Raw genomic sequence first — 56,084 nt, 5'->3', positions numbered from 1 at the left:
GCGGGGGAAGCCAGGATGATGCTGCCGAGCAGGAAACCGGCGAGCTTCTGCCCGGTGGCCATGCCGGGCAGGTGCGGTGTGGTGCGACGGGCCAGGACTGCGACCGTCTCGACGACAACGGGGACGGTCAGCCACAGCCACAGCACCCAGGCGACGACCGTCATGGCGGACATCAGGCCGGTGCCGTCATCGTCGTGGAAGGCCAGCACGTCCTGCCAGGAACCGATGTCCGGTGCGGAGGTGGGCAGGGTGCCGATGTTCAGCAGCAGGACGGGGACGCCCGCGACGAGCAGGGCGAGGACGACGAGCGCGAACAGGCCGCGGGCCAGGGCCCTGGGCCACGATGTCGCGCGGCTCTTCGTGCGGGGCATCGCGGGTCAGCCTCCAGGAGCGTGCAGCAGGGTGGCGCTGCCGTGGCCGGTGAAGGTCCACGAACGCACGCCGAACAGGGACAGGACATAGGGGCGGAATGTGGTCTGGGCCGTGACGTTGAGACTCTGCCCGTCCTCGGACGTGGTCACGGTGCCCTCGGCCTGCTGGGCGTCGAGGTAACCCTGGGCGGCCGCGGCGGCCGCGTCCGGGTCGATGACGATGGCCTCGCCCGTGATTGCTTCCCCAGGGTCGATGCGCTGGGCACCGGTGCGGGCTGCGGACTGCGCGACGTAGAAGGCATCCGAGCGGGAGTTGAGCGCCATCCCCAGGTCGACGACCATGCCGATGACGAGGAGCCCGATCAGGATGACGCCCGCGTAGAACAGTTCCAGGCCGCCCCGGTCACCGCGCAGCGCTGTACGCCGCACTCTCAACCACGCAGAGACACGTGCCTTCATACGCCCTCATCTCCGCGGCCTTGCCTGCCGGCTTCCGCGATGCGCGCCGCAGGGGCGCGCTGACTGCGGACCGACCAGGTGTCGACCGGCGCGGACTGGGTGCTGGTCAACGTCTTGGACCCACCGATCCCCGGGATGGCGAGCTCGCTGAGCGGAGCGGTGCACGACACGGTCGCAAAGACCTGACCGAACTCGCCGACCCCCGCGCTCAGCGCGCTGGTGTCCACGCTCACGCTGATCTGCGCACAACGGATACCGGAATTGGCCAGACTCGTCTGCGCGGCCTGCTGGGCCTGCGCCTGACCGCTACCGGGGTCCTTGGCCACGGACGCCTCACGGGCAGCAGCACGCGCAGCATCGTTCGCGGCTCCCTCGGCGAGGGCCACCCGGCCGACGCCGATCATCAGCCCGAACAGCATGAGGATCACCGGCACGATGATGACCGTGGTCAGCGCCGCGCCACCGTGGTCCCCCCAGGCGCGGTAGCGTCCTCGTGCCAGAGAGCCCAGGTACCTCCACGCGGCGGTCATGGCCGGAACTTCTCGACAGGCGCCTGCACGGACTGGGAGACGTGGACCCGCCACCCCGGAACCAGCATGATCACATCCCCTTCTACGCGGACGCTCGCCGTGTCCGCTCCCGCGCTCACGTGGATCTGCGCATTGCTCAGGGAACCGCCCATGTCGGCGAGGAACGCGCGGCCGGCCCGCTGTCCCGCGCCCCCCGGAGCGTCGTACAGGCGCTGTGCATCCAGTGCCTGCTGGGCCGCGTGGTGGGCAACGGAACGCCCGTGGAACCAGATGCCGCCCTGGATGAGGGTGAACAGCATCAGGAACGCCAACGGCATGATCATCGACAGTTCCAGCGACAGCGACCCGCGGTCGCTGCGTAGGAGGGCAGCGAGGCGGGAGCGCCAGTGGAGACGGGGGCGGTGAGTCATCGTCAGAAGCCGAGAATCTGGGCAGCCTTCTCAGTGATCTTGGTGGTGGCGGCGGTGTACACCAGACCAACCAGGGTGGCGCCACCCACCAGGACCAGTGCCCATTCCAGGGCGCCGCCGGTGTCGTCGGAGCGGATCAGGCGGATGCGCCAGCGCAGCGCGTCCACGGTACGGGTCAGGCGGTTGTTCAGGAACTGCACGGAGAGCCTCCAAGAGGGTGCGACGAGGAAAGAGTTGGGTCGGTTCAGAAGTTCATAACGCGGATCAGCTGCGGGGCGACGAGGAACAGCGCCATCAGGAAGACGATCGCGAGCGCGGGCAGCCTCATGTTCTCGGTGGCCTCGCCGGCCGCCTTCTTCCGCTCGGCGAACAGGGACTCGCGGGTGCGGACCGCCTGGGCCCGCAACTGGTCGTAGACGGCCGCCTGTTCCTCGCCGGCCAGGCCGAGGGAGGCGCCGATCCGGGCCAGGGCAGGCACCCCGAGCTCGCCGCCGAGCCGGGTGAGGGCATCCCACGGGCTGATCCCGGACAGCGCCGCGTGCTCGACGGCGTCCCGCACGCGGACGGCGGCCGGCCCGTCGCCGGACTTCAGAGCGCGGTCCAGGGCCTCGGGGGCGCCAGCATCGGAGTTGCGGGCCAAAGCGACCCGCTCCAGCAATGAGGCGGTGTAGTAGCTGTACTCCAGGCGCCGCTCCTGCGCCTTGCTCCGGTAGTCCTTGAGCCGTTGCAGCGCGAGGAAGACGGCGAAACCGAGGCCGAGCGCGATCGGGAGGATGAACGGCAGCGACATGCCGCCGAGCGTGAGCAGGAAGACCAGCCACTGCGCGCCGACGAACCCGATCAGCGCATACAGCACGCACTGCCCGAGCAGATGCGCCGGGGTAATCTCCAGGACGGCCAGATCCTGGACGGGCAGCCGGTCGGCGACCGTGGTGGTCGACACCAGCTTGTGGCCCATGCGATCCGTCCACCCCGCGCCGGTGCCGCCAACTTGAGCTCCGGCGGCCTGCGTGCGGCCCAGGACCACATCCAGCGGAATGCGCTTGGGCATGAAGGCGCGCACTGCGAGCGCGCCGGTCAGGGCGATCAGGGCGCCGAGCAGCATGCCGGGCAGTGACAGAGTCATGACTGCACCTCCATCGCGGCGCGTTCCGTGGCCGTGCGCAGGGTGCGCGGTTCGGGCTTCATCGCCGCGACCTTGCGCATCCACCACAGCAGCAGCACGAACAGGGCCCCCATCCCCAGCAGGGCCAGCTGCCCCAGCGCGTTCGCCAGCGGCGCCCAGTAGGCGCCGTTGAGCAGGACGAAGCCGACGACCGCGAGCACGAACAGCGAGACCTTCCGCGTTTCGGCGCGAGCATCGGCACGACGGGCATCAATGTCTTCCACCTCGGCGGCCTGCCGGCGTACCAGCGCGGCCTGTGCGGCGAGCGCGTCGGAGAGGCCTGCGCCGCGTGAGATCACGTGGTCCATGAACAGCTGGGCGATGTCGTCGCCGATCCTCGAGTCGAGGTCGTCGGCGAACAGCCGGTAGGCCTGGCGGGCCGGCATCCCGGACGCCAGGCGCTGGCACAGGACACCGACCGGCCGGCGCAGCAGCGCGGGGACGTTGGTCAGCGACACGATCGCCGTCTCCAGGCTCTTGCCGCCGCTGCGCACGCTGGCCAGCTGGCCCAGCCATTCGGCGAGCGCTTCCAGGCGGGCCACCTCCAGGCGCTCGGAGCCGCCGGGGTAGAGCACGAACGGCAGCCCGGCGATGGCGGCCGCGGCGAGCAGCGCCTGCACCGGCCACCCAGTGATCACCCACATGATGACGCCCACGACGGCCGCCGCGATGAGCAGGAGCCGGTAGTTGTCCCGCCACACCGCAGGCAGCTCGGCCACCGCCTGGCGGGCCTTGTCCGCGAGCGTCGGTTTGCCGCGCCGCCGCGATGCGGACGGTGTCCAGCCGCGCCACCAGGCCACCAGTCCGACGATCCCCAGGGCCACCAGCAGGCCCGCGACCATGCCGAGCGCGGACAGGTACGAACTGCTCACGACGCCACCTGCCCTGCACCGATCAGCGTCAGCGGCGCCCAGGTCCCACGCGGGCGCTGAGCCCGCCAGGTCGCCGGAAAACCGTTGCGGGCCAGCTTCTTGGCCCGGCGCGTGTTCATCGCCGACGTCGTCGGCACCGCGCGCTCCTCACCGATCTCCTCGTTCGGCTGGAACAGATGATTCAGGGAAACACCGCCCCGCTCGCTGATCCCTGCCGTCTCCCACACGTGGGTGACGAACCGGTGCTCACTGCCGCCGACGTCGGTCTCGTCGATCCGGTCCACGTACACGATCAGGTCAATGGCGGCCGCCATGAGCCGGTAGGCGGCACTGTCGTTCAGTCCGGCCTCGGTGAGGGGCACCATGATCCGGTCGACCACGACTTCCGGGTCTTTGGCGTGCAGCGTGCACATCGATCCGGCGCCGCCCATCATCATCGCCTTGAACATCGCCACCGCTTCGGTGCCGCGGACCTCGCCGACCATCACGCGGCTGGCGCGGTAGCGCATCGAGGTCTCCACCAGGGCGCCGAGTGTGACTTCACCCGACGCGTCCTTCTCGCCGTTGCCCTCACGGGAGCGGAACGCGATGGTGTGCGCGTGCTCGCCGTACTCGTCGTAGTTCAGGCGCAGTTCCGGCTCGCCCTCCAGCGTCGCGATCCGTTCCTTGGCGGGCACCTCACGCCCCAGGGCACGCATCAGCGTGGTCTTTCCCGTCGCCATGTCGCCCGCGATGACGATCGATAGGCCTGCCCGCACCGCCGCCTTCAAGAACGCCTGCAGCAGCGTGTCGATGGCCCCCCACTTCACCAGGTCGTCCAGGGTGGCCTTCTCCAGCAGGTGCCGCCGGATCGAGATCACGAGGTTCGGCTCGGTCAGCAGGGTCGCCGCGACCCGGGACCCGTCGGGCAGATCGAATTCGACCTTGCCCGTGGCGTAGGAGAGCAGCCGCTCGCCGTGCCCGGACATGGCGGCCATCTGGTTGACCCACTCCAGGGCCTGCTCGTCGGAGGCGAACGGCGACCGCAGCCGCTGCCGGCCCTGGCCCTGGACGTCGATGAACATCCACGGGCCGTCGATCAGGACGTCCTCCACGCCGGGGCGCTCCAGTACCTGCTGGAGGCTGCCGGCCAGGAAGAACCGGTTGAACAACTCACCGCGCAGCACCGTGATCTGCTCACCGGTCAGCGGGGTGTGCTCGATGGACCACTCCTGGGCCCACTCGGCCACCCGCACCCTGATCTGCGTGCGGACGACCTGCTCCAACGCGGACGCATCCAGCGTCTCGCCCTTGGCCCGCCGTTCCTTCTTGATGGTGTCGACGTCATCAGCCACCTTCTGCCGCAGCGCGCTGATCGTCTCCTGGGGCACTGGCAGCACACCGGCCAGGGACGCGGCCGCACTCACATCAGCCGGCCCCGCCGCCGTGGTCTGCGAGGGGACAGGGTTGTTCGGCCGGGCCGGCTGGCCGGCCGGGTCCTGCTGGCGGCTGCCGTGAGAGTCGGCCAGCAGACTGCCGAGAAGCGTGGCGCCCGGCGACGTGCCGTTGACCGGGTGTCCGTTCCTTACTCGGCGATCAGCCATGGTGCCTCTCCCGCTGTGCGAACTGCTGAACCATCCGTGCTGCCGGCGCAGCTGGTGCGGGCGGAGGGGGTGCTGGAGCCGGTGGCGGTGCGGGGGCAGGAGGGGGCGGCGGCGCAGCCGAAGCCGGGGCGGCGGGCATGGCGCGCATCTGCAGGTGCAGACGACGCTGCTCGGCGTGCTGACGCAGCGGGTCAAGGACCTGACCGGCCGCCCGGATCAGGCGCGAGCCGCGCCCCAGGGCGCGGGGCATCCGGCCGCCGTGGCCGATCCACGTGGCGGAGGCCTCGTCCCACGGAAGTTGCCCCATGACCGGTGTCTCCAGATTGCGCTGCACTTCATCAACCCGGAACTCCGAGCCCAGCAGCAGCAAGCCGAGCGAGCGGGTGCCCGACCCGTGGTGCGTCAGATCGGTATGCAACGCCTGGACTACCGGGTCCGCCAACGCGAGCGAGGCTTCGGTCGCGCGCGTTACCAGCAGGACGACGTCCGCCTCCCGCAGAATCAGGGCGGGGGAGAGGACCGGGTGCAGACGACCGCCCTCCAGGACAACGCGTCCCGCGTCGACGATCACGTCCCACCGCTTCTGCGGGTTCGCATCGGCCCGGCGCAGCACGTGGAGCAGCGGAGGCCAGGTCGAGGTCAGCGATGCCGCCTGCCGCGGGTCCAGCAGGCCGGGCAGCGCGATCCGGTTGTCCGTGTCGTCCATCGGCCAGTACTGCTGGGCGACGGCCGGACCGAAGTCCACGTCCTCTCCGGCGCGAGCCAGGTCGGCCTGCGGCAGCCGGTGCAGCCCGATGTGGCGGTCCAGGCGCTCGCGGCCCGGCCCGCGCGGTACATCGCGCAATAGTCCATGGCGCAAGCTACCGCCGGCCAGGTCGAGTTCAGCCAGCAGGACCGGACGTCGGCTGCCTAGGGCCATCGCCGCGGCCGACGTCGTCACTCCGTCCGACTTCGCCGACACCAACGCAATCAGGGGCATCAGTTACCCCCGTCGGCCAGCGGCTGGCGCACCAGAGTCAGACGCTTGGCCGCCGCCATCGCCGAGAGCCGGGGCCCGTCGGCAGGGGCGACGTTCAGATTGACGAGGAACGTGCCGGTCGCATCCACCCGGCCGACACTGTCCACGGTCGCTTCGACCTGCTCCGGATCCGTCGACTGCACGCTTTTCCCGTCGGGTGTGCCAGCGCTCGAGCCGTCGTCGCCCTGCGGTGAGTCGAGGATTACGGCCAGGACCTTGTCTCCCTTGGCCAGACTGCTATTGCCGGGCGCGAACCCCTTCTTCACCTCGACTCCGACCAACTGCTGGTCAGCACCCAGGCCGCCGCCGCGGCGCAGCTGAGACTGGGTCAGCAGCGAGCCCCGGCGCAGATCCACCGCGGCACGCTGTCCCACCACCGAAGAGCGCTGCGAGGACAGGATTGGCGACAAACCCGGATCTTCGGCGAACGACACCGACTTCACATCCCCGTCAGTAATGGTCTGCCCGGCCTGCACGTCCTTGGCGACGGCGAGCACGTTCACCCGGTCGCCGGCGCGGGCCACCACTACTGCGCCGATCATGGCGCCGAGAAGTGTCACCAGCGCCAGCGAGACGCCCACCGACCACTTCCGGCGTGAGTGGGGTTTCCTCGTACCACGGCTCGGCTCCAGGTCCGGCTGCCGCTGGTCCGGCATCGGCGGCAGGTACGAGGTAGGCGTTGACGTTTCCATCCCAGTCGGGCCCTTCGATCGCGCAGAACTTACTGATTGACGGCCTGCGACTCGACGATGGTTAGTGCCACCTGCGAGTCACGGACCTCGGTCAACTGACCGGTCTCGCCGCCGCCTCCGGCCACCTGCCAGTCGACGGCCCACGTCGCCGTCGCCGTCACCTTGAACGTGCCGCCCGCCGCCGAGTCGGACGCTTCCTTGTAGACGTGGCCGCAGTCGGGCGAGGCCTTCATGCCGTACGACTTCTGGTACACCGAGCCAGGCCCGATGCACGTCACGGTCGTGCCGTCACCCATCGACCACACGATCCGGCTGACCTTTGCCGTCGCGGTCACCGTCACACCGGCCGCCGTTGCCGAAGCCGTGTTCGGCCCGAAGGTGGTCGGCGACTGGTCTACCGCCATCCACACCGGCATCCCGACCAGGCCCTTGCCGTCCGGCCTCGGATTGATGTCAATGTCCGGGCCGTCGAGCTTCATCGAGTCGACGGCCTGTTGGGCCAATTGCGCTGGGTCCACGCCCGCTTGTGGGGCGTCGGCGGACCACACCATTCTCTTCACGGTGTTCAGCGACTTGTCGAAGTGGCAGGTTTGCTCGTAGACGGCACCGTCGCCGGGTTTGTGGCCCTCCCAGTCCATGCTGTCTGCAGGCGGCTGCGGGTCGGCCTTCTTATAGGTGCAAGTCCAACGGCTCTTCTTGCCCCCGCCGCCGGTGGATTTTGTACCCGTCGCAGAGGCGCCGCCAGCCTGCTTTCCTGGCGAGTCGACCTCGACACGGCAGAAGCGTGAGTTGGAGTTGCATGCCGCTCCCGCGTCCACTGCGGGGCCGTCGGCATACGCATAGCCGGTGACACCGCTGAGGAACGCGGTCATGGCAGAGACGGCCGCAACGGTGCGGCGGCTCAGCATTGGGTGTCCTGCGGCTCGTCCCGGATGACGCGCCATCCTTCGGGCCACTTCTCAACGGTTCCCTTAATCACGTACGTCGTGAGCCTGTTGGACGGCACCGGGAGTGGCTTGCGTGACGTGGCGTTCCGCGCCTTCCAATGAGAGATGTCCAGACAGCTGGAGACCACTACATGTGGAATCTTGCGGTTAAGGTCCGTCGTCGTCGCCCGTGTGTTCTGTGGCGTGACACTGCCGGTGTAGATGACGCCGTTCATGTGCATCTGCTTGATGTCGCCCTCGGCCTGGGCGAGGGCGGCCGATGCGGCGTACTTCTCCAGCGGCTTGGCGGTTCCTTTCGGGTCTGCGTAAATCTTCACCGTCTCGCGCCAGTACGCGTCGTACGTGGCAACGGCGTCCTTCTTGGCCTGTTCCGTGGGGTCGAGCGGAGCGGGCGACGCGCTGCTGCGAGTGGGGTTCGGCGATGGCTTGGTCTCAGTGTCCTTGCCGTCGTCCGAACTGCAAGCGGCCAGGGCAAGGATGGAGCAGCCCGCGAGCGCCGTGCCGATAAGTCGATTCCGACTGCGAAGCCGGATATTGCCGGGCCTTGTGGTTGGCGTCATTGGGCCTCCCCGTTCTCCTTGACCGCTGTATCCGTGGCTTGTCGCGTATAGCGCTGAGTGATGGTGCAGCCGGTGTACACGAGATGTATGGGCCCCCTGCGCATATGCCACCGTACGCAAACTTTGCTCAACAGCACAGCCAGTAATGGCACTTCACGAAGCCGTGACCGTGTAAATACAGTCCAAAGGGACACATCGGCCGATTCGCTATGGGGTGTCTCCGGGTTTAGTCAGTTCTTCAGGTCGCCCGTATAGATGATGCTGTCGGCATGCGGGTTGACGACTTTGAAGCTGACCGGGCGCTTAATCCGTTTCCCGAAGGTGGCGCTGTGCGCGCATGCCTTGCTTTCACGTGAACTCCCGCATGGGGTACTGCTTCGGGCAGTGTTCGCGGTCGCTGAGCCAGGCGAGATGGCGGGTATGCGCGCGCAGCGCGATCAGCTCGGTCACCAGGGGCGATGGCAAGGACATGGCATCCACGGCGGGAGAGCAGGCATGCCTGCCCCACGGCGCTGGGACGGCTGGCTCGGGGCGGTGGAAGAGGTGCGCAGCGTCTCAAGCACGGGTGTCTACGGTGGGGTTGAGGAAGGCGTCGGTGGGGGTGGTGTCGCCGGACAGTGGGGTCATGACTGGCGCGAAGGGTCCTTTGGCCTGCAGGAGCTGCAGGGTGGTGGCACCGGCGGTGAGCTGGCCGACGCGGGGGTCGGCGGCCGCGAGGGCGCGCAGGTCCTGGATCCGGTTTGCCAGGACGCGGTCGGAGGCGCCGGCCAGGACGATGAGCAGGCGCGGGTAGGCGGGGTAGTGGTCGCGCCAGGCCTCGCGGGTGCTGCGGTGTCCGCGGAACCCGCTGGTGTTGGGGGTGTAGGTCTGGTAGCGGGCGTAGGCGGCGAGCTTGGCGGCGAGGCGGGTGGTCTGCATGGTGGCCCGGTCAACCTCGATGAAGAAGCTGAGCATGCGCCGCCGCCCGTTTTCGGTGGTGTGGGTGTAGCGCAGGACGGCGTCCGGGATCATGAACGCGTCGTCGGCGCCGCGGGATTCGCCGTCGCGGATCCGGTGGGCGATTTCGGGCTCCCAGTCCAGGGGGGAGCATTCGTGGCCGAGGCGGCGTGCCCAGTCGACGAACGCGACGCCGCTGTCGACGACGGTGAGGGTGTGGTCCTGCAGCTGGGAGGCTGCGGTCTGCGGGGTGATGCGGTAGCCGCGGTGGGTGATGGTCGGGTCGTGGGCGACGGCATCGGCGCCACGCGCGGTGACGTACCACAGCAGCTCGGACCGCCCGCGTCGTGTGCTGCGCCGAGTGATGGCGTCGACCAGGCCGTCGGCGCGCATCAGCTTGAGCTGCTGGCGCAGGTAGACGGGCCGCTGTGCGTGGGGGGTGAACAGGCGGTGGAGCTGGCCGGTGGAGACCAGCCGGTGCTGGTAGAGGACGGGCAGCAGGTGTTGCCCGAGGCGGGACAGACCACGCGTGGGGCGGGGGAGGGGAATGCTTTCGGTGGAGGCGGTCAGGGTCATCAGGCGACCTCGCTCTCGTTGTCGGTCCAGCAGGCGTCGTCGGATTCAGCGGCCGTGTCCTCGGCCTCGTGTTCGGGAGCGGGGAACAGTGGGTTGCGGGTGAGTTCGTCGAGGATCCGGTCGTTGAGGCCTGGCTTCTTCCCGTCATGGCTGCCGTCGAGGGCGAGCAGAATCTCGCGTAGGGTGCGGCGCTGCTGCGTGGTGTCCATGGCCGCTTCCAGTTCGCCGAGGCGCTCGGGGTGGTGGTAGTCGGCGAAGACTTCATGCACGGGCACGCCTGCGACCTGGAAGGTGGCAGTGGGCGAGCCCTTGAGAGTGGCGCGGACGGCATAGTGCCATTTCGGCTGGTTCATCAGCGTTTCCGCGTCTGCGCCCGGGAGGCGTTTGGAGAGGAACGCGGCTTCGTCGGTGTCGGCGGCCGCTGCCGTGAGCAGGGACTGGTTCTGCATCAGGGCCAGGCGGGTCTCTTCGGAGAGCCTCATCGCCATCTGGGTCATCCCCATCAGCCGCACCTCGTACTTGCGCAGCTGCTCGAGGATCGCGGCGATGTAGCCGCGGGCGGCCCCGTCGATGGCCTTGAGCTCGTCGGCGAACGCGAACATCGTGGCCAGCAGAGTGGGGTCGACGCCTTCGCGGGAGTGTCCGGCCCTGAACAGGTCGAACATCAGCAGACTGGTGATGATCTGGTCCCCGCTGCCCGTGCCGGAACAGCGCAGCAGCACGATCTGACGCTGATCCATCGCCCGGCGCACGTCGTAGGTGGAGCGCGGCTGTCCGAGGAAGGCGCGCAAGGAGGTGGAGGTGGCGAGCTGCTCGATGGTCTGGGTGACCACTGGCACCGCGCTGCCTTCGTACTGGGGGAAGGTGGTGCGCCACCACTGCCGCATCGGCAGCGGCATCTGGGAGAGCACTCTGTCGCGCCATTCCTCGTCGGTGAGCAGGCGGGTGATCGTGAACAGGGTGGGCTGCAGGTCGGGGCGGCCCTGGCGGCACATGCGGTAGGCGAGATGCGCCAGGACCTCGACGGCGTGCGACAGGATGCCCTTGGCGCGCGGAGCGCCATCACCCCAGCCCTGGGCTGCGGACAGGCCCGCGACCACAGCACCGATGACGTCCTGCACGTCTTCAGGCGCGCGGTCTTCCATCGACAGGGGGTTCCATGCACCGATCTTTGCGGCGGGCTTCTTGACACTCAAATCGATCAGATGTACGCGCCCGATCACCCTGGGATGCGTCAGATACGGCAGGGCCCGCTTGATCGCCTGGCCGTGGGGGTCGAGGAACCAGATGCCGAGCCCGCCGTAGGCGAGGGCGATGGCCTGCAGCAACGCCAACTCGCTCTTTCCGAAGCCGGATTTGCCGAACGAGGCACCGAACAGGACCTCTGCCTGCGGCAGGCAGGCGAGCCGGGTCCGCCCATCCGCCTCGGTGACCAGCCCCAGCGGAACCATGCCGGGCTGCCCGGTCCAGGTCGGCAACGCACGCGGAGCCGGCGCGAGCATCCCGCCGGTGCGCACCACGTTCTGTGCCGTGCAGTGAATGTTCGCCGGCCGAAGCAGCGCGGCGAGTTCGTCGCTGGTGAGCCACTGCCGGCGAGCGGGCGCGAACTCACCGCTCGCATAGCGGCGGTCGAAGGAGCGCCGCCGCCACCACACACTGCTGTAAGGGCGCCAGCCGGTGCGGCGCGGACCGACCGGCCGCCACCAGTTCTCCCCGCCCCAGGCATCCATCACGGCCATCACCTGGTGCAGTCGGGCCTGCGCCCGTGCCGGGTGCGTACCAGTGACCCGGACCAGGATCTGCACGGCGAACACCTGGGCATCCGCACCGGGCAAGAACTTGCCCACTCCGTCAGCCAGATCCGTCTGCCGGGGCAACGGCTTGAAGGTGTTCTTGGAGGCGGTGAGGGGTTTACCTCCATTAAGGCCCTCGATCAGCGTCGACATCACCGGCCCGCCACGCCTGCCCGCCCCGAGTGACTCTCCATATGCGGACGGGCCGCGCTGCTCGGCCTTGCGGACCAGGCGCCGCCTCCAGGCGGCCACCCGCCGGCTCGCCACCGGCACCACGTCCACGACCAGCTCGGCCTGCTCTCCGCGCTCGGCGTCGATCTGTGCGACGGCGTGGGCGAGGATCTGCAGCGGGTCCGGATCCGATGCGGCCGGGGTCAGGCGCTTGTGATCCGGGCGCGCCAGGACCAGCTCAGCTCGTGCCACATACCGGGCCGGGCCCGGGGCCGCTGCCTGTGAAGTGGCGGGCGGTTCCTCCTGTGCCCCGTGCTTGGTCAACGACACCGGTCGGGCCGCTTCGGGCCTCGGGAGCGGGGGAGCGTCGGGAAAGGTGATGTGCTTGGCCGGTGCCTGGCGGCGAGGGCTTGGGGTTCGGACCTGGACACCGGGCAGGGACGGCAGCCGCATCAGCGCGGCCGACGTCGCCGGCCCCTCCAAACGCAGGGACAGCTGCCCGTGCTCATTGCTGCCGTGCCGCAGCCGCATCCCCTGAGCCCGCCGCGGGGTCCACTCGGTGGTCTGCGAGGCGCGCGTGAGCCGGGCTGCGTGCGGAGCCATGTCGGAGGACGACGGCTCGAAACTCTGCGACGGCACCAGCTCGACGACCGCCCGCTTCTGCAGGAGACGTCGTGCCCGTCGCCGCCACCGCAACGACCCCGCCCCGGCCACCAGCACACCGAGGACACCAGCCCAGCCTGCCCACCAGACAATCTCCTCCAGCAGCGGGCTCCAGGCGAACACGTCAACGGGAACGACGGAGGACAGTACGGAGGCGACGATGTCGAACATCAGCAGCCGCCCTGCGAGAGGCGAAACCACGGTGTACGCCACCGCTCCTGCCTAGTGCGGGGGATGAACACCCGGCGTGCGGCAGCGCGCCACACCTGTCGCGCGCCCAGGCCGCCGAGCCCCATCACCAGCAGCGGAACCCACGGCCAGCCGCGGTGCTCGGCCGCTGCCTGCGCCGCCGAACCTCCTATGAATGGCAGGTTGTTGAGGTCGCCGCCCCACCACCAGCCGCGGACGCAGCCCAGGGCGAAGACGATGCCTGCAAGCCAGCCACAGCCCTCCACCAGCACGCCCACAACTGCATCTCGCGGAGAGGAGACGTTACTTGTGGTCTTCACCGGCACTCCCGTCAGCATCGGGCGGCCGGTTGCCGCCCTCTCACCCCCCAAAGGAGCGCCAGGGCGCAAAACGTGACCGGTTGAAGCAGAGAATTTTCGATCGGGGGCCCACGCCTCCCCGAACTGCTGTGACCAGGAGGCGTACGGGCGCGGAGAGGCGCCTGGAGGCAGAGGCACGGAGAGCGGGGCGTACGGGAAGGCGGGGGACCGACTTCGGAACAGCGCGCTGGGCTGGTGGCTGCGTGATCAGCTGCCGTGGTATGAGGACCCGCCGCGCCCAGAGCCGTCCGGCGCACTGCCGCTGCCGGACGCCTTGTGGAATCTGTCAGGTCCTGGCGGTAACCCGTACTGCCGTCACCGCGGAGCCCTCGCCCTTTACCGGCCGACATGCGCCCTGACCTGGCGCGCCCCCTGCGCCGCCGCATCACGAGCCGACCGCTCGTCCACCTTGTGACCGACAGCCTTTCAAGATCACGTCGACCGGTCGGCCGGGTTGCCTCCGCGGCAGGAGGCAGACTGCTGCGTATACGTAGGCGTATACTTGCCTCATGTCTGACGCGATGATCAGAGTGCCCGCCGAGGTCCGCGACCGCCTGGCGGTGCTTGCTGAATCCCGGGGAACGTCGATCCGCACGCTCGTGCAGGAGTTCGCCGAGTCCACACTGACGCAAGAAGAACGTCAGGAGCGTGCTGAGCGCACGCGCGCCTACCTCGCAGAACACTTCGGCACTGAGGTGAGTGACGAGGAGAGCGCTGCCATGGGCGCACGCCTGCGTGCGGCATTTTCCGGTGCGAGCGGCGCGGCTGCGTGATCCTTCACCACCTGGTGCTGGATGCGCCGACCCTGCTCGCGCTCACCGGAAACCGGCAAGTCTCCGCTCTCATCCACCGAGCCCACTATGAGACGGAAACCCGTCTGTGGGTGCCGGCCCTGTCGGTCCTTGAGGCCGACAGGCAATACCGGGGGATGGCCGAGCACGTGGGACAGCTGGAGGTCCTGCACATTGCCGACCTCGACTACCCCGCGGTGCTCGCGACGGCCGCGCTGATCCAGGACGGCGTTGCCGCAGGTGTCGCCGCCGCCATCCACGCGGCGCGGCACCTTCCTGACTGGGATGCAGACGCGCTGATCGCCACCGTGGAGCCGAAGGCGTACGCCGGGCGCGGTGTCCCCGTGTTCGACCTCAACCGCTGACGCGACGCTCTCCCGTTGCGCGGCCTGAACCGTCATTGCTCTGGCTGTGCGGGGGCAGCCTCGGCAGAGACGCGCAGCATCCGCGGTGATCAGTCCTTGTAGGTGACGTGGACGTGGTCGTAGTGACCACCGGTGACTGTGTGCACGTTGCCGAGGCCGTGATCGTAGGGTCGGCCCCAGCCTTTCTCGTCCTGTGAGTGGTTGATGCTCCAGATGCGTCCCTGCCAGATCACGTACTGCACGTGCAGGAGGCGGGCGTTATTGCGCAACCAGGCGGCAAGTGCCCAGCCCTGGGCCAGGGCGGTGCCGGAGGCGCGGGTGCCCAGGGTGCCGGGTGTGTAGTCGCAGGCCCGGCCCAGGGGGTGTTCGCCGCCCTCGGTACGTGAGCTCTGGCAGCCGATACCGCCGTGCCAGCGTGGCCACTTCTTGAGGATTTCTGTGTATCCGTGGGCTGTTGCGCCGGTCAGGCAGTGCCCGCCGGAAGGGTCGGGATACGAGCAAGCGCTCGCGCCGCCCTGGTAGGGGGTGGGTGGGCCGGGCACGGTGACGGCGATGGGTACAGGACCGTCGCTGCCGGCGTTGCCGAGCGTGGCCCCGGCCTGGTCGTACTGGTGCACGTACTGCAGCACTTCGTCGGCGTACCAGTCGGCGTGGTTGTAGCGCAGGGCCGCCTTGCGAAGCTGCGCGTCGTCGCTGAGGTCGCTGGAGCCGCTGCCGCACAGGTAGACGGCGGCGCCCAGCGTCGCGTCGAAGGCGTTGTGCGGGTCTTTCACCTTGTCGCCGTTGCCGTCCTGGCCGGTGGCGCCTGCCCAGGTGGAGGGCAGGAACTGCATCGGCCCCACAGCCCGGTCGTAGGAGGTATCACCGTCCCACCGGCCGCCGTCAGTGTCGGTGAAGGAACTCGTGTTGCCGCCGGCACCGGATCCGTTGAGCCGCGCGCCGATGATGCGGGGGGTGATCACCCCGCTGTCGGCGACGTGCCGGCCCGCCGCATGATTGGACTCGACCTTCCCGAACCCTGCGAGCACGGACCAGCGCATCCCTTTGCACCTGGGGCGCAGCTGGGTGATGCGGGAGGCAGCGTTGGCGTAGGCCGACAGCATCACGGGAGGGATTCCCTTCACCGAGGACGGTGCCGCTGTGGCCCCGGCCCCGGTGGCGTAGGCGGCCTGCCGGTTGTTCTCTTCTTCGTCGGCGGCGATCGCGCCGGTGATCGCTATGAAGGCCGTGATGCACAGCAGCACCGGCATGACGGCGGTGACGGCGCCGAACGCGAGCCATCGTTTCGTGTTCTGGTTCACGCCTGTTCCTCGTCGTCGCGCCGAGGCGGCGGGTCGAAGAGGGACCGGCCCCTCGGGCGCTGAGGTGGGTCTGTGCGTCGCGGACGCGGGCGAGGTCGGGGAGCGCGGGCAGGGGGCGCCGAAGCGACGTCCGCAGCGGGCTGCGGGCTGGGGGCGGGTCGATGTGCACGGACGGTGTCAGTGTTCATCCGGTACAGCCGTTGACGCAGGGCCTGCTGCTGCGAGGAGGCAGCGGGTTGGCCCGGCATCGGTCGCGGTGCCCGGCGTACGGGCCGGCGCACCGCAACAGCTGCCGGGGCGGGGGCGGCCGGGGGCCGGGGCGGTGTCGGGCGGCCGGGGGAGGTGGGAATGCGGTGTACCGCAGTGCGCGCAGGTGTGCGCGGGCGCGGGACGGGCGGCAGGCCGCGGTGCATCCGGATCCGGTTGGAGGCCCAGCGGCCGCCGATGTTGTTCCAGTAGGTCTGGCCGAAGGAGCGGGCGGCGGGCAGCTGGCGGATGACGGGCTGGGCGATGCGGGAGCGCAGTTGTGCTGCGGAGCGGGCCAGGTTGCCGGGCGCAGCCTTCAGACCGGCACCGGCGGCGCGGGCGGCCTGCGGCAGGTAGACCGGCGCTCCCACGGAGTACTTGAGGCCGAACTTGCCCGCCCCGTATGCAGCCTTCGCCGAGCCAACAACCGCTTTGCCCGCGCCGTTGGCCAGGGCCGCAGTGCCGCGAACGGCGGTGCGGGTGCCGAGCCGTCCTGCCAGCGCGGTACTGCCCCGCCCGCCCAGCGCGGTGAGCGAGCCGGATCCGCCGGCTGCGGCACCGCCGGCTGCTGCGCCACCGGTCGCGGCGATGGCGCCGATCATCAGTGCGGTGGTGGCCAGGGTCGAGGCGAGGGAGCGTTTGCGGCCCGCGCTCTGGTCCATCGTGACCGGGCCGCGGCCGCCGAGCGGGCTGTTGCCCAGACGTGAACGGGCCGAGGAGGCCCAGGCCTTGGAGCGCTTGGTGATCCGCTTGCGGAAGAAGAATGCGCCGATCACCGTGACATCGACGGCCACGAACTGCGCGGGAAGGCCACCCTCCTTGCTGAAGTTCGCACCCAGCACGGCGGTGACGGCCTGGACGGCGATCGCGAGTCCGACGACCAGGGTGATGAGTATGCCCAGCAGGCGCAGGATGCTGGTGGCGCGCTCCCACATCCAGGCCCGGCCCGCGCCCGGCATGATGCCGGCGGCGAGGGCTGCCTTGGCCAGGATGGCCTCCAGGCCGAGGCGGACCTCGGTGGACAGGTAGGCGCAGGCGGTGGCGGTGAGCAGGATCGTCATCAGCAGGGCGGCGATGAAGATGAAGAAGGCGCCGCCGACCTTGTCCCATCCGGCCTTCTTGGCTTCACCGGCGTCCTTGACGCAGGCCTTCTCGAAGTCGTCGCCGGGGTTCATGCCGAGCATGTCGTTGGCGACGTAGTCGATGGCCTTGTCGCTGATGGCGTCCTTGATGTCGCCGACCACGCCGGGGACGATGTCCCACGCACTCGGCACCTTGTTGATCGTGTCCTTGACGCCGTCGACCTTCTCGTTGAAGAAGGCCTGCTCGACGCGGGATTCACTGTAGAGGGCGGTGCATTTCTTGCTGGGCAACTGCTGGTTGTAGGAGAGCAGGAACGCGGGCTTGACGACGAAAGCGTCCACGACGCCGTCCGTGACCGTCTGGGTGAGTTCCTTGGTCTTGGCCTCGGTGAGCGTGGCCGTGCCGGTGAGGGCCTTCTCGTGGCCGGTCGTGATCGCGTACACGGCGATGCCCAGTTCGCGGACCTTGCCGACGGCGCCTCCGTGATCACCGAGCAGGAGCTGGGGCGGGGCGGCGAGGGTGGACACGGCGAGCGCGGAGATCATGGTGGAGGCGAACAGCTCACCCCACCCACGCGAGGTGCGGCCGAAGGTGATGTTCCAGAATGCGACGGCGCCGGAGAATGCCATCATCACGCCGGGCAGACCGAGCTGCACGATCGTCTGGCTGTACAGGGAGTCGGAGAGGGCCAGGGCCGGTTTGAGGAAGATCCGGGCCAGCGACCACTGCAGTGCCCAGGTGATGATCCAGCACCCGAACGCCACCGTCCATTTGGTGGCCTCGAACAGGCCCTGGGTCATCGCGGACTGGATCTGCCCGACCGGGTTGGTCACTCCGCCCGCATCCGACTCGATCCGGTAGGCCGAGACGGGAAGGTCATTGCTGTCGGTGACCTCGAAGGCATTGAGGACACCGCCGTCACCGTGCCTGTCCTTGTACTCCTGGACCTTCTTGCGCATTTCGCGGCGCAGCTTCTCCTGCTGCGTCGTCTTCTTGTCCTTCGCCGAGGGCTCCTTTTTGCCGGCTGCAGCCTTGCCCTTGGCTGTGTCCGCGTTCCCCTTCCCGTCGCCGCCCTTCGGCGCGGTAGGACGGACGGATTCTGGGGGCAGCAGACCGGGTGCCGTGGGCTCCAGGCCAGGCTCGTACCTCGGGAACGACGCTGACGGGGACGGCGTGGGCGCCGGATCTGCGGGAGCTGCACCCGCGTGAGGTGCGAGCAGCATCACCGCGGCCAGTACCGCGGTGACGAGCAGCAGCCCCCCCGCCGCCAGCCGGCGCATCGCGGCAGCCCGGTTCAGTCCCCGCCGCAAGGTCATGCCGTCACCGCCTCCTGCGCGGCCGCGCCTTCGCTGCTGAGGCTGGCGTCGGCCGGGTTATGTTCGGGGTCGGAGTGGATGACGTCGCTCAGCGTCGGATCGAGGGGCATCTGTACGCGCATCGCGCCGATCCGCCCGAACAGGTCCCGCACCAGGCACTCGCCGGAGCGCTGTGCCTGCACTGTCTCCGACTCATCGAGCGGAGAGAGATGGGTGGTGACCATCTCCAGCAGCTCGGTGTCGTTCGGGTCGAGGTCGAGGAAGTCCAGGCCGCGCCGGGCGAGTTCCTTGTTGGTCTGGCGGAACAGGTGCCGGCGCGGGATCAGGCCGCGCACGATCCGCCCGGTTTCGGTGTTGGGCCCGATGTCCTCGGGATCATGGGAGCCGACGAGGACGCCGGCATTGTGCTTACGGCCGTCTCGCAGGAGCTCCAGCAGCAGGTCCAGGCCTTCGGGCGCGGAGGTGAGCCACCAGCATTCGTCCCACACGACCTGGCAGAACTCGGCTTCATGGCGCGGGTCGAAGCTGATGTGCCGGCAGATCGTCGCGATCAGATACAGCGCCGCCCGGCCGAACACCTTCTCCGGGGAGAGCCGCTCGAAGTGCCCGGGCTCCAGCTCCCACTTCTTGGGCAGCGCGAGCTGGGCGACGGAGAATACGACGGAGTCGGCGTCGGTGTCGATGACCGGCAGAGTCTCGTCGAAGATGGTGCGCGCGATGTCGCGGCGGGCGTGCATGTTCAGCTTGCGGGCCAGCGACCGGCAGGCCGCATCACCCTCGCGTACCCCGCGCTCGGTCAGGTGCGCCATCAAGGCGCGCATGCTTGGTGCCTTGCCGGCCAGGACGTGGGCGACCGCTTCCGAGAGGACGTCGCCTGTCTCGTCCATGGGCTGAATACCCAGCAGCATGTGCAGGAAGGATTCGCAGCGCCGCTGGGCCTCGGACAGGTTGACCGGCTCGGTGCCGCGCTGCTGGGTGAACACGCGCAGCGGGTCCAGGCTCACGGTGGCGCTGCTGTCGGTGCTGATCAGCTCGGTGCGGCCGGGGCAGGCCTTGGTGAACCGCAGCCACTCCTGCTTGGGAGTGCGGTCCACGATCACAGCGCGGCCGCGGCTGTCCGGCACTCCTGCCTTGCGGCCTGCGGCGAGTGTCCAGTAGACGGCGCACTTCATCGCGTAGGATTTGCCGCCGCCGAGCTCGCCGAGGAACGCCGCCGACGCCGACGTGCGCTTCTTCGGCCCGCGCGTGAAGTCCATCAGTACCGGCCGCGCACCCCCGCCGGTCAGCTGCCACCCGTACAACGGGCCCCGCTCATCGCCGAGCTCGGTGGCCGCCCATGGGCCGGCCATGCAGAAGTCCCGGGCGAGCAGGTACTGCGCGTAGGAGGCCATTGCCTGCGGGGTGCGGGCGCCCGGCAGCATCCCGTGGAAGAGGTGTTCCTGATCACCGAGGGGTCGGTCCAGGGTGTAGTCGTCGCCGCCGAACTCGGAGGTCAGCACCTGGGCCCGCTGCTCTGCTTCCTGCGGACTGGCGCCCCACACACAGAAGGCGACCATGGCCCGCACGTCAACCTCTCCCTTGGATGCGGTCAGCCGCTCCCGGTTCTCCGCCAGCGCATCGGCGGCCTTGCCGATCGCGGCAGGCGCCCCGGCAGGGTCGTCGGCCCACTCCTCGGGCTGCCCGGCCAGGTCACGCGCCTTGCGACGAGTCTTGGCCTCTGCGTCTGCACCCGGTGTGACAGACATTCGCACGACCCAGTCGACGGGGAAGTCGAAGGTGTCCAGCGAGGCCAGGTACTCAGACCCCGGGAACCGGAACGCCTCCGGCATCTCCGAGAGCGTCAGAAAGCTCTGGTAGGACGCCCCGTGCTCGGTGGCCACCTCGAGCCAGCGGCGCTTGAAGATTCCCGCGCCGCGGCGCTCATCCTCGTCCGCGAGCCGGCCGTCGATCGCTCCTTCGGTGAGCACGCTCTGGCCGAGCGCGGCCACCGTGCGGGCACGGTTCACCACGCCGCGCGAAGCGTCGGGGGTGGGCAGCAGCGGTTCGAGGACTCCGCGGCGCGCGGAGTGGCCGTAGATCCACAGGATCTCGGCCTCGCTCGCCGGCCGGGCCGACACTGTGCCCGGCCACGTCGCCGCCATCCGCGCCGCCTGCCGCACGCGGCGGTCCTCTTCCTTGCCGCTGATCGGCGCGGGCAGCAGCCCGAACTGCAGGGCGATCTCCGCCCTGGCTGCACCCGCCATGTCCGCGAGACGCTGACGGCGGTCCGCGGCGGGCAGCGGGACGGCGAGCCAGTCGGTACGCCCGGTCAGCTCCAGTCCTTCGAGGGTGTCCAGGACGCGGTGGGCGACCTGGGTGTAGCGGTCACTGGCCGCCATGTCGATGTTCTCGGTCATCGCCCGGACCACCGCGCGAGGGTCGACCTGCGGGCACAGCGAGAGCCACATCGACTCCCCGACCAGCTTCTTCACCAGCGCCTCGAGCGCCTTCAAACGGCGCAGCTTCGCGGTCCTACTGGCGTGCACCTGGTCGACGCCCTGGACGCGGTAGAGCGCGTAGACCGTGCCGTGCACGCTCCACACGACGTTCCCGGCCACATGCCGGATCGGCATCTTCACGACTGCTCTCCTTGCTCAGCGATGGTGGTCGCCTTGGTGATGCGACGGGCCTGCGGGCCATGCGCCTGCAGATGCATGGCCACGGCGCTCGTGCCGGGGGCGAGAAGACCGGGCAGGACAGCGGCCTGGGCGTCGGTGAGCGGCAGCAGGTCAGACTGAGGCGCAGGGGTGGATGCGGTCATTGCTGCCTCGATGTGTGTGCGCGGTGGGTGGCGAGCTGGGCGAGTGCGCTGGCCGCAGTGGAAGTGACCGCTGTGGCAGCGGCCGCAGCGCGTGGTGACGTCCGCCCCGTTCCCGTCCCCGTCAGCGGCAGGTCCGTGGCGGGGACGGAAGCGGCCGCGACAGGGAGCGTTTGGCCGGCCAAGCGGCGCGGCGGGGCGAGCTCGGTGAACGTGACGGTGCCGGACAGCGGTTGGGTAGCGATCCGCCGCAGCTGTCGTCCGCGCAGGCGGGGCCGCTGCCCGCCCGCGAGCAGCCCCAGAGTGCTGGCCATCGCGGCGAACGGGCTGCGGCCGTCGATGTGCAGTCGCCGCACCAGCAGCGAGGAGAGATACGGCAGCAGGACCAGCGCGGCGAGGTTGAACAGCCCGAACGTCGCCCACAGGGCGGGCACCATCACCAGGAGCAGCACCAGGGCACCGAAGGTCACGCCCATGGTGATGAACTGCGGCACGCTGTAGGGACCACCCCACAGGCGGCGCCCCTCCCACTGCCCGATCATGCTGGGATGCCGGCGGGCCTTGGTGTAGCAACGGCCGACCAGGAACTCTGCCTCGGTGGTGCTCATGAGCGCTGTCCGACCAGGTTGATGACGGCCGGCGCGGCGGCGAGCGCAGGTTCAGGGATGTCGACGACGCGGACGACAGCTGAGTCCAGGCCGACGGTGTGGTCCTTCTTGAGTTCCTCGGCGGCCTTGCTGCTGAGGACGGTCTGGGAAGCGATGACGCCCATGACGATCGCGCCGCCGACCGCGGCGACACCGGCCTTGAGCATGGAGCGGGTCGCAGCCCAGGTCGCAGCGATGCTGCCCACGTAGATGATGCCGAGGACGACAACGGTCAGCAGTGTCTTGACGTCCTTGCCCAGGCCGGTCCAGTCCTCGAGGAGACCGGCCGCAGCCAACGGAGTGGAGTGCATGAAAGTGCTCCTTACTGAGCGGGTGCGCTGGACGGCGACGTGGCCGGCGCAGGAACGTCCGGCAGGGTGATCTGAGGGGTGGTGTCCAGGGCTGCGACCTCCCACCGGCCATCACGGCCGGCCAAGGTGAGTGCGTAGGACAGCGGGAGGGCGACGCCATCGAGGCGGGCAGCCTTCACGTCGACGACCAGACGCAGTCGCTCCCGCCCGGCCGGAGCGCCGATCCGCCCGTCTCCGTCGCTGTCCTGGAACGCGGTTTCCGCCGCAATCTGGGTGACGACCGCCGACCGGTACGGAGCAGGTCGCACGGGGGAAAGCCGTGTGCCGGGGGAGAGATAGCGGCCGAGCTCACCATTGCCGGACAGATACGAGGCGAAGAATGCGCTGAGCGTGTCCACGGCCGGATCCGAGGCCTGCGCCGAAAGCGCAGCCCCATAGGCGAGTTCAGCTTGCGGGTCCTTGCCGGCGGGCGCGGCAACCTCGGCGGGCAAGGCGAGAGCCGACAGCGGCCCACCCTCCCGGTCAGCTTCGACGGGAACCTGGAAGAACCGCTGACGAATCCCTGACGGTCCCTCGGCCGCAGCCGCACCGTCTCCCGCAGCCTTCGGCGGTGCTGGTTCCAAGACGCGGGCGGCGACAGTCACCGACCAGTAGCGACCCGGCGCCACTTCCTTCACCCGCACGGCAGCGATCTGCCCGACCTGCACGGCGTCGGGCTTGCCACCCAGCTCAAGACTGGTGGCGCGCGGATAGAACGCGGCAACCTCGTCCTGAGATCCCTCGCCGGCACGCAAGAACGCGGCAACGTACATTTCCGCGAACCCGCCCGGCCCGGCTGAGTCCTGCCCGGCGGCCTGCACGATGGCTGCGGGGTGCCCGTCCGCGGCAGGCTGGGACACGAGCGCCCACCCGCCCAGGACCGGGCCCGCGATCAACAGTCCCCAGGCCAGACGCCGCACGATGTTCGTCGCCATGGCCACAGAGCCGGTCGACGGCGACGTCCACCACCCGCCCTGCTCCTCCAGCACCTGATCCGGCTCGACGACGTCGACGGCCTCGCGGCTGCGGCGCCTCACGAGGCCGCCTCCTGCCACGTGCGCAACTGCCGCTGCTGCTCGGCTGCATCCAGCCGGGCGAACCGGTCGAACGCATCGCGTGCCGGACCGATCTCGGACAGATAGGCCCGTGCGATCCGGGCGGTCTGCTCCGTGAACGGCAGCGTCTCCAACAGAGCGACCAACTGCTTGACCCTGCGCCGGGCCGTCGCGAGCAGATCGAGATCCGCCTGCCCGACCAGCGCCGACGCCGGGGGCGCTGTGCGCGTCATCGTCACGGTCTCCTCCTCAACTCCAGAAGTCCGGCGGGCCTGTTGCCGCCGTACACCCCCCAAAGGAGCCGCAACCCGCAAAACGTGACCGGCGAAGTCGGACCAATTTCCACACCCCGCATCACGCTGCGGCCACCCACTCAGCAGCCACCGGACGCAACCACCCGATAGCCCGCGACCGGCGCTTGCGCGCCGCCGGCGTCCTCGCTTCTGTACGCCCCTGCTCTTCCCGGACCACGTCCACCACCGTGCGGGCGTGCTCCACCTGCAGACAGCCGCGGTCGATACCCCACGCCAGCAGCGCCACCAGTTCCCCCTCGGCGCTCTCCGGCGCGCAAACCTCATCAACGACGGCAACACGATGGGCCCGGCCCTGCTCGATCAACAGGTTCCGCGCCACCTCATCGGCGACGTCCTCCGTCGCACCCGCGACATCCCCAAAAACATCCAGCCGCACTTCGCACGCCTCGTCACTCCCGAGCTCGCGGCTCGCCTGATGCAGCGTTTCCAGCAGCAGCGTGGAGGCGGCCTTGCTCCGGCGGTGCAGCGGGAACGTGCGCACCACGACGTACAGACAGCCGATGACGACCTGGGCGACGTCGTCGAACTCACGGGCCGAGGTGAGCAAGGACTGGGTGAGCCTCACCATCCCCGGCACCATCGCCTGCACCACTACCCGCGCGGCCAGCTGGGCCTGCTCCCCCTCACCAGCGGCCAGCCCAAGCAGCCCGCGCAGCCACCGGTCATCAGCCCCTCCACCACGCAGCGCACCGACGAGCTCGCCCAAGTCGTGCGACAGCTCTCCCTCGCAGGCGACCCCGGCCTGCTCCATCCAGGCAGGCACGAGAGCACCCACCGCCGGGTCGGCACACACCATCGCCCATTCGGCGTCCAGCCCCGCGAACACCCGCTGCTCAGCTCCCACGACACGACCCCTTTCAAGTACGTGTCGTGGACTCTCCTCAGCCGCACTGCCCCGCCGAATACCCCAATCACCCAAATGCCCAGGTCAGACTTGCCCAAAGAGTGACCCACGCTCAAACACAGTGACCCGCAGCCCACACACCCCCGTGCGCGCATCCCGTAACGCCCCTCCGAGCGGCCGAAGCACTGACAGCCGCAGCACCACCACCACCACGCCGCGCGCTGCGGAGCATCGACCGAACACTGCGGAACGACCGCCTCCCATGGAACGCGGCGCGCGGAACTACGCCGAGTGCTGCGCGAGGGAGGGAGCCCCGCCCGTTCCACACAATCCAGAGCCGAACTGACCGCACGCGTGCCACGGCCGCCCAGGCGTGCGCAGACGCGTCACGGGCGACGTTGCGCAGTACCCCAAACAGTGACCCAGGATGGAAAACCGCAGGTCCAGCCGTTCCACCCCGAGTGGAACGGTCGGACCTGCTGCGACAGCACTCGCCACTGCCCGACCCACATCAAAGCGCCGACCCACCAGACAGGGACCTCTGGTTGGGCGGAATGGGCCGCTGACCGGAGCGCGGGCCACTGGCAAGAGTGCCCCGGCCGCGCCACGCATTCCAGCGCCCCGGGCCAGTGACCGGGCAACAGGGACGAGCGGCACCAAGAACGTTCCCCGCACAGCAACAGCGGGACTTCCCCATCCGATTTCCCGTTGATGGCTCCTGGACCGCTCGGGGGGCACAGTGCCACGACCCGACGGTGGTTCTACTGGTCGGCATGAACGGCCCGGACGTCACAAGCCGGCGTAGGAGTCGGGAATAGGGAAGCGAGCAGGAACTGGCTGTGACGTTGTCCAGCGGCTCCGGCAGGACGTCTTCCAGCGGCCCCAGTTGATGAAGTGCCGGCGTGCAAGAGCGCAACGGCAGTGGAGGCCGCAGCGGTGGCGAACGCCTCGACGTCGATGAAGCGGCACCCGGTGATGTCAGCCGAGCAACTTCGGCTGACAAGGGCCCAGAGCCCTGCGCTGAAGGCCGGTTGCCTTCCCGTGTTGCCTTCCCGTATTGCTTCCCCGTGTTGCCTTCCCCTGTTGCCATGGCTGTGTTGCCTAATGGCAGCCTGCCGCTGAGAGACAGAGTGAGACTCAGCCCAGGTGGGAGGGGGCCGGGGTACTGTCCGCCAACGCCGACACCTCTCTCTTGTCTACCAAGAGAGAGGATTTCTCTTTCTCCTCGCGGAACTGTTCAAACGCCGGGTGCGCTGTAGACGCTCCCTCTTGCTCCACCTCTGCTCCCATAGCAACAGCTGAGCGAGGCAGGCCGCACGCCGGGCGACTGGCTGCCTCTGAAAGGAGCTTCGGGCAGATCGGCCAGAAGAGGCCTCGCCCTTGCCTGCCGGGGAGGGCCGCGTGTCTGCGCGGACAGCAATAGGCTGCACTGACTCCTCAAGACTCTTGAGGAGTCACCGCTCGTGCAGCGCGCCGGCCAGGGTGCCGGCGACTTCTCCGATGACCGTGCCGATGGTGCCGGGCAGCAGGAGTGCCTGTGCGACGTCGGCGAGTGCGGACTGCAACTGCTGGGAGAGGGATTCGCCGAACTTGCGGGCCAGCCCGCCGCGGCGCAGGTACTCATCGAGGGGCTCGCCGGGATAATTCGTCTCCCAGTAGCGGCGCAGCGCGATGTCGAAGGCAGGCAGCGGGTGCCCGAGCTCGGCGAGCGCGAGGCGCAGGGTGAGCACGAGCTGCTCGATGTCGGCGCCGGCCGAGCGGGCCAGGTCGATGCGTACCGGCACGAGCCGCACTCCCGGCCAGGCGGCTTCACCCCACTGTTCGGGTCGCCCGATACCGGCGAGCGAGGTCTCGATCTTGCTGGCGAGCGGTGCGGCCGTCAGGGCAGCCAGCTCGACGCGTTGCCCTTCCCTCCTCCGCCGTACGAGGACTTCTTCCAAAGACACTGCGGCGTCTCCCTAGGGTTCCGAGGAGACGCCGCAGATGCGAGCGAGGGGCTTAGTCGTCGCTCTTGAGGTCGGTGACAAAGCGGTTCCACGCGGTGGGAGTGAAGAAGAGTACGGGGCCCGTCGGCACCTTGCTGTCCCGTACCGGAACGGTGTGGGGGAGCCGCGCGGACTCCGGCGCCGCGGGGGGTGCCTGAGCGCGGGGCCCGTGAGGGCCCGGAGGCGGCGGTCAGCCCCTGGCGTCCTGCGCCCTCGTCATCGTGCGCGGTTCGCCGTCCGAGCGAGCCGTGCGCCGATCGGGCGCGGCGAAGGGGCCGACGGCCGGGTCGGTAGGACCGCTCGACCGGAGCCAGACCTGTGGTCGATCCATCGCGCCCAGCAGGCAAGATTCCGCGACCTCCGCCGGCCGGTCGAAGCCACCCCTGCCCAACACCCCAACACCCCGCCGCCCGCGTGGCGCAACAGGCCAAGCGCTCGCACCCCCGCCTCGCCATGCGCACGCAGTACTACCGAGCGGCAAGGAGTGGAAACGTCTCCGCCGCAGCCTTGAGGAGGACGCCGAGAAGGAAGATGGGCACGGTCGGTGCTAGCGGGCCGGGCGGGAGACGCCGGAGTCGTAGGCGCCGATGCCGCGCCGCTGGATCACGCCGCCGGGGATGACCTTCGCGGTCGACGGCAGCTCGGGAACCTTCCGCTTGGCCTGCTGTGTCTGGTCACCGCCGATGAGGTGCCGGTTGTCGAGCAGGGCCTCGCAGTCCTGATCGGCGACATCCTCGTAAGGCCGTCGGCACGACCCGCGGTACACCTCAAGCGCGTCGACGCGAGTGCCCTGCACGGTCGTGAACGAGCCGCGAAAGTCGGCGAGCTTCGCTACACGGTCTTCGACCTTGATCTCTGCTGCGACGATCCAGACGTGCGCGAAGGACTCCTCCGGCTCCTCGATGACGGCTGTCGGCCCAGTGACTTCCTGCGGCAGGGCAAAGAGGTCAGCGAAGGGTTCGAATTCCAGTTGATCGCGGACTGCTGGAGTCGAGGTCGGCACAGTGTGGTTCCTCCCGGCGGCTATACATCAGATCGCGGCCCACCGTCAACGGCTGGCCTCGCTCTATGGACGGACCCACCTCGCCAGGCGTTACACCCTCAGCCGATCTGTGTCCCGCCCTGGCCCTCGGGGGAGCGAAGGAACTCTCGCGCGCCGCGCAGGCGGGTCCGCAAGGACCGCTGCGTCGTATGACTGTCGAGGCGCACATCTAGAGCGCCGGGAACTGTGCTCTCTGCCCGTCGGCCGGCTGGCAGACGGGATGCGTCGAGGCCGTCGCGGCGCGCGATGAGAATGCCGAGCTCGTGACGACTCAGGGCGTCGGTTCCAGCGGCATGATGAAGCCCTGCGGCGCCACTCAATGCCAGCTCCAGCAGCGCGGCGGCCAGGTCTGTGACGTGGACGGGGCACCGGATGTCGTCGGTGAACAGGGCGCCGTCGAGCGTGCCCGCGGCGAGCTGGTGGACCAGGTGCTCGTGCACAGAACGGCCGTGTCCGATGGTCAGCGACGTGCGGACGACGGCGGCCTTCGGGTGCACGGCGAGAACCCCGGTCTCGGCAGCGGCCTTGGCCGCGCCGTAGGGGGTGATGGGGTCGGGAGAACACGACTCGTCGTAGTGGACGCGGTCGGCGCCGGAGAACACCGCGTCGGTAGACACGTGTACCAGGCCGATTCCGTGCTTGGCGGCGGTGATGGCGAGGTAGAGCGGGCCTTCGGCTGTGACCGCCCAGTTGGCCCGGCCGCTCGATGCGTTGATGACGACGCTCGGGGTCACCTCGGACATGACCGTGTCCAGGCGCCCCGGGTCGCGCAGATCGAGGTGGCGCCATGAGGCTGGGTGGGCTTCCCCCCGCTCGTTAGCGTACGTCGCGACTGCCGAGTAGCGTGCGGCACCCGCCTGTCGAACCAGCTCGGATCCCAGGAAGCCGCTGCCACCGACGACCAGAATTGTCATGTGCGTAACCGTAGTCCCACGGGCCGCGTGGCAAAGGCGGCCACTCCGGTGTGGGAGCGACGCCTTCCTCGTCCGTCGGACGTGCAGGGCTATGAGGTCTGCGGCTTCCAGACGTACCGGACATCCGGCTCGCGCTCGTCATTGCGCTTCCCGTCGGTGCGTTCGGCCTCGGCGAAGCCGTGCCGCTCGTAGAAGCGTCGCGCCGGGGTGTTGACCTGGAAGGTCCACAGCGACAGGCCGTCCGGCTGCTGTTGCTTGGCCAAGTCCACGAAGCGGTCGCCGAGGCCTCGCCCGCGCCAGTCCGGTTCGAGGTAGAGCTGCTTTAGTTCTCGGCCGTTGAGGACCAGCAGCCCCACCACCTTGTCCTCCGTGACGGCCACCCAGGTCTCGTACTGCGGCACGAGCACGCGGGCGAACCAGTCCCGTACGTCCGCCGCGTCGTGCGCGCAGCGCACAGTGGGCAAGGCGGCGGCGTAGGAGTGCAGCCACACGTCGGCTGCCGCACGGGCGTCAGCGTCCACAGCACGGCGAAACAACGCGTCATTGCCGGTCATGACCCGATCCTCTACTTCCCGGGGCGTCCAAGCTGGTGGACGGTCCAGTCCGCAGCCCGCCACGGCTCGGGATCGAGGGCGGTGCGGCAATCAACCAGAAGGGCGTTGGCCGGTCGGCCGACCAAGGCCTGGGGGTCGGCCTGCCGGTACTCGGGCCACTCGGTGGCCAGGACGACGATGTCGGCACCATCGAGGGATGCGGCCAGGTCGTCGGTATAGTCCAGCTCCGGGTTGCGGACCATCGCCGTGGGTACGGCCTGCGGGTCGTGCACGGTGACGATCCCGCCGGCCTGTTGGAGCGCTTGAGACAGGGCCAGAGCCGGGGACTCGCGCACGTCGTTGGTGCCCGGCTTGAACGCGGCACCCCACACGGTGATCCGGGCGCCGCTGATGGGCCGCTCGCCCAGGGCGCGGGTGATGAGTCCGAGGGCGACGTCGGTGCGCCGCTCGTTGATCACCTCTGCGGCCCGCAGGAGGGAAGCGGCGTCGTCGGCGCCGAGGGCCCGCGCGGAGGCGGTGAAGGCGCGCACGTCCTTGGGCAAGCACCCGCCGCCGTAGCCGATGCCTGGCTGCATTCCGCCGCCGCCGATCCGCGGGTCGATGCCGAGAATGTTCACGATCTGAGCGACATCTCCGCCGGCGGCCTCGCACATGTCGGCGACGGCGTTGATGTAGCTGATCTTCATGCCGAGGAAGGTGTTCGCGGCGCCCTTGGCCAGTTCGGCGGTCTGCGGGTCAGTGATGAAAATGGGGACGCCTGCGTCGATGATTCCGGCGTACACGGCGCGGATCGCCTTCTCGCCCTCCGCGGTGGTAACGCCCGCGATGAGACGGTCGGGGCGCAGGGTGTCCTCCACGGCGTGGCCCTCGCGCAGGAACTCCGGGTTCCACACGACCTCCACGCGATCCCCGGCCGGGGCGAGACGCTGGGCGAGGGCGGTGACCTGGATGGTAGTGCCGACGGTGACCGTGCTTTTGCCGACGATGGTGCACGCCTGATCGAGGTGGGGGGCAAGCTGGCGGATCGCACCGAAGACCTGCGCCGTGTCGTACGAGCGGCCGTCGGCGTCGATGGGGGTGCCGACGCCGATGAAGTGCAGCTCGGCGAAGGAGGCGGCTTCGCTGATGTCGGTGGTGAACCGAAGACGCCCGCTTGCGGTGTGGCGGGCGAGGAGGCCCGGCAGCCCGATCTCATAGATGGGGCACTCGCCGGCGTTGAGCCGATCGACTTTGGTCTGGTCAACATCCACGCCGATGACCTCATGGCCGAGTTCGGCCATCGCCGCCGCGTGCGGGATGCCGAGGTGTCCGCAGCCGATCACGGAAACGCGCATTGCAGGTCGTCCTTGTCTGGTCGGGGGGCCTACCGAACTCGGTTGGCCCCCCGCACGCTATCGGTTGTGCACAGGGCCCAAGTCGGGTCCGTTGTATGTTCGTTGGGGTGTTCGAGCAACGCGGTCCAGGAGTGTGCGCTCAGGCTGCGGCTTCCACTACGTCGGCCAAGGCGGCGACCAGGAACGCAGTGTCGTCATCCGTGGAGATCAGCGGCGGCGCGACGACCAGCCCTTCACTCCTGGGGTCGCCCGCGCCGGTGAAGGGGTAGAAGAACACGCCCCGTTCTTCGGCGGCCTCCATTACGGGCCAGAGCATCCCAGCGGCCACCTCCACGCCGTAGAGGAATCCGAGCCCGCGTACGTCCTTGACCGGGCCGACGCCCTTCAGCGCCTTCAAACCTTGGCCGAGGCGCTGGCCGCGCTCGTCGAGAGCGAGGAGGTCGATGGCCTCCAGCTCGTCCAGGACGCCCAAGCACGCGGCGGCCATGAGCGGATGGGTGGCCATGGTGCCCATCGCAGGCAGCGGGTCGGCATGTTGCTCCCGCAGCCACCGGACCGCGGCGGGGGACACCAGCACCGCGCCGACGCTTGTATATCCGGCACCCAGCCCCTTGGAGAGGACCACGATGTCGGGCTCGCAGCCCTCCCAGTGCTGGCTTGCGAGCGGGGTGCCGGTACGCCACATCCCGGTCAGCACCTCGTCGTGGAGCACGAGTACGTCCCGCTCCTGACATATGTCCGCCACCCGCCGGAGGTAGCCGTCAGGTGGGACGAAGGCGCCGCCCGTGGTCCCGTTGACGGGCTCGATGAGCACTGCGGCCACGTTTTCGGGCCCGCGGCGGTCGATCTCCTGCGCGATCTCATCGGCGCACGAGGCATCGCAGCCGCGGCCCGCATGGGGGTGCGTCGGCGGGTAGGGCGCTGGGAAGCCGGGGCCGAGGTCCAGCGCGTCTTCCGGGCGGGGCCTGCGGGCCTCATTGCCCGCAAGGGCGAGGGTCAGTGCCGACATCCCGTGGTAGCTCAGCGTCGAGGTGAGGATGTCCCCGCGCCGCTTCCCGTCGCGCGCTCGGGTGATGCTGCGCGCCAAACCGATGGCGACCTCAACGCCCAAGGTCCCGCACGTCGTCAGCGCCACGTAGTCGTCCGGTCGGCCCACGGCGCGGCACAGACGATCCATCAGCTCCATTTGGATGTGGGGCCGGACGACAGCGGCACCACCGAAGGAGTAGCGGAAGAACTGCCGCTCGATCCGAGCGTGAACCTTGGGGCTGCTCTGGCCGATGTTGGTGCAAAGCAGCCCGCTCGATCCATCGAACATGCGGGCACCGCTGGCCAGGTGCAGCCACGGCCCGTCCGTCCCCACGACCTCGAAGTCGGGCAGCGGCCGGGAGGACGCGAGGAGCCGCTGACGTTGGAACACATATCGATCCACTTGGAAGATTCCCTTCTCGGGGGGTGCTCACGGGTGGGGCCGCGCACGAGCGCGGTGCGCGGCCCCGGAGAACCGTTCGGTCAGGCGGCAGCCTGGGCGACGGGGAAGTTCACGCCGAGCTGGTGGCACAGCTCGATGAGCGTGGGGATGGCCTCGGCCTTCACGATCACGTCACCGTCCTGCGGGCCCTCCAGCGGGTAGGGCATGTACTTGCCGAACTCCTCCAGGCCCTCGGTGTCGATGTAGAAGACCTTCATGCCGCGCTCACGGGCCCGCTTCTGAACTGACCGCCGGTCGGCGTGCAGGCCGATGACCAGCAGCGCCTTGGCCTCGGGGTGGAACGGCACGGGCGGAATCTTCTGGTCGTAGCGGCGCACGAAGCACTCTTTGAGTCCGGCCCGCGCGGCGAGCAGGTCGAAGTTGTGCTGGAGCACGGGGCCGACGAAGTGTCCGGCGTCGTGGAGGGCCTTGAGCGCGTGGTGGGCGGCCGTGGGTTCGGCGAGGAAGCTGACGCGGAACATCGTGACCAGCTCGTCGACCTTCGCCGTGGCGTTGAGCAGCATCTGCCGCACGAGCGTGTCCTTCTGCGGGCTCAGGACGAACGGGTGCGTCTGCTTCATGACGTTGTCGGTCCGCTCGGTGACCCGGTACGCCTGGTGCAGGAAGTGCAGCGGTGGCACCCCGGCTTCCACGCTCGTGCCGCAGCCGATCTCGACTTGGAACGGCAGGTAGTTCTTCAGCTCGCTCAGGTCGTCGGCGTAGGTCGGGTTGCCGCGCTCATCCTTGATGCGGGTGCCGCCCGCAAGGACGTTCCACGGCATCTGTCGCACGTTGCGCGTCACCTTGAAGTCCTCGGAGAGGAACACGATGTCGAGCGAGCAGAACCCGGCCGGAGTCTTCCGCGAGGCCCGCTCGTCCTGCGGGTGCGTGTCGTACGGGGTGACGGTGACCCGCAGGTCGCCCTTTGACCAAGTGTCGTCATCCAACTGCCGCCAGCCGCCTTCGATGAGCCAGAAGCGGACGTTGCTGCGGTACTCGTCGATTTCGGCCTTCGGGCCGAGCACCGACGTGTACAGGTACAGGTCGGCCAGGACGAGGCGCGGTACGGGGAACGTGTAGTCGATGTCGTACCGGTAGCGGTAGTGCACGATGCGGCGGCGGCCGTGTTCGTCTTCGGTCCAACCGGACTGCACTGCGTTGGCCGGGTCCTGCGTCCGACGCCAGATTCCCTCTTCGATCGCCCGGGGCCGCTCATGGCCGGTCCCGGCGAAGTGCTTGTACCAGGCTGCTTCCTGGTTCTCGTCGAGCTGTTCGATCACGGGGTAGGGAAGAAACACCTCGTCCTCCAAGGTCTGGGGATGACGTTTGCTGGGCCCCGGACGGGCGTGGCTGCCATTTCCGCTTCGGCGGGGAGGCCAGTTGGATGCGCGGTCGCTTGGCCGCGCCCGTCCGGGAGGTGGTGCCCGCCCCTCCCCTGCGCGGTGGGTGAGCCAGGGACAGGCCCAGCAGCAGAGGAGGGGCGGGGGTATGGGGGGTGTGGTGGTGCTAGTCGAGAACACCATCGGCACGACGGTCGCAGTGATCGCTTAGCAGGGCACGCAAACGCCTTGCAGAGACTGCAAAGCGACGTTTCGAACCGGGAGTTACCTGCTTGCGGACGGGCGAGGGTGACCGCCCGGTTTTCGCCGCTTCACGCCGGCCTCTGCGAGGCTCAGCCAGACGAAGCCGTACGAGCGGCCGGACTCGGCGGCGAGACGGTAGATCGATCTGCCGAGCTTGTACCGTCTCACCAACTCGGCGGTGACCGCTGCCCGCTGATCGGGGGCGAGTTTTACGCGCGGTGGTGGCCAGTCGAATGTGTCAGACACCTGCTTTGATCTCCTCTGCGAGATTGACGACCGTGACGCCGCGCAGTTCGCGTACGAGCTGGGACCCCAATAGCCAGGGCGTGTGTTGCCGGGCTGAGTACGGCAGCGGCGCGTCCACGTACTCCGGGCTCACCTTCTGAGGTGTGGGACGGGCGAAGCCGTTGTCCTCGAAGGGCGTGCCAATGACTCCGTACAGCTTGGGCACCCGAGACCGCAGGGCGACGGCGCCGTTCCTCAGCAGATGGCCGCATTGCTCGATCGCAACGACGGCGTGCTCCAGGCAGACCGGAGGCTGCCAGGTCTGGTGGCCTTCGAACCAGTTGGTCGATGTGGCGCTGAGGGGCGGAGGTGCGAGAAAGAGCCACCCCAGGGAAGTCCGGCTCGAAGGCCCGCGACATCCCTGGCACAACAGGTACTCCATGCACTCCCATTGACGGGCCGGCAGCACGTGACTCCACCGCGGCCTACCGCAAGCTCCCGGGTTCTGAGAGAAGCGGCTCCACAGCACACCTCGCCCGTCACGGTCCCCGGCCACCTCGTCCGTGTAGTAGAGGCCGCCGTTCTTCCAGTGGCGCGGCCTTGAGGCCAGCCTCGCCACGAAGTCGGGTTCCTCGCCTTCCTGAGCGGTGATGTACGGCACGAAGGCGGGGGTCCGGGCCTCCGTGCCGTTCACGTCGGGACGCCTGTCAGGGACCGGTGCGGCGCAACGACGGTGCCGTTCGGCAGCAGCTCGCCAGTGTCCTCGAAGAGAAGGACGCCGTTGCACAGCAGGGTCCAACCCTGTTCCGGGTGGCAAACCCTGGGGGCCGCGGCATCCCGGTCGGGGGCCCAAGCCGGAGGGCAGGGTGGCTCGTGCGTGCACATAGGGAGGGTCCTTTCGCTGGGGCACGGCCTGCGCTCGACTTGCCAGCGCTGCTCAGACATCGGCGGTCCCCGCATCGGTCTCAGAGCTAGCGGCGCTGAGGAAGGCCAGGAACACGCCGCGCATGTGGAGGTAGTCAAGTAACTGCTCGTACTCGTCGTCGTCGGCGGCGAGGCCTAAGCGGTTGGCAGTGAGGATGCCGATGGCGAAACCAGTGGTGGCGTACCGGCAAGCAGCTCCGAACCCCGGCCGCTGGCTGATGGACGTGGTCCTTCCGAGGTCGGCGAAGGTGTTGGCGGAGACCTGCCAGTCCATCCGTCGGGCGTAAGCGTCGATGCGGGCGATCTGCTCGCGCCGCTCGCCCTCGGGCCCCACGAAGACGTAGGTCGCCACACGTACGGGCCTGCCGCGCTGGACTGCGTCGTGGATGGCGCTCGCCATGAACTCCCGGCGCCTCTCATCGAGGCGGAATGCTCTGGTGGGGCGTTCGTCGCCTCCTAGGGCCGGTAGGCCGGTGTGTTCGATCACGTGGTTCCTCGCGGTCGGCCTGCCGCCGGGCGGGGGATGGTGCCCGGCGGCAGGGGTTGGAGTCGCGCGCGACGGAGGCGTGTGAGGAGCAGCGCCGCCGCGCGCGGGGATTAGGAGATGGTTCGCAGGACGGAACCGAGGAGCGCTTCGTGAGGAGGCGGACCGGGCTGCCACTGGTTGAGGAGGTCACGCAGGGGCTGCGGGGGGACCAGACGGTCCCCGCGGCACGGTCGACGCCAGTAGGGTCCGGGCGGATCGGTCTGAGCGAGCGGAGGGAGAGCGAGCTGGTTCGGCCGGCCGAGACAGGTGGCGTACCGGTGGGGCTCCCAGCAGTCGCTGGTGCCCGGCGGGACGAGCCAGATGAGCCACGCCCGCCCGGGGTCCTCGATGACCGGCCCGCAGGCATCCGGGGCGTCAACGGCGGTCTTCTGAATCTCGTCCATCACCGTCATGAGGCCGTACGCACTCGGACCGCTCGCTGTGACGACGATGTCGAAGAGGCCGCCACCCAGCGGGAGTTGCAGGGCCCCGCCGTGCTTGAGAGTCATTAGGTTGCGAATGCGCTCGGCCAGCGTTCCCATGTCCGGCGCCACATCGGCCTGTGACACCTGGAAGGCCGCGGGAGTGAACGCCACCTCTTGGGCCGGGGGGAGCTGTTGGTGCGGATCGATCTCCCGCCGAGTGAGCTGCGTCGGCGCGTTCACGCGGACACCTCCGTGACCCCCGGGAGGAGCGCCTGCACGGTCTTGCCGATCGCCCTACCGCTCTGGTCTGTGAGACGGCAGTAGGACAGTCGGGCACCGAGCTGGCGCACCCACCACAGGCCACGGCCTCGCGAGGCCTCAGCTCCCGGAGCCCATGTGACCGCCTCGGCCCAGTTCGGGAAATCGGCTTGGGTGTCATCGACCTCGATGAGCAGGGTGTTGTCCTCGGAAATGAGTAAGCGGACGGGGATCATGTGGCGTTCTTCCACGTCGGTGTGCATGACCACGTTGTCAACGATCGTGCCGAGGACCCGGCTCGCCGCCTCGATGTCGCCGGACCATCGTCCGACAGCCAGGAGAGCACGAGCGCGGAGCCGCGCGTTCGCGCCGGCCCCGTCCTGGGCGGTGAACCTGCCGTTCCAGGCGTACCAGGGCTCGATCGGAACACGGAACGGAATGGGGCTCACGTTATGTACGGGCCGGCTGTCGGCCAGGGTGAGAGTGGGGCGAGCCGCCACAGTGGGGGCCGCGAGTTGCAAGGGTGAGGTCACGGGGGACTCCCAAAATCAGATTGTGCTTGGACGTGCACTCTCAGCAAGGGTGCTGATCAGAGTGGCCCTGCATGGGGTGCCATCGCCATGTCACCGGGGTGCCATCTACGCGGCCGTCTGGCGGCCATCGGTCATCTGGCGGCCAGCCAAGTGCCATCTCCCTCGCATGTGTTGCACTAGAAGGCGGCGGCGGTATCCCCTTCGAACGAAGGGATCGATCCGCAGGCGAGCCGCCGACGGGCCAGTGCTCGACGACTGGGGGACGACGTGAGTGCACTACCCGAGACGCTGCTGAAGCAGCTCTGCGACGCCCGGAACATGGGCTATCCAGAGTTCAGTGAACTGTTCGATGACACCGCCGATGAGGTGGTCGGCAAGGGCGTCAATAACCCGACCTGTAGCGAGCGGACTTACCGCCGCTGGCGTGGAGGTCAGGTACAGGTCACGTCACTGTCCCCGGACACCTGCCGCGTGCTGAAGGCGATGTTCAACAAGGAGGCGACAGCCTTACTCGCTCCTCCGCCGCAGCCCGCAGATCCCCAGGTACCCGCGTTCGACCTGGAGCAAGAGATCAACATGATGGCACGCGAAGCACAAGACGACGCCAGCGCGACCGCCGCTGCATCCGTCTCAGACATCAGCCTGGACCAATTCACCGACGACGTTGTAGCCCTCGCGCACGCGTACGCCTCGATCTCACCGATCGAAGCCTTCCACCGCGGCCGGCTCCTCCAAGAACAGCTCACGGAACTGCGTGACCGTACGCAGATCCCGACCCAGCAGCAGCGCCTGCTCGAACTCACAGGCCAAACCGTCGCCCTCCTCGCGTCGGCGGCCTTCGACCTCGGGGCCTTCGACGGCGCCCGCCGCCTGGCCCGTACGGCACACCTGTACGGCGAAAGCGCCCGCTTCGAGCCCTTGCAGGCATTCTCCGACGGCATCCTCGCCTACATCGCCTACTTCACCGGCATGCCGCGCGAGGCCGTCAACAAAGCCCGTCGCGCTCAGACGTACGGCGGACTCGGAGATGTCGCCCGTCGGCGCCTGCTTGCGATCGAGGCGCGCGCGCACGGCTACCTCGGCGACGTGGACTCAGCGCTCCGCGTTCTGCGGAATTCTGAGGAGATCGACAACGGACAGCGCGACGACCTCCACGACCTCGTCGGAGGGGAGTTCTCGTTCCCCGCAGAACGCCTGGCGATGTCCAGCAGCTCCACCGCGCTCCTGATCCACGACGGAGATCATGCCGAGCAGTCCGCCCGGCTCGCTCTCAACCTCCTGAACAGCCTGCCGCAGGAAGCACGCTCCCCCCACGTCCTTGGAAGCGCCGCCGCGGATCTGGCCATGGCCCGGCTCCTCGTGAACGACGTGGAGGGCGCGTCCGCCGCACTCGACCCGGTCTGGGACATTCCAGCCAACCAGCGTGTCACCGGCATCCTCAACCGCACTGGGCAGATCCAGCACTACCTCACGCAGCAGTCGTTCCGCGGGGCTTCGCTTCCCCAGCAGCTCCGGGATCGCGTGGAGGAGTTCACCCGGACCGCCAGCACCCACCAGCTCAGCAGCCGCTCCGCGCTGCTCCAGTTGGAAGGCTGAGCGCCGGTCAAGCCAGAGAGGCGAGGACCTTTGCCTCCTTCTCCGGCGCAATCCCGTGCTCCGCCCACCGCGGGTGGTCCACGGGTCGCCCGTCCGCAGCAAGCCAAGCCCACGTGTCACGGATCGACTCCACGATCGGCCTGCACCGCAGACCGGCGGCGACCGCCCGACTGGAGTCGACGGACCAGACGCCGGCGTGCGTGCGCCACAGAGGCAACTCGGTCCACTGCTTGACGTCGTGCTCGATCAGGACGCCTGGTTCCACCCATACGGGCTTGCCTGCACCACCGGTGACGGACAGGCACTCGCTGAGGAAGTCGGCGAAGGTGATGCCCTCGGGGTGGGTGACGTTGTAGCCTCCGCTCGTATCGCTTCTTGCCTGGTCGAGAGTAAAGGCCGCCACGTCCCGAACGTCGACAGGCTGAATGCGCTGTTCTTGAGGCGCGGGCGCCAGAATCTTCCCGCCTCGCTTCGCCCGGGTAAGCCACCATGGGAGCCTGCCGACATACTCGCCGGGGCCGAGAATCACGCCCGGCCGCAGGAACACCGCGGAGTCACCGAACATTTCGGTCACAGCCTGCTCCCCGCCAGCCTTCTGGAAGCCGTACACGGTAGGGCTACCGTCCTCGCCGGTGTGCCCGTACGAGTCATCCGCATCCGCAGGGCAGTCAAGCAGCAGCGAGACGTCGGTGAGCGGGTGGTGGGGCCAGTCCTGGTAGACGGATACGGTGGAGATGTGCACCCAGCGGTGGGCCGCCTCGTGGAGCATGGTGGCCGCCAGGAGCACGTCGCGGGGAGGGAAGTCGGAACTCGACGTGTCGATCACGGCGTCCCACGGGCCGTGTTGGGCGAGGCGCTGAAGGTCTTCTCGAACGGTGCGGTCACCGTGCACCGCGGCGACGCCTTCAACGTCATGGCCGGAGCGTCCGCGATTGAAGGTCGTCACCGCCCACCCGCGAGCGAGGGCGTCCTGCGCAACTGCGCGGCCCAGGAACCAACTTCCGCCAAGCACGAGGATTCTCATGCCCGCGATCCTGCCCTGTCGGGTCGGCTTGACGGAAGACGGTCAGCCGTCGTCCTCCTGCGCGCGAGCTACCGCGGCGTGCGCGGGGCCGCCGTACAGCGGCACCGCATTGAGCGGGTCGCGCGTCCCGACACCGTGGCGGCGGTCATACACCGTGTCCGCGGTATGGGAGCCGTCCGCCCACCGGCCGGCCCGGTTGCGCTCGGCGATCGGATCGCCCTTCTCGGCCATGTCGGTGTTCGCGCTGGCCGCCACGAGTGGGAGGTGACCTTCTTGCCGTCGATGTATACGGCACGCCCGCCTGCTCCGCGAGGAGCTGGAACTGCTCGTTCAGCGAGCCCGGCCGCATCCGCACGCCGCGCTTACGGTTCGCCGGATAGGAGCGGAGGTCGCCCTTCACGGTCAGGGCCCGGAAGGTCGGCTGGTCGGGGCCGTCCGCGCCGAGGTTACGCAGCACGGCGAATCCAGTTCGGCCGCTTGTTGGCGAGCGGTGGCAACTCGCCGGGCCCCAGCATGGTGTGCTGGGTGACGAGGTAGCGCACTGGCGCTTTGGTGACTAGGTCGACTGTGTCGTCGTCGACCAGCTCGGCTTCGACGACTTCCAGATCCGTGATGCTCACGGCTCCTCCGGAGGGACGTAGGCAGCCTGGATCTTGAGCAGGTTGACCAGCATCAGCTTGCCCAGGAGGTCGTCACGCGTGCGCTGCGGCTGGTTCCGGACAACGTGCATGGCGGTGGCCTGGTCCACGAAGTGGCCGGAGCCGGTGAGGATCGGTGCGAAGACCCGGCCGCCCATGCCCTGTACCCCGAACCGGCGGGCGCCCGGCTCGGTCAGCTCCCACCAGCCGTGGGCGTCGAGCGCATCGGCGGCCTCCAACTCCTCTTTGACGCGGGCCTCCAGGAACGCCGCCCACTCCGCGGCCGTCACCGCATGCTCGGCCATCGGTCGCTCGGGTCGCTACTCGGTCACCGACTGGCCTCCGCGGGAAAGTCCGGGTGGTCTTCCCAACGCTTCGCCTCGTTGCGCATCCACGTCAGCTTGCGCACGGCGCCGACGATGTCCCCCTTCTCCATACACGCGTCGGCGTACCCCATGGCGTACCCCAGGGACTCGTGGAAGAGCGGGGTCACTACGGCGGTCTCCGCCGCGCGTGCCTTCAAGAACGTGTGCAGGGCGAGCAGTTGGGCGCTCATGTCCGCGAATGCGTCGACGTTGGGGCGCGCGGGCGGGGACCGCGGCGATGGAGTGGCGGGGGCTGTCGTCGGCTCCGGCCTGTGGCCTTGCGGGCTGTATCCGGTCATGGCAACTGCCTCTCGGGTGGATCACGTAACGGGGGCCGGACTCAGAATCGGGCGTAGCGAGCATCTATGCAGTCGGAGCAGATACGGAGCGAATCGCCATGAACGGCTCCACATCCGCCTTCGCAGGCGTTCAGTTGCTTGAAGACGTTGCCGCACGAGAAGCACAGGGGCGTTGCCCCGGGCTGGCCTGCCGCGGTCACCGCTTCCATCACGAGGGCGCATACTCCGCATTCCGGGCAGTCGAGTACCGGCGGATCGCCGCCTTCCTGAAAAGCAGAATGCTCGTCCAGGCCCAGGGTGATCCCTGCGTAGTTGGCGGCGGCGGACTCCGGGTTGTTCGGCCACACCTGGTGGCAGAACAGGCAGTTCGGGCCCTCGTCCTTGCCGTCGTAGGCGACCATGGCCCACTGCTCGCAGTCCGGGCACTTCACCGTCACGTCGGCGACCTTGGCCAGGTCGCTCCGGAGGTTGTTCATGCGCTGCTTGACCAGCGTCTCAATGCCCTTGAGGTGCAACCGGAACGAGTCCATGTCGCTCTCGACGCCTTGAGCTTCGGCGGGGTCGAGTCCCGGGATGAGGTGTTGGTGGATGAACGTGATCAGGAATTCGAGCACCCTCGCCGCGCGGGACTCGATGGCGTACGCGTTGTACGTCAGGCCGTAGTGCTGGAGGGCGTTGCGACTCTCGCCAAGCTCCTTGCTCTGCTTCCGGTCGTTCACTTCGAGGTCCAGGCGGGCGATGCCGCGCGAACAGTCGAAGGCGTCCAGGGTGCCGCAGCTCTTGAAGTCACCCTTCTGCCAGGCGTCGTGTGTCGCCTGGGTGGCGTCGGCGAAGATGAGGCTGAAGGGTTCCTGCGCGAGCCGGGCCTTGAGCAGTACCTCGGTGGCCGCCTGGAGATGGAGCACCGTGTACTTGAGGTCGAGGGCACCGGGCGGCTTGTCGCCTTCGGTCAGGTGTTGGAAGACGCTCACCAGGTAGTCCATGCCGTTGGACACAGGGTGTAGGACACGTCCGGCCGAGGGGAGGGGCGCTCCGCCTTCTTCTCGCTCTGGGCGGGCTCTGTCGCCGGGGCCAGCTCCGCGCCACCGCCCTCGGGCTCGTCGGGGTGCTGGGCGTCTGTCTGGTCGGTCATCCGATCCCCTCCCGGGGAAGATCAAAAATAGGTACCGGTTATTCCAGGGAGGGGACCCGGGCGGCCAGGTTGGACAGGAGTTCGGCCGCCGCATCGGCATCCGGCTGTCGGCCGTTCGTCACCGCTGCCAGCACGCTGATCGCATCGTGGGCCTCGGACAGCGACAGGAGCGGCAGTAGCGGGGCCGGCGGGTCCACAGCGGTCGGAGTGTCGGGGAAGTCGTCCATGTGGAGTGAACGCCTGAGTGACCGCCGAGGTCACCGGCCCGCGCCGCCGTCGCCGGCCTCGTCAGGGCCCAGGACGGGGACACCCGCCCCCTGCGCAGGCGCACTATCGACGAAGCCCACGACCTGCTGCGCATCTCGGGGGAGGGCCCGCAGGAACTGAGAGGGGATGCAGAGCGGTTCACGGGAGGTCGCTGCGCGCATCCTCGTCAGGGCTGTGCCCGGGCACGAGGTTTGTGCACGCGTCCGTTTTCGTGGGAGTGCCCCCTCGTGGCAAAGCGAGGGGGCGGTATCCCGGACAGGGAAGCCTGCGGACGTGGCCGCAGAAGGACGCGAGGTCCTGTCGTCTATTGCGCACGCCGACCGCTACCGGATGCAACCGAAACCGGGAACTTCACCCGGTTGCGGGGAAGCTGTGCTGGTGGGGCGTGCTGTGCACGCTGGTGCCGCCCGGGGAGGGGGTTTGTTCCCGGTTCGGTGATTTCGCGCCGGGGTTCACAGCGCTGTATCCATGCTGGTGCGAGCCCTGGTCCTGGACGCGGCAAACGTCCTCAGGTGCCTCAACGTACGGACAGAGCAAGCCTGTTGACAGCCCGCCAGACAAGGAACGTAATCCTGATGAACAGCAAGATTGTGGTGGCCGTGTCCGCGCTGATAGCGCTGTCCGGCCTGTGTATCGCACTGACCGCGCTCGGGCAGACGACAGCGGCCGTGATCGCTCTGATCTCTTCCATCGGCTTGTGCGTGCAGCAGATCCTGGCTGCCTGCCACCACAGCGTCCGCCAGCCGGCCGGGGCCGCGCCGAGTGAGCAGGAGCCCGAGCGGTGAACCCTCCACCAGCGTCCCCCTCCGGCGTGGGCAGGCCCGGGCGCCGACTGGGCCCCATCGCCGCCACGGCAGGGCCCGCCCACCTCGCCTGGCTGCAGCAGGTACGCGACGCCTTCGAGGCCAGCGGCAAGACCCTGCTCGAGCTGGAGCAGACCACCACCTGGCCACGCTCCAAGATCAGCGAACTGCTGCGGGCCGTCGGCCGCTACCCGCGCTGGCAGCCCATCCACGCACTGCTCAGTGCGCTGGGCTGGCCGAACACTGCCATCCTGCAGCTGCGCAACCTGTGGATCCGCGCGGCCCAGGAAGCCCACAAACGCCCCGGCTGGATCAGCGGCTGCGTCCCCGACGACGCCGGCCCCCCGCCCCTGGAGTACACCGTCTTCCAGGTCCGCCAGCAAGGCCACTACCACGCCTACGCCGCCACCTTCCTGCGCCGCCCGGCCCAGGCCCGCCGCGCCGTCCAGGACGTCCTCAACCTCCTCCTCATCGTCTGGGACGAGGCCCTCACCAACGCCAACACACCCGAGTTCGCCTGGCAGATGCTTCGCGGGACCGTCCTGGAACGCGCCCCCCACCGCGACGGGCACCCCGTCCTGGACGAGACCGCCTACGCCACCCAAAACCTGCGCCGACACAGCACCCACGCCGACCGGGTACGCCAGCTCAAGGAAACACTGCGCCTGTACGACGGCATCCGCCGGCTGCCGCCCAAACAGCTCGACGTCATGGTCCTGCGCTTCATCCACGGCCTTCCCGAAGAGACCGTGCAGGACCTCATGGGGCTGTCCCTGCCGGACATCCGCTCGGCCGTCATGCACGCCCGCCGCACCCTCGCCGACTACTTCCCCGGCCCCACCCATGAGGAAGGACACCCTGATGACCTCACTGATTGACGAGGTCCTCGCCCGCGCCCGGCTGCGCGACGACGACTTCGCCTACCACTACCTGCCTTCCCCCGCCCCGGACCCGGCAGGCCCGGGCACGGTCCCGGACCTGCTGCCGGCCACTCCCGACCCGGCCGGCCCGGCCGACCCGGACCGCCGCTCGCGGCGCGCCGCGGCGACGGCAGCCCGCCGCGACCTGACCACCCTGTGCGAAACAGCCATCGCGCAGGCCGGCATCGACCAGCTCACCGAATTCCTCGACTCCAGCCTGGTCCCCGAACCCGAAAGCGCCCGCACCCTGGGCTGCTACCTGCAACTCGGCAACGCCCACGACGCCGCCCGCTTCTGGTGGCAGTTCGCCGCGGGAGCCGGCGACCACACCGCCGCCTACTGCCTCTACCTCCAGCACCTGTCCATGGAAGAAACAGCCCCCGCCGCCTGGTGGCAGGCCCAGACCCCCAGCACGGCCCCACCACCAGCCACCGCGCGCCCCCGCTCCGCAGACGCCAGCCTGCCCACCACCCTGCGCATCCTGCGCCAACTCAAACTCCACCGCCCCCGCCACACCCCGCCGCCGCCCCCACTCCAGCAGGCCGCCATCGACTACATCACCCACGCGGTGTCCTTCATCGACGACGACCTCGAACTGCCCCTGCCCGAGGACACCTTCACCGCACACATCCAAGCCCTCAGCTGCCGCCACGCCCAGCTCAACCGACCAGCCGCACCACCCGCGAACCGGACCCCCGCCACCCCCCTGCCCTCACGGCCACCAGGCAAGTCGGCCATCCGCACCGCGACGCAACGCGCCACCACCCACCGGCGCGATACGACTGCGACCGCGAAGGACATCGACGGTGGAAACGACCACCCCCGTCCTGCCTGGGCATCGCAGGCCAGGACGTCACAGATCGAGACAGCGACGTAGACGCGGTGCACCAGCTCGCAGGACACAGCTGCCGGGGCTGGCCAGGCCCGGTGAACGCCGCCGTCTATGCCCGGCGCCTCGAGTCTGACGCTGATGCCGGTGCTGGCCGGGCGCGATCGGCGCCCGCCGCCACGAGGCACGCGACCGCTGGCAGGCCACACGCCAGCCTCATGGCCCGGGCAGAGCCGGGCGCTCCCCGCGCCGGACAGTCCCGGGCGGGGCCGTGGCCTTCGCGGGCTGTGGGGTCAGGCGAGACGTTTCCTCAATATGACTGATCCCCCCACACGAGTGGCCCCCGGCGCATCCTGGCCCCGGGCCGGCCGCGGTCCCGCTATCACCGGGACATGACCACGTCTGTGCTGCGCGGCCTGGCCGTCGCCCTCCTGGCCCTGCCCGTCCTCACCGCGACCCCCGCCCCCGCCACCCCCGCACCCGAACCGCACCACTTGCCCCTGGTTGATGCCATCGGCCGGCTGCCGGGCTCCGCCGAGGCCCGCGAGGGCTATGTACGAACTGCTTTCAAGCACTGGGTGGACGCCGACCGGGACCACTGCACCACCCGCGCGGAAGTCCTCATCGACGAATCCCGCACCAAGCCCGAGATCGAAGACACGTGCAAGGTCACCCGGGGAACTTGGTACTCCTACTACGACGGAACAACTCTCACCGAGCCCGGTGGCCTGGACATCGACCACATGGTGCCGCTCGCCGAGGCCTGGGACTCCGGCGCCTCGCAGTGGACGCCCGCGCGCCGCGAGGCCTACGCCAACGACCTGGATGCCGAGCGGTCCCTGGTGGCGGTCACCGCGAAGAGCAACCGGTCCAAGGCCGACCAGGACCCCGCCCAGTGGTTGCCGCCGCTCGCCGATGCCCGCTGCACGTACGCCGCGGACTGGACGGCTACCAAGCTCCGGTGGGGCCTGAGCGCCGACCGGGCCGAGACGGCCGCGCTGACGAAGCTGGCGAAGGGGTGCGGCAACCAGGACGTCGAGTACGTCCCCGCCGGTGGCTAGGACGTCGGCAGCGCCTGAGTCGGCCGTTCATAGCCCAGCGTCGATCGTGGCCTCCGGTGTGGAGGTCAGTCCCATGCGTTGAAGAGCATGCCGCCCAACGTGGTGATGCCGTAGAAGCGCACCGCATGCCACTCGCCCGGTGTGAGCTCGGAGGTGTCCACGTCGGCGAGGGGCGTGGCGAGTTGTTCACGATCAAGGACCACCAGGCCCGCGGTGGTGAAGGTGGGGGCCCACGGCGGCGGGGCGAGGAATTCCTGTCTGTACCAGTCCCGGCGCGTCTGGGCGAAGGCGATCCAGGGGTGATGAGCGTGACACAGGACGATGGTCTCGCCCGCGCGCATGACGATCGCACCGGTGTGGAAGGTCCGGGGGTATGCCTGTTCTTCCACCTCGCCCACTTCGCTTCCGGCGGCACGGGCAGCGGCATACAGAGCGGTACGGAATACCCGTAGGTCAGTGGTTGGGAGCGGGCCGTCCTTCGGCCGGAAGAAGCCTGTCGCGCCCCGCGGCAGCGCGAAGCCGCTGTTCGGCTCGTTGACCATGCCGCTCATTCTGCCCGGTCCGTGACAGGACTCCTTCCGCGTTTCGACCTGCCGTGAGGACGCGGATGACCTTGTGCCGGTCGCGTATCGCGGCTTACAGCGACCGCGTCCTGCACGGATCTGGGCAGGCGCTACTCAGTCACCACGTGCTATTGAACGAAGCCCTGTCTGACCCGCGGCGCGGCGTCACATCCGAGAAGGCGCTCGTCGGCTCTGCCTGGTCACGCGGCAGGTCAGCTGACTTCGCCAAGTAGCTCTTTCGGGCCTGTGGTGGGCGGGGATGGTGGGATGGGGCGTGGAGGAGCGGAGCGCGTCGGCGCGGCTATTGACGCTGGTGCCTGCGCGGCGGCGATCGGGCTGGCCAAGCACTCCGAGTCGGCTCAGGGGATGAGTGTGGTGAGCATGTGGTGGGTGGCGTGGATGCGGTTGCTGTGGGTGCCGCGGGTGAGTAGGACGCGGTAGGTGTTGAGGGCGTAGCGCAGGTATTGGTCGGCGGGAAGGTGACGCAGGCTCTCGTCGCGGCTGTGGTCGGGGTGGGCGTGCCAGCGGCCGTCGCGCCATGTGAGGTCGGGGCCGATGATGACGCCGGAGTGGCGGTACTCGAGGCCTTGGGCGGTGTAGATGCAACCGATCTGCTGGTGGCCTCCGGTGTGGGTGGCCCCGAGCTGCCTATGTGGGGCGATGGTGGTGCCGTCGGGGTCGGTGAGGGCGGTGCGGGCATTCCAGGCGGCACGCCAGGTGCGGGGCGGGCCGGTGAGGTCGGGGACGTCAATGGCGATGTCAAGGGGGAGTGTGGCCTGACGAGGCCTGGAGTGGCTCCAGGGGCAGCAGAATCCGGCGGTGGTCCGTGCGCTGTGTCCGGCGGCGGTGGCCTGCTCGACCTCGTGCTGCTGGGTGAAGGGGTCGCTGGCGAGGTGGAGTTGATAGCCGGCCTGCCCGGTCCAGGGGTGGGGGTGCCGTACAGAAGGCTGTCGACCCATCCGGTGTAGGCGGCCGAGCCGCGGCAGCGGAAGGATCCGGTGAGCTCCAGGTGGTGGTGGGTGCGTCCCAACTGCCGGGCGGCAGCGCGGATCTCCTCGACGGTGGTGCCTTCGTCGGGCCGGATGACCTGGCGTTCATCGAGGAAGATGACGGCCAGTGCGACGTTGCGCACGACCGCGGCCAGGTCCGGCGGCAGTCCGGGGCCAGTGCGTTTGATGCGCTGTGCCTCGTCGATGACCAGAGCACTGGTCTGGTGGCCGGTGCTGCGCAGGGCACCAACGGAAGGAAACAGTTCGCGGGCGGCGCTGTTCTCGCGGACGGCGTCCAGGAGGTGGGCGCGCAGGGTTCCAGAGGGGGTGATGAAGCTCGGCCGGGTGGCGGGGTGCGCGCGCATGAGGCGGCCCAGCAGCCGGACCGCGAGGGCGGTCTTGCCGCTGCCGGGACCGCCGCTGACGGTGATGACCGCGCCGGCCCCGCCGGCATGCCTGTCGCGCGTGATGTCGTGGTGGCGTGCGGGCAGATGGCGGTCGGCGGCGGCCCGGATCCGCACGAATGCGTCCTGCTGGTCGCCGACGAGCGCGAAGGTGCTGCTGCCGTCCAGAGCGGAGCCGACCTGGTCGAGCAGGCGGCTGGAGGGCTCCCACCGCAGGCTCTCGAACACGCTGACCTGCACCACACCCGGTGCCACCAACCCGCCACAGCACAGCAGTGGGGGCAGGTCCGCGGCCGGCGCGTCCAGGTCCTTGGAGGTCAGGACCGGGATGTCGGGGGCGGCGGGGGAGCGCAGGGCGGCCCCCTCCTCGGCGGTGGCGTTGTGCAGCACCACCACCGCGCGCACATCCAGCACCGGCGCGCTGCGTGGCCGCCAGTGCGTAAAGAAGCTGCGGTAGGCGGCGACCTGGTGCACCGGATGGGCCGCCACCAGCCTGTCGCTGCGCCGGACCCGGCTCTCGTCCAGGCCGGTGCAGGTCTGCCACTGCTTCAGCTCCACCACCACCAGCCCCAGCGCACCGTCCGGACCGGCCCCCACCAGCAGCGCGTCCAGTCGCCGGCCCCCGTCCGGCGTGCCGTACTCCAGATACACCTGCCAGTCGGACAGCCCGGCCCGCACCAGCGCCGCGAGCAGCGGCGGCCAGCTGTTGCGCCAGCTGCGCACCTCGGCTTCGCCCGGGACACCGAACCCGGCCGCGGTATAGCGCGCGGCGCATTCCCGCAGGAAGCCGGGATCCCCAACGTGTGAGGCGATCTCGCCCACCCGCCCCGCGGCCGCGCAAGCGAGCACCCCGGGCGGTGAACCGCCGACCGCGCTCAGCAGGGAACGGGGGGAGGGCACGGCGACGGTGCCCGGCGTGGTCGGTGACGTCAACTGGCCGCTCATGTGCTCCCCCGAGGTTGTGGGCATCCCGCAGCGCAGACGTTAAGCAGGTCAGGCCCTAGCGACGCAAGAGAGCCGTTCACACGGCTCCGTCGGCTCCTGCCGAGGGGACGCACGCGGGCTCCCGTGCCGTGGGACCGGTAGGTGGGGCGCCGTACCGATGCTCCGCGGCGCTCTCGGGCTCCGGCCCCGGGACGCTGCCCCGGGGCCCCTTCGCACCTCGTGCCGCTCTGACATCAGCATCCCGGGCCGGCAGCCGACGCGTGCCGCCACCCTCCCGTTCGCCGGCAGCCAGGACAGTCGGCCGCTGAAGCCGTTCGTGCCAGGACAACGCACCCCACCCATCGCGGACACGACCGCGGGAACACCTCGATAAGCTCAGCAATCTGGCGGCAGGACACGCGACCGAGCCGTGGCTCACCGACTCGCTTCCTGCCGCCAGCTCACATGCGTTAAGATCTTCGACACCTCAACCCTGAGGCTGTGAGCGGTACTTCCTCTCCGCCGGCGAGCCGCCGGACGAACGGACCCGAAAGACCGCCCACCACTGAACCTTCCCCGCCGGGGAAGCCGAGTGCAGGAGCCCACGTGCCCCAGACTGCGTACATCTACGTCCCCGCGCCCTCACGCCGAAACCTCAACATCGGCCTCGAGCGCGGCCTGTGGGGCTGGAAGCGGCCCACCCTCGACCGGGCCAGCGGCCGCGCGGACGTGCAAAGCCTCCAGGCCGGCGACTACCTCGTCCTCGCCCACATCGGCCCCCAGGCCCGCGTCCCCGCCGGCGGCTGGGCCAACGCCACGCTCAAGCGCGTCATGGTCACCCAGGTCACCCGCCCCTACTTCGAAGACACCAACGAGGTCTGGCCCGACGACACCTACCCCGAACGCATCGGGATCGACCTTCTCGTCGACGAACCCAACGTGACCGGGCAGACTCTCGGCGCCGAAGCCGCCGAAGCTCTTCGCCTGTCCGCCAACAAGCAGGGATCCGCCCTCGTCCTGCCCGGCACCGCAGCCCTTGCACAGTTCGCCACCGAACTGCCCGCCGACACCAACGACGAGGACCCGCCCGCCCCGACCGCGCCGGGCACCGTCACCCTCACCGGCGCCGACAGCGCCCTTGCCCAGGTCTTCGTCCGCCGGGAGCAAAGCAAGATCCGCAAGACCATGCTCAACGGCGCCGCCACCTTCACCTGCGCACTGTGCGGACGCCACCTGCCTGCCCGCTTCATCCGCGCCGCCCACATCAAGCGCCGCAGCCACGCCACCCCTGAAGAACGCCTCCAGATGGCCAACATTATGCCCGCCTGCCTCTTCGGCTGTGACGAGCTCTTCGAGCACGGCTACATCTACGTCACCGACGCCGGGCAGGTAGCCGTCAGCGACAAGGCCCACGAAACGCCCGCCCTCAAGGACGCCGCCGAGTCCCTGGCCGGCCATCAGGTCGGCGACTACCACGAGCAGCGCTCGGTCTACTTCGCCTGGCACCGCAGCAACACCGCCAGCTAGCGTTTCTGCGCCGTGGATAGACGGTGCGGCATCTGCACCGCGCATCGACGCAGAGGGCAGAAGCTGCAGCAGATCGTGCGCCCGGGCAGCACCAGTTCGGTGCGCTGTCAGCGCGCGTTGATGCTGCTGGCCTCGGCCGGCGGCAACCGGGTCCCGGTGATCGAGAAGCTGGTGCAGGCTCCTCGTCGATCTCGGTGATGACCTCGACCTGCCGCTCACGTTCTGGCAGCACCTCGACCGGGCGACTCGTAAGATGCGGCTCTACAGCAATACGCTGCACACACCCCACCTCACGGCTGCCGACCTCTGCCGCGGCCACCTCGCAACTGCCTTCGAGCGGGAGTGACCCCCTCTAACCCGGCAAGCCTTTCCGGTCAGAGCACAGCCACGTCCCCATCCATCGCATGAGCTCGCCTTCAGGAAGCCGTCTAGGCCTCAGGAAGGCGCAACCTACTCTCGCTTCGTGAGGTTGTCCGAGAGTCCCGGGGCAATCGTTCGAGAACTGACGGCCGCGTTGAGATCTGGGCTCGCGACACCAAACGACGGATGAGTAAGGCTCACATCGGTAGGATCGGTTCTCGTGAGTGGTGGCCCGAGGGCGGTCCGTGCGGATCCAGCCTCCAGCAGGATCGCCAGGGGGGAGTGCTGATGCGCATCCTTAAGCAGGATGCCTTCGCGAAGGTCCGATTCAGCGATGGCCAAAGCATGCATCTTCATACACGGCCGTCAGGATCCAGTACGGCAGTCGCAGTTCTAGTTCATGGCCTGAACGGATTCGGTTACGGCACCTGGAAGTCTTGGCCAGAGTTAATCTTCCAAGGTCATCGGGATGCGGCACCAATGGACGTGGCCGTATATGACTATCCAAGCCTGTTCAGGGCAGTTTTTCGTGGGCGGCCGGGGGCCGATATTGACGTTCAGGCGCGTCAACTTACTGAGCACATTCAGGAGCTAAGCCAAGGATACGGCGAGATCTATCTGGTCGCGCACAGCCTCGGAGGTCTTGTCGCCGAAACTGCCGTTAGCATGTATCTACAAGATTTGGCGCTTAAAGACGGCAGATGCTCCCCTGTTTCGCCAGTAGCCGCAATGTTCATGATGGCTTCACCGATAAGAGGGTCAGGTAAGGCGCTCCTGCTGCTCTCATTTCTTCGCGATGTTAAGCGATTGCGTCTGCTCTCGAAAGACCAGATAGAGTATGGAAACTTCTTTCATTCCTACGTCCAAATGCAATGTTTGGCATCTGAGGGTAAGTATCGATTTATCGTACCCCGCTATGCGGCGATAGCGACTCTCGACATCGCAGTGAGCCCAGCTAGCGCGTCGGGAAGTCTCCCTGAAGACCAGCGAAGACGTTTCAAAGCAACGCATTTCAATGTCGTCAAGCCTCGTGAAGTCGACGCTCCGCAACACACTTGGTTGCTGGCGTGCATTAAGGACGTCCAAGAAGCCCGGGCTCAGTGGCAGCGAAATTCGAAACAGAAAAGGCTCGCGACCGTTCTGGAAGAACCCTCGCGATCAGACTTCTTCGTTACCCGTCTGGAAGGTGACCGTCGGGATTCTGACTGGGACGTTATCTATAACAAAGTTCGTGCCGAATCTTCCACCTCATACGTGGACGTGGTCGACTATGACCATGTGAAAGCCGGGACGAAGGTAGATCTATTAATCGCGATTAACCATGCCGGTGATGTAATTTCAGGATCACCTCCATCAAAGAGAGTAGTATGCGAAGCTATCGAGGCTTTTGAGCGAGGCTTTGCCGACTCGGTCGGTATCTGCCCTGTCGGTGAAAGCTATTCTGCTGCATCGCTTGAGGTGCGAGGTTGGCTATCACCCGAACAGGCGAGTAAATTTTACATCGAAGGCACCGAGGGTAATTCCGGAATCGGCATAGTTCTCAGGAAATGGATTGACGCTCTTTCGCACCGTCATCCAGCTAGACAGATCGCAAAAAGTCAACAGCGATTGTTGCCGTTTAATTATGACGCATATGAGGAGGCTGAAGAGTTGTGAATCTCGCATGGATCGTGGCACTGCTACGTCCGAGAGACATCCTCCTCGGGCGCACAGAAGATCAGTCAGAGGCGGTCGTGCAGCTAGCGGCACTTGTTATTGGAAATGCACTATACGTCCGCAAATTTGACGTTGGCCAATCAGACGACAATGGAATCAGATCAGTTGCCCTGAGCATGGACCCAACAGAAATTAGACAGGGCCTCGCCGGCCTCGTCAGCGAAATCATGGACCAAACTGGGCAGGATACAGCGCGCGCCTGTGCTTTGGGCTTGATGGCTTGTTGTGCCGCCGCTGAGATCGAGGATTATGCTACGTGCGAGTTGATTCTTGACACCTTGCTTGACCGTGTGGCTTCCGATGAAAATCCGGGTGGGCTACTCCTTCGGGTTCTTTTGCTGCAACAAAAAAGCCTACGGTTGTGGGACACCAATCACGATCACGAGGTGGTGAGCACGGAAGCACTGACGCTATTTGCTCGGATTAGACTCGATGCTTTGCCTACCTGCGAACTGGGCCCCTACGCCGAGTTCCGGACCACGCTGATGCACATTCTGAGCGCTCTTCAGCACTCCATTTGGAGCCTATCTCTAGTGCGGCGGAAAGGATCAGCTAAGGAAGTTGGATGGGCCGATTTCCCCACACGAGAGGAGATTCTAAAGTCGCCTCGCTCGGAACAGTTGACCAAGATTACCGCCGACCGGGCTGATGCATACGCTCAATTTGTGCAGCAGACTTTCAGGAATCGATTTGGAAATAGAACCCGTTATGTCTTGGGCGGACCCGAGGTTCCAGACATGTTCGCACAGTCCCTGGCACTGGAGCTTCTAGGGCACGCTGATGTTCGGGCATCGCGAAAGGAGCTGGCACTACTAAGGCTCGTGCAGATTGACGCGTTTGAGCAAACAGAGCATGTCCGAGATGCCTTGCGGCTCTTGCGGCATTCTGGAGCACACGCGGAGCTCTCTTTGGCTGTTGAAAGATTCCGCATGGCGGGCCCGCTATGGGCGCTCAGCGAAGATGCTCGACAAATCATTCAACAGCGCGTTGGCATCTATCCGCTCAGTCGAAACGAGCTGAGAGTGCTACGCGGCGCTGCTGAACTCATGACCACCACTGAGGCGAATCGCGCGCTCGCTGCTGTGCGTGAATGGTCTGAAGAGACATATGTCGGTGAAGCCTGGTTTACGGCCTGTACACTCGCGCGTGTAGCAGATAAGACCGATGATGTTGCCGAGTTCCTTCTTCAGCAATGCCAATTGCGGGAGTCGGTAGCTGACCGGGTAGACACTGATCTAGCACGGGCAATTGGCACTCTAGACTGGACCGCCGTTCGCCCTAAGACGGCAAATAGCTGGGCAGCTTGGTTGACTGATCATGCTGCGCAGTGGCCGGCAACGATGGAGTCGGCTGCCACATTTCTTGGTTTGCACCCTGACGATTCACGACCTCTTCGTGACCTTGGGGCGGTCGCAATTCGCCTCAATAGTGTCACCCGCGGAAACGCGATGCCTCATTCGGTAGTCCAACAGAGCACGAAACTGGTAATCCCGGAACTTCGCGCGTTGATCACGGAGGCGCGCAGCAACTCGTATTCGATGAAGTTCCCCTTGCCTGCAGATGTGGCGGCTGCTCTCATCGTCTTCACCGATGCTGATCTCTGGGATGAATTGGCTGCCTGTTTGGTCGAACCGGGGATTCAAAGGAATGAAACAGATCGAGCATTCGAGCGTTTGGCTCATGAGCGACCAGAAATGAAGAATAGTGCGGCTGCTCGATTTGTAAAATCTTCGCGTGAAATGCTATTCGAGACTGTCGACTTTTTTTCTGACTCTGGCATCACGCCGTATCCAGAAGCCTTGCGCTTTCTGGCCGTCTACGGGTTGATCGACGAGAGCACCCTATTTTCGTGTGTTGGAGAGCTGGCCGGCAGTAGCTCGGCCGAGAAGCGCGAGCAAGCTGCTCGCACTGTAGCTACCCTGGCTGAACTGCGTCATGACACGTGGATCCAGGCTGTTGCATCCCAGCTGAGTCACGATCACGATGTTTCTGTGAGATCTCACGCTGGAAGGTCACTGGCGCTCTTTTCGGAAAGTGATGAACTATCGCATAAAATGATCCGAGATCGCATCCTAAATCTTCTCGATGAAGATGGAATCGCAATCCCAATCCGCATGTTGAGCTCTATGAAAACTAATCCTCCAGTAGATTCGGAAATCCGACTGAAGGTTGATCAACTTTCTTCAGGCCACCCATCACGCGCGGTGCGGAGCATTGCTAAAGAGGTAATTTCTTCGTACTAGTGAGCGTTGGTGAACCGGGCAGCCTATGGACCTGCCCGGTTGCACGGCCGGAGGGCTTCGTCTTGAGCACGCCACAGGAGTCTTGGCTACTGAAGAGGGGGCAACCGACACACCCAGGCTTGTTCAGCTCGCGCGGGTCACACCGAACTGCACGTTTGGGCAGTCGTACCTGAAGGGATATCCGACCATGAACGCGGAGTCGGTGAGCGCCCCGCTTGGTAGATGTGCCGGCCGCTCGCTCGACCAGATGCCTCAGGTCGTAGCTGCCGGGAGCGGAGGTTTTGATCGGCGTGCTGTTGTCGCGTAACCACGAGGGAGCCTCATTCGGGACTGTCAAAAGGTTCGGGGTAACGCCCGATCATTGAAGATGCATCGATGGCCAGTGAGAACGTGTCCGCGTCCGAAGCCGTCGAGTCCGAAAAGGTCGCGTCGGCGAAGGCCATGGATGACCAGTTACTGGACGAGCTGATGGGCCAGGCCTACTTCTGCCGCTATGCCGTCCGGCAGGACTGGGACAAGATCGCCAAGCTCCTCAAGCGCCATAACCGCTCTCTCGCCCTCCCTTGCCGTTCACCAGCGCATGTCGAGTTGGTCGAGTGCCGAACGTCGCTCCGCGGTCAGCCCAGCGGCGCGGCGGCGGGTGTTGGCGGTCAACATGCCTAGGTCGACCAGGACGTCGCCGTCGACCGTGATCTCGCGTCCGGCGGCGGCGGGTCCGGCGAGGTCGACGGGCAGGGCTTCGACGTGTTTGCGGGGCACGTTCAGGTGCCCTTCCCGGGCGTGGAACTGCCGGGCCGCGGCGAGGTTGAGCACCCACTTGTGGTCCTGGGTCACCTTCACCGGCCGCTCTTCCTCTCCGGCGGCCTCGATGCCGAGCATGTGCTCCAGCAGCTACTGCTGCGCGGGGAGCAGCTGCTCGAAGTCGTACCGCTGCGCTTGCACCCAGCGTCCGAGGTCTTCGCCCTGGACGACGACGTCCCCGGCCCCCGTCGTCAGGCTCCCACCGCCGGCCAGGTGAGCCTGCACGAGGCGGAGGCAGCGTTGCCAACCGGTGTCCCAGGCCGGACACCAGCCGGGATCGATGTCGTCCAACTGCTGGCGCCGCTCCTCGGTGAGCGCACCCGCCTCCGATCCCACCGGCTCCCCGGCCTCCCGGCGCGCGGCGAGCCGGGCCGCGTCGCGCATGTTCTTCGCCCATTTCCCCACCGGGTACCCGTTCCAGACCGCGGTGGCTGGCGGCAGGAAGTGCCCATGCACTTCGGCCCACGCCTTCGCCGCAGCGAGGCCGTCGTTGAAGGCGTCATCGCGCGGCGCCCACACCATGCCCAGCTCATCCAGCTCCCGGGCCCGCTTCGGGTCGAGCCGGCCGACCTTGTAGGAGCGCCGCTGATGGGTGAGCCACACCCCGAGCGGGAAGACGGCCGGTGTCCAGCCGTCGGGTGTCACGAACGCGTACGGCGCCGTCAGCGGCCCGTCCCCGTGTTCCTTCACGTAGCGGGGCCGCGGCCTCGATGCCGCGCAGCCAGTAGGCGCCTTCCGGCTCCAGGACCCGCAGCCGCACGAACCGCGCGAGCTCCGCGGGTTCGCGCGGCGAAGAGAACTTCAGCAGCTCCCGCGCCCCCGCACTCACCGACTCGGCCGGCTCCGCGCCCTCCAGGCCGTCGACGTCATCCGGGAACTCGCCCTCCCCAGCGCTCTCGGAGCTAGCCTCATCCCAACTCCGGCTCCGTGCACGGGAGTCGGCAAGCGTCTCACTGGTCTCAGTGTCGTGCGCGCGTAGCGCGCTCGTCCTTCTATCCTCATCCCCTGGCGATCTGGTTCATGGTCGACTTCCAGGGATCTGGTGCATTCCCGTGATGAGCGAGCACGCCTCATCTGCGGGCCACCTCGGCGGGCTCTGACAGCAGCCAGCTACATAGCCGTGATCGTGTTAGGTACTCGAAGCGCCCCGCTGCCGGTGGGCAACGGGTGCGGGCATATGCTGGAACAAGCTATTCCGCCGAATGGTTCAGGCCAATGTGACCCGGAGTGTTTTCTTCCGCGGGTCGGATTCGCTGACGATTCGTTGCATGATCGACAACATCAAGCACAGACGTACCGGCTGGATATCCCAACTCGCATTCGTCACTGCTCTGGCTGCCGCTGCTGTATCCGCTCCTGCGCAGGCCAGCGCAGCCACGGACGACGGCATCGTGCGGCCCATGAAGACGGGCTCATCCTGCCTGGACGGCCTCCGCGATGACACCG

59 protein-coding genes and 2 pseudogenes (1 of these 61 running past the window's edge) are annotated in these 56,084 nt (G+C 68.0%); 10 read left to right on the top strand and 51 right to left on the bottom strand.

What is annotated here, in order from left to right; all coding sequences use genetic code 11:
- From ACZ45E_RS36460 to ACZ45E_RS36385, 16 genes are all read right to left on the bottom strand, one after another.
- Window positions 1-371: the 5' end (the start) of a LysM peptidoglycan-binding domain-containing protein gene (locus ACZ45E_RS36460; protein WP_468229803.1), read on the bottom strand. Its footprint begins 3,175 nt before the window's first position; only the first 371 of its 3,546 coding nucleotides appear in the window; the start codon lies at window positions 369-371; the stop codon falls past the left edge of the window.
- A 6-nt stretch (window positions 372-377) separates the two neighbouring features.
- Window positions 378-830, bottom strand: a complete 453-nt coding sequence (locus ACZ45E_RS36455; protein WP_468229800.1) for a Tad domain-containing protein — start codon at window positions 828-830, stop codon at window positions 378-380.
- A complete protein-coding gene (locus ACZ45E_RS36450; protein ID WP_468229797.1) occupies window positions 827-1,360 on the bottom strand; it encodes a TadE/TadG family type IV pilus assembly protein in 534 nt (177 codons plus the stop codon). The genes ACZ45E_RS36455 and ACZ45E_RS36450 overlap by 4 nt, the downstream gene beginning before the upstream one ends.
- Entirely contained in the window at window positions 1,357-1,770 is a 414-nt protein-coding gene (locus tag ACZ45E_RS36445; RefSeq protein WP_468229794.1) for a TadE/TadG family type IV pilus assembly protein, read from the bottom strand. The genes ACZ45E_RS36450 and ACZ45E_RS36445 overlap by 4 nt, the downstream gene beginning before the upstream one ends.
- A 2-nt stretch (window positions 1,771-1,772) precedes the next feature.
- Window positions 1,773-1,970, bottom strand: a complete 198-nt coding sequence (locus ACZ45E_RS36440; RefSeq protein WP_468229791.1) for a hypothetical protein — start codon at window positions 1,968-1,970, stop codon at window positions 1,773-1,775.
- Window positions 1,971-2,014: 44 nt separating this feature from the next.
- A complete protein-coding gene (locus ACZ45E_RS36435; protein WP_468229788.1) occupies window positions 2,015-2,896 on the bottom strand; it encodes a hypothetical protein in 882 nt (293 codons plus the stop codon).
- A complete protein-coding gene (locus ACZ45E_RS36430; protein WP_468229785.1) occupies window positions 2,893-3,807 on the bottom strand; it encodes a type II secretion system F family protein in 915 nt (304 codons plus the stop codon). The genes ACZ45E_RS36435 and ACZ45E_RS36430 overlap by 4 nt, the downstream gene beginning before the upstream one ends.
- Complete coding sequence (locus ACZ45E_RS36425; RefSeq protein ID WP_468229782.1) at window positions 3,804-5,390, bottom strand: CpaF family protein; 1,587 nt, start codon at window positions 5,388-5,390, stop codon at window positions 3,804-3,806. The genes ACZ45E_RS36430 and ACZ45E_RS36425 overlap by 4 nt, the downstream gene beginning before the upstream one ends.
- On the bottom strand, window positions 5,383-6,369 hold the full coding sequence (locus ACZ45E_RS36420; RefSeq protein ID WP_468229779.1) for a hypothetical protein: 987 nt from the start codon (window positions 6,367-6,369) through the stop codon (window positions 5,383-5,385). Before ACZ45E_RS36420 ends, ACZ45E_RS36425 begins: the two co-directional genes overlap by 8 nt.
- On the bottom strand, window positions 6,369-6,989 hold the full coding sequence (locus ACZ45E_RS36415) for an SAF domain-containing protein (RefSeq protein WP_468229777.1): 621 nt from the start codon (window positions 6,987-6,989) through the stop codon (window positions 6,369-6,371). Before ACZ45E_RS36415 ends, ACZ45E_RS36420 begins: the two co-directional genes overlap by 1 nt.
- A 140-nt stretch (window positions 6,990-7,129) precedes the next feature.
- Window positions 7,130-8,008, bottom strand: a complete 879-nt coding sequence (locus tag ACZ45E_RS36410) for an ATP/GTP-binding protein (protein ID WP_468229774.1) — start codon at window positions 8,006-8,008, stop codon at window positions 7,130-7,132.
- Window positions 8,002-8,607, bottom strand: a complete 606-nt coding sequence (locus ACZ45E_RS36405; RefSeq protein WP_468229772.1) for a hypothetical protein — start codon at window positions 8,605-8,607, stop codon at window positions 8,002-8,004. Before ACZ45E_RS36405 ends, ACZ45E_RS36410 begins: the two co-directional genes overlap by 7 nt.
- Window positions 8,608-8,955: 348 nt before the next feature.
- Window positions 8,956-9,078, bottom strand: coding sequence for a hypothetical protein (locus tag ACZ45E_RS36400; RefSeq protein ID WP_468229770.1), 123 nt, complete (start codon window positions 9,076-9,078; stop codon window positions 8,956-8,958).
- A gap of 84 nt (window positions 9,079-9,162) precedes the next feature.
- The gene (locus ACZ45E_RS36395) at window positions 9,163-10,119 is read right to left on the bottom strand and encodes a replication-relaxation family protein (protein WP_468229768.1); all 957 of its coding nucleotides are present in this window, start codon (window positions 10,117-10,119) and stop codon (window positions 9,163-9,165) included.
- Complete coding sequence (locus tag ACZ45E_RS36390) at window positions 10,119-12,959, bottom strand: type IV secretory system conjugative DNA transfer family protein (protein WP_468229765.1); 2,841 nt, start codon at window positions 12,957-12,959, stop codon at window positions 10,119-10,121. The genes ACZ45E_RS36395 and ACZ45E_RS36390 overlap by 1 nt, the downstream gene beginning before the upstream one ends.
- Window positions 12,917-13,255, bottom strand: coding sequence for a hypothetical protein (locus ACZ45E_RS36385; protein WP_468229763.1), 339 nt, complete (start codon window positions 13,253-13,255; stop codon window positions 12,917-12,919). Before ACZ45E_RS36385 ends, ACZ45E_RS36390 begins: the two co-directional genes overlap by 43 nt.
- A gap of 548 nt (window positions 13,256-13,803) precedes the next feature.
- Between ACZ45E_RS36385 and ACZ45E_RS36380 the strand changes: the two genes are divergently transcribed.
- On the top strand, window positions 13,804-14,067 hold the full coding sequence (locus ACZ45E_RS36380) for a hypothetical protein (protein ID WP_468229761.1): 264 nt from the start codon (window positions 13,804-13,806) through the stop codon (window positions 14,065-14,067).
- Window positions 14,064-14,450, top strand: a complete 387-nt coding sequence (locus ACZ45E_RS36375; RefSeq protein WP_468229758.1) for a PIN domain-containing protein — start codon at window positions 14,064-14,066, stop codon at window positions 14,448-14,450. The genes ACZ45E_RS36380 and ACZ45E_RS36375 overlap by 4 nt, the downstream gene beginning before the upstream one ends.
- An 89-nt stretch (window positions 14,451-14,539) precedes the next feature.
- Here the strand turns inward: ACZ45E_RS36375 and ACZ45E_RS36370 are convergent, their stop codons facing one another.
- The 23 genes and pseudogenes from ACZ45E_RS36370 to ACZ45E_RS36260 all read right to left on the bottom strand — a co-directional run bounded on the left by ACZ45E_RS36370 (window position 14,540) and on the right by ACZ45E_RS36260 (window position 36,093).
- Window positions 14,540-15,751, bottom strand: a complete 1,212-nt coding sequence (locus ACZ45E_RS36370) for a lytic transglycosylase domain-containing protein (RefSeq protein ID WP_468229755.1) — start codon at window positions 15,749-15,751, stop codon at window positions 14,540-14,542.
- Entirely contained in the window at window positions 15,748-18,396 is a 2,649-nt protein-coding gene (locus ACZ45E_RS36365; protein ID WP_468229753.1) for a hypothetical protein, read from the bottom strand. Before ACZ45E_RS36365 ends, ACZ45E_RS36370 begins: the two co-directional genes overlap by 4 nt.
- Complete coding sequence (locus tag ACZ45E_RS36360; RefSeq protein WP_468229834.1) at window positions 18,393-21,008, bottom strand: ATP-binding protein; 2,616 nt, start codon at window positions 21,006-21,008, stop codon at window positions 18,393-18,395. Before ACZ45E_RS36360 ends, ACZ45E_RS36365 begins: the two co-directional genes overlap by 4 nt.
- Window positions 21,009-21,010: 2 nt before the next feature.
- Window positions 21,011-21,196 carry a hypothetical protein gene (locus ACZ45E_RS36355; protein WP_468229750.1) on the bottom strand — a complete coding sequence of 62 codons (186 nt, stop codon included), beginning with the start codon at window positions 21,194-21,196 and terminating at the stop codon, window positions 21,011-21,013.
- Window positions 21,193-21,801 carry a hypothetical protein gene (locus ACZ45E_RS36350; RefSeq protein WP_468229748.1) on the bottom strand — a complete coding sequence of 203 codons (609 nt, stop codon included), beginning with the start codon at window positions 21,799-21,801 and terminating at the stop codon, window positions 21,193-21,195. The genes ACZ45E_RS36355 and ACZ45E_RS36350 overlap by 4 nt, the downstream gene beginning before the upstream one ends.
- A complete protein-coding gene (locus tag ACZ45E_RS36345; protein ID WP_468229746.1) occupies window positions 21,798-22,151 on the bottom strand; it encodes a hypothetical protein in 354 nt (117 codons plus the stop codon). Before ACZ45E_RS36345 ends, ACZ45E_RS36350 begins: the two co-directional genes overlap by 4 nt.
- 11 nt (window positions 22,152-22,162) lie before the next feature.
- Window positions 22,163-23,227 carry a conjugal transfer protein gene (locus tag ACZ45E_RS36340; RefSeq protein WP_468229743.1) on the bottom strand — a complete coding sequence of 355 codons (1,065 nt, stop codon included), beginning with the start codon at window positions 23,225-23,227 and terminating at the stop codon, window positions 22,163-22,165.
- Window positions 23,224-23,484 carry a hypothetical protein gene (locus ACZ45E_RS36335; protein ID WP_468229740.1) on the bottom strand — a complete coding sequence of 87 codons (261 nt, stop codon included), beginning with the start codon at window positions 23,482-23,484 and terminating at the stop codon, window positions 23,224-23,226. Before ACZ45E_RS36335 ends, ACZ45E_RS36340 begins: the two co-directional genes overlap by 4 nt.
- 115 nt (window positions 23,485-23,599) lie before the next feature.
- Complete coding sequence (locus tag ACZ45E_RS36330; protein WP_468229737.1) at window positions 23,600-24,403, bottom strand: hypothetical protein; 804 nt, start codon at window positions 24,401-24,403, stop codon at window positions 23,600-23,602.
- A gap of 1,454 nt (window positions 24,404-25,857) precedes the next feature.
- Window positions 25,858-26,349 carry a hypothetical protein gene (locus tag ACZ45E_RS36325; protein WP_468229734.1) on the bottom strand — a complete coding sequence of 164 codons (492 nt, stop codon included), beginning with the start codon at window positions 26,347-26,349 and terminating at the stop codon, window positions 25,858-25,860.
- Between the two features lie 52 nt (window positions 26,350-26,401).
- Window positions 26,402-26,512, bottom strand: a pseudogene (locus tag ACZ45E_RS36320) (DUF397 domain-containing protein); the annotation flags it as partial.
- 423 nt (window positions 26,513-26,935) lie between these two features.
- Window positions 26,936-27,391, bottom strand: coding sequence for a hypothetical protein (locus tag ACZ45E_RS36315; protein WP_468229732.1), 456 nt, complete (start codon window positions 27,389-27,391; stop codon window positions 26,936-26,938).
- Between the two features lie 98 nt (window positions 27,392-27,489).
- Window positions 27,490-28,344, bottom strand: a complete 855-nt coding sequence (locus ACZ45E_RS36310; protein ID WP_468229730.1) for an SDR family oxidoreductase — start codon at window positions 28,342-28,344, stop codon at window positions 27,490-27,492.
- An 89-nt stretch (window positions 28,345-28,433) separates the two neighbouring features.
- Complete coding sequence (locus tag ACZ45E_RS36305; protein WP_468229727.1) at window positions 28,434-28,898, bottom strand: GNAT family N-acetyltransferase; 465 nt, start codon at window positions 28,896-28,898, stop codon at window positions 28,434-28,436.
- Window positions 28,899-28,909: 11 nt separating this feature from the next.
- A complete protein-coding gene (locus tag ACZ45E_RS36300) occupies window positions 28,910-30,232 on the bottom strand; it encodes a UDP-glucose dehydrogenase family protein (protein WP_468229724.1) in 1,323 nt (440 codons plus the stop codon).
- Between the two features lie 139 nt (window positions 30,233-30,371).
- Window positions 30,372-31,664 carry an aminotransferase class III-fold pyridoxal phosphate-dependent enzyme gene (locus ACZ45E_RS36295; protein WP_468229722.1) on the bottom strand — a complete coding sequence of 431 codons (1,293 nt, stop codon included), beginning with the start codon at window positions 31,662-31,664 and terminating at the stop codon, window positions 30,372-30,374.
- An 80-nt stretch (window positions 31,665-31,744) separates the two neighbouring features.
- Complete coding sequence (locus tag ACZ45E_RS36290) at window positions 31,745-33,001, bottom strand: SIR2 family protein (protein ID WP_468229719.1); 1,257 nt, start codon at window positions 32,999-33,001, stop codon at window positions 31,745-31,747.
- Between the two features lie 306 nt (window positions 33,002-33,307).
- Window positions 33,308-33,532 carry a helix-turn-helix domain-containing protein gene (locus tag ACZ45E_RS36285; protein ID WP_468229717.1) on the bottom strand — a complete coding sequence of 75 codons (225 nt, stop codon included), beginning with the start codon at window positions 33,530-33,532 and terminating at the stop codon, window positions 33,308-33,310.
- Window positions 33,525-34,205, bottom strand: a complete 681-nt coding sequence (locus ACZ45E_RS36280; protein ID WP_468229714.1) for a hypothetical protein — start codon at window positions 34,203-34,205, stop codon at window positions 33,525-33,527. The genes ACZ45E_RS36285 and ACZ45E_RS36280 overlap by 8 nt, the downstream gene beginning before the upstream one ends.
- Window positions 34,202-34,396 (bottom strand): DUF5999 family protein, encoded by a 195-nt coding sequence (locus ACZ45E_RS36275; protein WP_468229711.1) that lies wholly within the window; start codon window positions 34,394-34,396, stop codon window positions 34,202-34,204. The genes ACZ45E_RS36280 and ACZ45E_RS36275 overlap by 4 nt, the downstream gene beginning before the upstream one ends.
- A gap of 52 nt (window positions 34,397-34,448) precedes the next feature.
- Entirely contained in the window at window positions 34,449-34,922 is a 474-nt protein-coding gene (locus ACZ45E_RS36270) for a recombinase family protein (protein ID WP_468229709.1), read from the bottom strand.
- A gap of 110 nt (window positions 34,923-35,032) precedes the next feature.
- A complete protein-coding gene (locus ACZ45E_RS36265; protein ID WP_468229707.1) occupies window positions 35,033-35,626 on the bottom strand; it encodes a hypothetical protein in 594 nt (197 codons plus the stop codon).
- Entirely contained in the window at window positions 35,623-36,093 is a 471-nt protein-coding gene (locus tag ACZ45E_RS36260) for a hypothetical protein (protein WP_468229704.1), read from the bottom strand. The genes ACZ45E_RS36265 and ACZ45E_RS36260 overlap by 4 nt, the downstream gene beginning before the upstream one ends.
- 351 nt (window positions 36,094-36,444) lie before the next feature.
- Here ACZ45E_RS36260 and ACZ45E_RS36255 point away from each other — a divergent pair, with 351 nt between their 5' ends.
- Entirely contained in the window at window positions 36,445-37,773 is a 1,329-nt protein-coding gene (locus tag ACZ45E_RS36255; protein WP_468229701.1) for a DNA-binding protein, read from the top strand.
- 7 nt (window positions 37,774-37,780) lie between these two features.
- Here ACZ45E_RS36255 and ACZ45E_RS36250 read toward each other — a convergent pair whose 3' ends face one another.
- The 8 genes from ACZ45E_RS36250 to ACZ45E_RS36215 form a co-directional block, all read right to left on the bottom strand.
- Window positions 37,781-38,797 carry an NAD-dependent epimerase/dehydratase family protein gene (locus ACZ45E_RS36250; RefSeq protein WP_468229698.1) on the bottom strand — a complete coding sequence of 339 codons (1,017 nt, stop codon included), beginning with the start codon at window positions 38,795-38,797 and terminating at the stop codon, window positions 37,781-37,783.
- A 42-nt stretch (window positions 38,798-38,839) separates the two neighbouring features.
- Window positions 38,840-39,052 (bottom strand): hypothetical protein, encoded by a 213-nt coding sequence (locus ACZ45E_RS36245; protein WP_468229695.1) that lies wholly within the window; start codon window positions 39,050-39,052, stop codon window positions 38,840-38,842.
- A gap of 191 nt (window positions 39,053-39,243) precedes the next feature.
- Window positions 39,244-39,417: a hypothetical protein gene (locus ACZ45E_RS36240; protein WP_468229692.1), complete on the bottom strand. Its 174-nt coding sequence runs from the start codon at window positions 39,415-39,417 to the stop codon at window positions 39,244-39,246.
- Window positions 39,414-39,740: a DUF6221 family protein gene (locus tag ACZ45E_RS36235; protein ID WP_468229689.1), complete on the bottom strand. Its 327-nt coding sequence runs from the start codon at window positions 39,738-39,740 to the stop codon at window positions 39,414-39,416. The genes ACZ45E_RS36240 and ACZ45E_RS36235 overlap by 4 nt, the downstream gene beginning before the upstream one ends.
- A 23-nt stretch (window positions 39,741-39,763) precedes the next feature.
- Window positions 39,764-39,991 carry a hypothetical protein gene (locus tag ACZ45E_RS36230; protein WP_468229686.1) on the bottom strand — a complete coding sequence of 76 codons (228 nt, stop codon included), beginning with the start codon at window positions 39,989-39,991 and terminating at the stop codon, window positions 39,764-39,766.
- A 149-nt stretch (window positions 39,992-40,140) separates the two neighbouring features.
- Entirely contained in the window at window positions 40,141-41,094 is a 954-nt protein-coding gene (locus ACZ45E_RS36225; protein WP_468229684.1) for a hypothetical protein, read from the bottom strand.
- Window positions 41,067-41,231, bottom strand: a complete 165-nt coding sequence (locus ACZ45E_RS36220) for a hypothetical protein (RefSeq protein WP_468229681.1) — start codon at window positions 41,229-41,231, stop codon at window positions 41,067-41,069. The genes ACZ45E_RS36225 and ACZ45E_RS36220 overlap by 28 nt, the downstream gene beginning before the upstream one ends.
- A 38-nt stretch (window positions 41,232-41,269) precedes the next feature.
- Window positions 41,270-41,458, bottom strand: a complete 189-nt coding sequence (locus ACZ45E_RS36215; RefSeq protein WP_468229678.1) for a hypothetical protein — start codon at window positions 41,456-41,458, stop codon at window positions 41,270-41,272.
- A gap of 615 nt (window positions 41,459-42,073) precedes the next feature.
- Here ACZ45E_RS36215 and ACZ45E_RS36210 point away from each other — a divergent pair.
- The 4 genes from ACZ45E_RS36210 (at window position 42,074) to ACZ45E_RS36195 (ending at window position 45,111) form a co-directional block, all read left to right on the top strand.
- On the top strand, window positions 42,074-42,283 hold the full coding sequence (locus ACZ45E_RS36210) for a hypothetical protein (RefSeq protein WP_468229675.1): 210 nt from the start codon (window positions 42,074-42,076) through the stop codon (window positions 42,281-42,283).
- The gene (locus ACZ45E_RS36205; RefSeq protein WP_468229672.1) at window positions 42,280-43,179 is read left to right on the top strand and encodes a sigma-70 family RNA polymerase sigma factor; all 900 of its coding nucleotides are present in this window, start codon (window positions 42,280-42,282) and stop codon (window positions 43,177-43,179) included. Before ACZ45E_RS36210 ends, ACZ45E_RS36205 begins: the two co-directional genes overlap by 4 nt.
- Window positions 43,163-44,098: a hypothetical protein gene (locus tag ACZ45E_RS36200; RefSeq protein ID WP_468229669.1), complete on the top strand. Its 936-nt coding sequence runs from the start codon at window positions 43,163-43,165 to the stop codon at window positions 44,096-44,098. The genes ACZ45E_RS36205 and ACZ45E_RS36200 overlap by 17 nt, the downstream gene beginning before the upstream one ends.
- 344 nt (window positions 44,099-44,442) lie before the next feature.
- The gene (locus ACZ45E_RS36195; RefSeq protein ID WP_468229667.1) at window positions 44,443-45,111 is read left to right on the top strand and encodes an HNH endonuclease family protein; all 669 of its coding nucleotides are present in this window, start codon (window positions 44,443-44,445) and stop codon (window positions 45,109-45,111) included.
- A 65-nt stretch (window positions 45,112-45,176) separates the two neighbouring features.
- Here the strand turns inward: ACZ45E_RS36195 and ACZ45E_RS36190 are convergent, their stop codons facing one another.
- The gene (locus tag ACZ45E_RS36190; protein WP_468229665.1) at window positions 45,177-45,653 is read right to left on the bottom strand and encodes a hypothetical protein; all 477 of its coding nucleotides are present in this window, start codon (window positions 45,651-45,653) and stop codon (window positions 45,177-45,179) included.
- Between the two features lie 380 nt (window positions 45,654-46,033).
- Window positions 46,034-48,012, bottom strand: a pseudogene (locus ACZ45E_RS36185) (DNA/RNA helicase domain-containing protein).
- A 585-nt stretch (window positions 48,013-48,597) separates the two neighbouring features.
- Between ACZ45E_RS36185 and ACZ45E_RS36180 the strand changes: the two are divergent.
- From ACZ45E_RS36180 to ACZ45E_RS36170, 3 genes are all read left to right on the top strand, one after another.
- Complete coding sequence (locus ACZ45E_RS36180) at window positions 48,598-49,518, top strand: hypothetical protein (protein ID WP_468229662.1); 921 nt, start codon at window positions 48,598-48,600, stop codon at window positions 49,516-49,518.
- Between the two features lie 648 nt (window positions 49,519-50,166).
- Window positions 50,167-51,534, top strand: a complete 1,368-nt coding sequence (locus tag ACZ45E_RS36175; protein WP_468229660.1) for an esterase/lipase family protein — start codon at window positions 50,167-50,169, stop codon at window positions 51,532-51,534.
- A complete protein-coding gene (locus tag ACZ45E_RS36170; RefSeq protein ID WP_468229657.1) occupies window positions 51,531-53,837 on the top strand; it encodes a hypothetical protein in 2,307 nt (768 codons plus the stop codon). Before ACZ45E_RS36175 ends, ACZ45E_RS36170 begins: the two co-directional genes overlap by 4 nt.
- A 570-nt stretch (window positions 53,838-54,407) precedes the next feature.
- On the opposite strand, the gene ACZ45E_RS36165 is transcribed toward ACZ45E_RS36170, so the two are convergent.
- Window positions 54,408-54,716: a helicase associated domain-containing protein gene (locus ACZ45E_RS36165; protein ID WP_468229654.1), complete on the bottom strand. Its 309-nt coding sequence runs from the start codon at window positions 54,714-54,716 to the stop codon at window positions 54,408-54,410.
- Between the two features lie 12 nt (window positions 54,717-54,728).
- Window positions 54,729-55,328, bottom strand: a complete 600-nt coding sequence (locus tag ACZ45E_RS36160) for a helicase associated domain-containing protein (protein WP_468229651.1) — start codon at window positions 55,326-55,328, stop codon at window positions 54,729-54,731.
- Between the last annotated feature and the right edge of the window lie 756 nt (window positions 55,329-56,084).

This window comes from Streptomyces sp. NPDC030991, from assembly GCF_055571235.1.
Note: the sequence above shows the minus strand (reverse complement) of the source record. Positions and strands in the feature narration are given on the sequence as shown.

Coding starts and splice junctions, on each gene's coding strand:
- ACZ45E_RS36450 (WP_468229797.1), bottom strand. CDS start 1,360: ATGACCGCCGCGTGGAGGTACCTGGGCTCTCTGGCACGAGGACGCTAC.
- ACZ45E_RS36410 (WP_468229774.1), bottom strand. CDS start 8,008: ATGCTGAGCCGCCGCACCGTTGCGGCCGTCTCTGCCATGACCGCGTTC.
- ACZ45E_RS36350 (WP_468229748.1), bottom strand. CDS start 21,801: ATGAGCACCACCGAGGCAGAGTTCCTGGTCGGCCGTTGCTACACCAAG.
- ACZ45E_RS36195 (WP_468229667.1), top strand. CDS start 44,443: ATGACCACGTCTGTGCTGCGCGGCCTGGCCGTCGCCCTCCTGGCCCTG.
- ACZ45E_RS36360 (WP_468229834.1), bottom strand. CDS start 21,008: ATGCCGATCCGGCATGTGGCCGGGAACGTCGTGTGGAGCGTGCACGGC.
- ACZ45E_RS36175 (WP_468229660.1), top strand. CDS start 50,167: ATGCGCATCCTTAAGCAGGATGCCTTCGCGAAGGTCCGATTCAGCGAT.
- ACZ45E_RS36420 (WP_468229779.1), bottom strand. CDS start 6,369: ATGCCCCTGATTGCGTTGGTGTCGGCGAAGTCGGACGGAGTGACGACG.
- ACZ45E_RS36425 (WP_468229782.1), bottom strand. CDS start 5,390: ATGGCTGATCGCCGAGTAAGGAACGGACACCCGGTCAACGGCACGTCG.
- ACZ45E_RS36305 (WP_468229727.1), bottom strand. CDS start 28,898: ATGACCGGCAATGACGCGTTGTTTCGCCGTGCTGTGGACGCTGACGCC.
- ACZ45E_RS36210 (WP_468229675.1), top strand. CDS start 42,074: ATGAACAGCAAGATTGTGGTGGCCGTGTCCGCGCTGATAGCGCTGTCC.
- ACZ45E_RS36400 (WP_468229770.1), bottom strand. CDS start 9,078: ATGTCCTTGCCATCGCCCCTGGTGACCGAGCTGATCGCGCTGCGCGCG.
- ACZ45E_RS36365 (WP_468229753.1), bottom strand. CDS start 18,396: ATGACCTTGCGGCGGGGACTGAACCGGGCTGCCGCGATGCGCCGGCTG.
- ACZ45E_RS36235 (WP_468229689.1), bottom strand. CDS start 39,740: ATGGCCGAGCATGCGGTGACGGCCGCGGAGTGGGCGGCGTTCCTGGAG.
- ACZ45E_RS36250 (WP_468229698.1), bottom strand. CDS start 38,797: ATGAGAATCCTCGTGCTTGGCGGAAGTTGGTTCCTGGGCCGCGCAGTT.
- ACZ45E_RS36345 (WP_468229746.1), bottom strand. CDS start 22,151: ATGCACTCCACTCCGTTGGCTGCGGCCGGTCTCCTCGAGGACTGGACC.
- ACZ45E_RS36300 (WP_468229724.1), bottom strand. CDS start 30,232: ATGCGCGTTTCCGTGATCGGCTGCGGACACCTCGGCATCCCGCACGCG.
- ACZ45E_RS36200 (WP_468229669.1), top strand. CDS start 43,163: ATGACCTCACTGATTGACGAGGTCCTCGCCCGCGCCCGGCTGCGCGAC.
- ACZ45E_RS36355 (WP_468229750.1), bottom strand. CDS start 21,196: ATGACCGCATCCACCCCTGCGCCTCAGTCTGACCTGCTGCCGCTCACC.
- ACZ45E_RS36380 (WP_468229761.1), top strand. CDS start 13,804: ATGTCTGACGCGATGATCAGAGTGCCCGCCGAGGTCCGCGACCGCCTG.
- ACZ45E_RS36405 (WP_468229772.1), bottom strand. CDS start 8,607: ATGACGCCAACCACAAGGCCCGGCAATATCCGGCTTCGCAGTCGGAAT.
- ACZ45E_RS36435 (WP_468229788.1), bottom strand. CDS start 2,896: ATGACTCTGTCACTGCCCGGCATGCTGCTCGGCGCCCTGATCGCCCTG.
- ACZ45E_RS36215 (WP_468229678.1), bottom strand. CDS start 41,458: ATGGACGACTTCCCCGACACTCCGACCGCTGTGGACCCGCCGGCCCCG.
- ACZ45E_RS36230 (WP_468229686.1), bottom strand. CDS start 39,991: ATGAGCGCCCAACTGCTCGCCCTGCACACGTTCTTGAAGGCACGCGCG.
- ACZ45E_RS36190 (WP_468229665.1), bottom strand. CDS start 45,653: ATGGTCAACGAGCCGAACAGCGGCTTCGCGCTGCCGCGGGGCGCGACA.
- ACZ45E_RS36310 (WP_468229730.1), bottom strand. CDS start 28,344: ATGACAATTCTGGTCGTCGGTGGCAGCGGCTTCCTGGGATCCGAGCTG.
- ACZ45E_RS36220 (WP_468229681.1), bottom strand. CDS start 41,231: ATGACCGACCAGACAGACGCCCAGCACCCCGACGAGCCCGAGGGCGGT.
- ACZ45E_RS36395 (WP_468229768.1), bottom strand. CDS start 10,119: ATGACCCTGACCGCCTCCACCGAAAGCATTCCCCTCCCCCGCCCCACG.
- ACZ45E_RS36275 (WP_468229711.1), bottom strand. CDS start 34,396: ATGTGCACGCACGAGCCACCCTGCCCTCCGGCTTGGGCCCCCGACCGG.
- ACZ45E_RS36445 (WP_468229794.1), bottom strand. CDS start 1,770: ATGACTCACCGCCCCCGTCTCCACTGGCGCTCCCGCCTCGCTGCCCTC.
- ACZ45E_RS36165 (WP_468229654.1), bottom strand. CDS start 54,716: ATGCTCGGCATCGAGGCCGCCGGAGAGGAAGAGCGGCCGGTGAAGGTG.
- ACZ45E_RS36455 (WP_468229800.1), bottom strand. CDS start 830: ATGAAGGCACGTGTCTCTGCGTGGTTGAGAGTGCGGCGTACAGCGCTG.